This is a genomic window from Nonomuraea sp. CX421, assembly GCF_059358955.1.
In genome coordinates, this window is the sequence record NZ_JCADBK010000002.1 from 456,154 (window position 1) to 512,898 (window position 56,745).

The 56,745-nt window shown below is 70.6% G+C and carries 50 protein-coding genes and 3 tRNA genes (2 of these 53 cut by a window edge); 20 read left to right on the forward strand and 33 right to left on the reverse strand.

The genetic code is table 11. From position 1 onward, the window contains the following. Positions 1-71 carry the end of a DUF3515 family protein gene (locus AC5L3X_RS05185; protein ID WP_494855440.1) on the forward strand. It extends 358 nt beyond the left edge of the window, so only the last 71 of its 429 coding nucleotides appear in the window; the start codon falls outside the window, past its left edge; its stop codon occupies positions 69-71. Here the strand turns inward: AC5L3X_RS05185 and AC5L3X_RS05190 are convergent. The 3 genes from AC5L3X_RS05190 to AC5L3X_RS05200 form a co-directional block, all read right to left on the reverse strand. Continuing rightward, positions 54-1,151, reverse strand: coding sequence for a D-alanine--D-alanine ligase family protein (locus AC5L3X_RS05190; protein WP_189123355.1), 1,098 nt, complete (start codon positions 1,149-1,151; stop codon positions 54-56). The genes AC5L3X_RS05185 and AC5L3X_RS05190 overlap by 18 nt on opposite strands. Positions 1,152-1,214: 63 nt before the next feature. Beyond that, positions 1,215-2,225 (reverse strand): NAD(P)H-dependent glycerol-3-phosphate dehydrogenase, encoded by a 1,011-nt coding sequence (locus tag AC5L3X_RS05195; RefSeq protein WP_494855442.1) that lies wholly within the window; start codon positions 2,223-2,225, stop codon positions 1,215-1,217. Between the two features lie 4 nt (positions 2,226-2,229). After that, a complete protein-coding gene (locus tag AC5L3X_RS05200) occupies positions 2,230-2,940 on the reverse strand; it encodes a lysophospholipid acyltransferase family protein (protein ID WP_494855444.1) in 711 nt (236 codons plus the stop codon). An 80-nt stretch (positions 2,941-3,020) separates the two neighbouring features. Between AC5L3X_RS05200 and cofC the strand changes: the two genes are divergently transcribed. Both cofC and AC5L3X_RS05210 read left to right on the forward strand, forming a co-directional pair. Then, positions 3,021-3,656, forward strand: coding sequence for a 2-phospho-L-lactate guanylyltransferase (gene cofC / locus AC5L3X_RS05205; RefSeq protein ID WP_494855446.1), 636 nt, complete (start codon positions 3,021-3,023; stop codon positions 3,654-3,656). 52 nt (positions 3,657-3,708) lie between these two features. Further along, positions 3,709-3,912: a hypothetical protein gene (locus AC5L3X_RS05210; protein WP_189123351.1), complete on the forward strand. Its 204-nt coding sequence runs from the start codon at positions 3,709-3,711 to the stop codon at positions 3,910-3,912. A 56-nt stretch (positions 3,913-3,968) separates the two neighbouring features. On the opposite strand, the gene AC5L3X_RS05215 is transcribed toward AC5L3X_RS05210, so the two are convergent. From AC5L3X_RS05215 to leuC, 4 genes are all read right to left on the reverse strand, one after another. Beyond that, on the reverse strand, positions 3,969-4,268 hold the full coding sequence (locus AC5L3X_RS05215) for an HU family DNA-binding protein (protein WP_189123350.1): 300 nt from the start codon (positions 4,266-4,268) through the stop codon (positions 3,969-3,971). Between the two features lie 100 nt (positions 4,269-4,368). Beyond that, positions 4,369-4,608 carry an SCO5555 family protein gene (locus tag AC5L3X_RS05220; protein ID WP_189123349.1) on the reverse strand — a complete coding sequence of 80 codons (240 nt, stop codon included), beginning with the start codon at positions 4,606-4,608 and terminating at the stop codon, positions 4,369-4,371. Then, positions 4,587-5,174 carry a 3-isopropylmalate dehydratase small subunit gene (gene leuD / locus AC5L3X_RS05225; RefSeq protein ID WP_189123348.1) on the reverse strand — a complete coding sequence of 196 codons (588 nt, stop codon included), beginning with the start codon at positions 5,172-5,174 and terminating at the stop codon, positions 4,587-4,589. The genes AC5L3X_RS05220 and leuD overlap by 22 nt, the downstream gene beginning before the upstream one ends. A gap of 12 nt (positions 5,175-5,186) precedes the next feature. Continuing rightward, the gene (gene leuC / locus AC5L3X_RS05230) at positions 5,187-6,572 is read right to left on the reverse strand and encodes a 3-isopropylmalate dehydratase large subunit (protein WP_189123347.1); all 1,386 of its coding nucleotides are present in this window, start codon (positions 6,570-6,572) and stop codon (positions 5,187-5,189) included. A gap of 115 nt (positions 6,573-6,687) precedes the next feature. Between leuC and AC5L3X_RS05235 the strand changes: the two genes are divergently transcribed. From AC5L3X_RS05235 to AC5L3X_RS05245, 3 genes are all read left to right on the forward strand, one after another. Then, positions 6,688-7,404: an IclR family transcriptional regulator gene (locus tag AC5L3X_RS05235; protein ID WP_189123346.1), complete on the forward strand. Its 717-nt coding sequence runs from the start codon at positions 6,688-6,690 to the stop codon at positions 7,402-7,404. Positions 7,405-7,462: 58 nt separating this feature from the next. Then, positions 7,463-9,181 carry a hypothetical protein gene (locus tag AC5L3X_RS05240; RefSeq protein ID WP_189123345.1) on the forward strand — a complete coding sequence of 573 codons (1,719 nt, stop codon included), beginning with the start codon at positions 7,463-7,465 and terminating at the stop codon, positions 9,179-9,181. Between the two features lie 169 nt (positions 9,182-9,350). After that, a complete protein-coding gene (locus AC5L3X_RS05245) occupies positions 9,351-9,590 on the forward strand; it encodes a helix-turn-helix domain-containing protein (protein ID WP_189123343.1) in 240 nt (79 codons plus the stop codon). A gap of 89 nt (positions 9,591-9,679) precedes the next feature. On the opposite strand, the gene AC5L3X_RS05250 is transcribed toward AC5L3X_RS05245, so the two are convergent. From AC5L3X_RS05250 to AC5L3X_RS05260, 3 genes are all read right to left on the reverse strand, one after another. Further along, a tRNA-Glu gene (locus AC5L3X_RS05250) sits at positions 9,680-9,752 on the reverse strand. Positions 9,753-9,771: 19 nt separating this feature from the next. After that, positions 9,772-9,847: transfer RNA gene (locus AC5L3X_RS05255), tRNA-Glu, on the reverse strand. Between the two features lie 244 nt (positions 9,848-10,091). Beyond that, positions 10,092-10,163, reverse strand: a tRNA-Gln gene (locus tag AC5L3X_RS05260). 152 nt (positions 10,164-10,315) lie between these two features. Here AC5L3X_RS05260 and AC5L3X_RS05265 point away from each other — a divergent pair. Beyond that, positions 10,316-12,283 carry a M3 family metallopeptidase gene (locus tag AC5L3X_RS05265; RefSeq protein ID WP_494855449.1) on the forward strand — a complete coding sequence of 656 codons (1,968 nt, stop codon included), beginning with the start codon at positions 10,316-10,318 and terminating at the stop codon, positions 12,281-12,283. A 63-nt stretch (positions 12,284-12,346) separates the two neighbouring features. Here the strand turns inward: AC5L3X_RS05265 and gltX are convergent, their stop codons facing one another. Then, on the reverse strand, positions 12,347-13,720 hold the full coding sequence (gltX, locus tag AC5L3X_RS05270) for a glutamate--tRNA ligase (RefSeq protein ID WP_189123341.1): 1,374 nt from the start codon (positions 13,718-13,720) through the stop codon (positions 12,347-12,349). Then, on the reverse strand, positions 13,713-14,489 hold the full coding sequence (locus AC5L3X_RS05275; RefSeq protein ID WP_189123340.1) for a fumarylacetoacetate hydrolase family protein: 777 nt from the start codon (positions 14,487-14,489) through the stop codon (positions 13,713-13,715). The genes gltX and AC5L3X_RS05275 overlap by 8 nt, the downstream gene beginning before the upstream one ends. A gap of 115 nt (positions 14,490-14,604) precedes the next feature. On the opposite strand from AC5L3X_RS05275, the gene AC5L3X_RS05280 reads away from it, so the two are divergent. Further along, the gene (locus AC5L3X_RS05280; RefSeq protein WP_494855450.1) at positions 14,605-14,943 is read left to right on the forward strand and encodes an antibiotic biosynthesis monooxygenase family protein; all 339 of its coding nucleotides are present in this window, start codon (positions 14,605-14,607) and stop codon (positions 14,941-14,943) included. Here AC5L3X_RS05280 and AC5L3X_RS05285 read toward each other — a convergent pair. Then, positions 14,940-15,536: an HD domain-containing protein gene (locus AC5L3X_RS05285; protein ID WP_494855451.1), complete on the reverse strand. Its 597-nt coding sequence runs from the start codon at positions 15,534-15,536 to the stop codon at positions 14,940-14,942. The two genes, AC5L3X_RS05280 and AC5L3X_RS05285, sit on opposite strands and share 4 nt — an antisense overlap. Before the next feature lie 91 nt (positions 15,537-15,627). Continuing rightward, the gene (locus AC5L3X_RS05290; protein WP_494855452.1) at positions 15,628-17,046 is read right to left on the reverse strand and encodes a hypothetical protein; all 1,419 of its coding nucleotides are present in this window, start codon (positions 17,044-17,046) and stop codon (positions 15,628-15,630) included. Positions 17,047-17,201: 155 nt separating this feature from the next. Here AC5L3X_RS05290 and AC5L3X_RS05295 point away from each other — a divergent pair, with 155 nt between their 5' ends. Beyond that, positions 17,202-18,833 carry a heparinase II/III domain-containing protein gene (locus AC5L3X_RS05295; protein WP_494855453.1) on the forward strand — a complete coding sequence of 544 codons (1,632 nt, stop codon included), beginning with the start codon at positions 17,202-17,204 and terminating at the stop codon, positions 18,831-18,833. Here AC5L3X_RS05295 and cimA read toward each other — a convergent pair. Continuing rightward, on the reverse strand, positions 18,830-20,407 hold the full coding sequence (cimA, locus tag AC5L3X_RS05300) for a citramalate synthase (RefSeq protein WP_494855454.1): 1,578 nt from the start codon (positions 20,405-20,407) through the stop codon (positions 18,830-18,832). The two genes, AC5L3X_RS05295 and cimA, sit on opposite strands and share 4 nt — an antisense overlap. A gap of 187 nt (positions 20,408-20,594) precedes the next feature. After that, a complete protein-coding gene (locus AC5L3X_RS05305; protein WP_494855456.1) occupies positions 20,595-21,236 on the reverse strand; it encodes a DsbA family protein in 642 nt (213 codons plus the stop codon). Between the two features lie 123 nt (positions 21,237-21,359). Between AC5L3X_RS05305 and AC5L3X_RS05310 the strand changes: the two genes are divergently transcribed. Beyond that, on the forward strand, positions 21,360-22,007 hold the full coding sequence (locus tag AC5L3X_RS05310) for an O-methyltransferase (protein ID WP_494855457.1): 648 nt from the start codon (positions 21,360-21,362) through the stop codon (positions 22,005-22,007). Positions 22,008-22,013: 6 nt separating this feature from the next. Here the strand turns inward: AC5L3X_RS05310 and AC5L3X_RS05315 are convergent, their stop codons facing one another. From AC5L3X_RS05315 to serA, 3 genes are all read right to left on the reverse strand, one after another. Continuing rightward, positions 22,014-23,111 carry a branched-chain amino acid aminotransferase gene (locus tag AC5L3X_RS05315; protein ID WP_189123332.1) on the reverse strand — a complete coding sequence of 366 codons (1,098 nt, stop codon included), beginning with the start codon at positions 23,109-23,111 and terminating at the stop codon, positions 22,014-22,016. A gap of 192 nt (positions 23,112-23,303) precedes the next feature. Next, positions 23,304-24,350 (reverse strand): 3-isopropylmalate dehydrogenase, encoded by a 1,047-nt coding sequence (locus tag AC5L3X_RS05320; protein ID WP_494855458.1) that lies wholly within the window; start codon positions 24,348-24,350, stop codon positions 23,304-23,306. A 643-nt stretch (positions 24,351-24,993) separates the two neighbouring features. After that, positions 24,994-26,583 (reverse strand): phosphoglycerate dehydrogenase, encoded by a 1,590-nt coding sequence (serA, locus tag AC5L3X_RS05325; RefSeq protein WP_189123330.1) that lies wholly within the window; start codon positions 26,581-26,583, stop codon positions 24,994-24,996. Positions 26,584-26,825: 242 nt separating this feature from the next. Between serA and AC5L3X_RS05330 the strand changes: the two genes are divergently transcribed. The 6 genes from AC5L3X_RS05330 (at position 26,826) to AC5L3X_RS05355 (ending at position 32,919) form a co-directional block, all read left to right on the forward strand. Next, complete coding sequence (locus tag AC5L3X_RS05330; RefSeq protein WP_494855459.1) at positions 26,826-27,680, forward strand: hypothetical protein; 855 nt, start codon at positions 26,826-26,828, stop codon at positions 27,678-27,680. A gap of 45 nt (positions 27,681-27,725) precedes the next feature. Next, complete coding sequence (locus AC5L3X_RS05335) at positions 27,726-29,090, forward strand: MFS transporter (RefSeq protein ID WP_494855460.1); 1,365 nt, start codon at positions 27,726-27,728, stop codon at positions 29,088-29,090. A gap of 113 nt (positions 29,091-29,203) precedes the next feature. After that, positions 29,204-29,755 carry an FHA domain-containing protein gene (locus AC5L3X_RS05340; RefSeq protein WP_494855461.1) on the forward strand — a complete coding sequence of 184 codons (552 nt, stop codon included), beginning with the start codon at positions 29,204-29,206 and terminating at the stop codon, positions 29,753-29,755. A 109-nt stretch (positions 29,756-29,864) separates the two neighbouring features. Then, positions 29,865-31,409, forward strand: coding sequence for a D-alanyl-D-alanine carboxypeptidase/D-alanyl-D-alanine endopeptidase (dacB, locus tag AC5L3X_RS05345; protein WP_494855462.1), 1,545 nt, complete (start codon positions 29,865-29,867; stop codon positions 31,407-31,409). Positions 31,410-31,650: 241 nt separating this feature from the next. Continuing rightward, positions 31,651-32,448, forward strand: coding sequence for a CAP domain-containing protein (locus tag AC5L3X_RS05350; protein WP_494855463.1), 798 nt, complete (start codon positions 31,651-31,653; stop codon positions 32,446-32,448). Between the two features lie 273 nt (positions 32,449-32,721). After that, complete coding sequence (locus tag AC5L3X_RS05355) at positions 32,722-32,919, forward strand: hypothetical protein (protein ID WP_494855464.1); 198 nt, start codon at positions 32,722-32,724, stop codon at positions 32,917-32,919. An 86-nt stretch (positions 32,920-33,005) separates the two neighbouring features. On the opposite strand, the gene ilvC is transcribed toward AC5L3X_RS05355, so the two are convergent. The 5 genes from ilvC to AC5L3X_RS05380 form a co-directional block, all read right to left on the reverse strand. Continuing rightward, entirely contained in the window at positions 33,006-33,989 is a 984-nt protein-coding gene (ilvC, locus tag AC5L3X_RS05360) for a ketol-acid reductoisomerase (RefSeq protein WP_494855570.1), read from the reverse strand. 23 nt (positions 33,990-34,012) lie between these two features. Next, positions 34,013-34,537: an acetolactate synthase small subunit gene (ilvN, locus tag AC5L3X_RS05365; protein ID WP_189123323.1), complete on the reverse strand. Its 525-nt coding sequence runs from the start codon at positions 34,535-34,537 to the stop codon at positions 34,013-34,015. After that, on the reverse strand, positions 34,530-36,269 hold the full coding sequence (locus AC5L3X_RS05370) for an acetolactate synthase large subunit (protein WP_189123322.1): 1,740 nt from the start codon (positions 36,267-36,269) through the stop codon (positions 34,530-34,532). The genes ilvN and AC5L3X_RS05370 overlap by 8 nt, the downstream gene beginning before the upstream one ends. Positions 36,270-36,474: 205 nt before the next feature. Then, positions 36,475-39,111, reverse strand: a complete 2,637-nt coding sequence (locus AC5L3X_RS05375; protein ID WP_494855466.1) for a putative bifunctional diguanylate cyclase/phosphodiesterase — start codon at positions 39,109-39,111, stop codon at positions 36,475-36,477. A 218-nt stretch (positions 39,112-39,329) separates the two neighbouring features. Beyond that, the gene (locus tag AC5L3X_RS05380) at positions 39,330-40,235 is read right to left on the reverse strand and encodes a 2-hydroxyacid dehydrogenase (protein ID WP_494855467.1); all 906 of its coding nucleotides are present in this window, start codon (positions 40,233-40,235) and stop codon (positions 39,330-39,332) included. A gap of 50 nt (positions 40,236-40,285) precedes the next feature. Here AC5L3X_RS05380 and AC5L3X_RS05385 point away from each other — a divergent pair, with 50 nt between their 5' ends. Further along, positions 40,286-41,326, forward strand: a complete 1,041-nt coding sequence (locus AC5L3X_RS05385; protein ID WP_494855468.1) for a PQQ-dependent sugar dehydrogenase — start codon at positions 40,286-40,288, stop codon at positions 41,324-41,326. Between the two features lie 68 nt (positions 41,327-41,394). Here the strand turns inward: AC5L3X_RS05385 and AC5L3X_RS05390 are convergent, their stop codons facing one another. From AC5L3X_RS05390 to AC5L3X_RS05400, 3 genes are all read right to left on the reverse strand, one after another. Beyond that, complete coding sequence (locus AC5L3X_RS05390; protein ID WP_494855470.1) at positions 41,395-43,395, reverse strand: VanW family protein; 2,001 nt, start codon at positions 43,393-43,395, stop codon at positions 41,395-41,397. A 93-nt stretch (positions 43,396-43,488) separates the two neighbouring features. Next, positions 43,489-44,166: a response regulator gene (locus AC5L3X_RS05395; RefSeq protein ID WP_494855472.1), complete on the reverse strand. Its 678-nt coding sequence runs from the start codon at positions 44,164-44,166 to the stop codon at positions 43,489-43,491. Positions 44,167-44,191: 25 nt separating this feature from the next. Further along, the gene (locus AC5L3X_RS05400; RefSeq protein ID WP_494855474.1) at positions 44,192-45,805 is read right to left on the reverse strand and encodes an ATP-binding protein; all 1,614 of its coding nucleotides are present in this window, start codon (positions 45,803-45,805) and stop codon (positions 44,192-44,194) included. A 134-nt stretch (positions 45,806-45,939) separates the two neighbouring features. On the opposite strand from AC5L3X_RS05400, the gene AC5L3X_RS05405 reads away from it, so the two are divergent. Genes AC5L3X_RS05405 through AC5L3X_RS05415 form a run of 3 tightly spaced genes read left to right on the forward strand, consistent with a single transcriptional unit; the run spans position 45,940 to position 48,965 of the window. After that, positions 45,940-46,911, forward strand: a complete 972-nt coding sequence (locus tag AC5L3X_RS05405; protein WP_494855475.1) for a tripartite tricarboxylate transporter substrate binding protein — start codon at positions 45,940-45,942, stop codon at positions 46,909-46,911. Then, positions 46,911-47,438: a tripartite tricarboxylate transporter TctB family protein gene (locus tag AC5L3X_RS05410; protein ID WP_494855476.1), complete on the forward strand. Its 528-nt coding sequence runs from the start codon at positions 46,911-46,913 to the stop codon at positions 47,436-47,438. Before AC5L3X_RS05405 ends, AC5L3X_RS05410 begins: the two co-directional genes overlap by 1 nt. Beyond that, positions 47,439-48,965: a tripartite tricarboxylate transporter permease gene (locus AC5L3X_RS05415; protein WP_189123313.1), complete on the forward strand. Its 1,527-nt coding sequence runs from the start codon at positions 47,439-47,441 to the stop codon at positions 48,963-48,965. Positions 48,966-49,032: 67 nt separating this feature from the next. Here the strand turns inward: AC5L3X_RS05415 and AC5L3X_RS05420 are convergent, their stop codons facing one another. From AC5L3X_RS05420 to AC5L3X_RS05445, 6 genes are all read right to left on the reverse strand, one after another. Further along, positions 49,033-50,364 (reverse strand): MFS transporter, encoded by a 1,332-nt coding sequence (locus AC5L3X_RS05420; RefSeq protein WP_494855477.1) that lies wholly within the window; start codon positions 50,362-50,364, stop codon positions 49,033-49,035. Between the two features lie 209 nt (positions 50,365-50,573). Beyond that, complete coding sequence (gene gatB, locus AC5L3X_RS05425) at positions 50,574-52,079, reverse strand: Asp-tRNA(Asn)/Glu-tRNA(Gln) amidotransferase subunit GatB (protein WP_494855478.1); 1,506 nt, start codon at positions 52,077-52,079, stop codon at positions 50,574-50,576. Between the two features lie 129 nt (positions 52,080-52,208). Beyond that, positions 52,209-53,699, reverse strand: coding sequence for an Asp-tRNA(Asn)/Glu-tRNA(Gln) amidotransferase subunit GatA (gene gatA, locus AC5L3X_RS05430; RefSeq protein WP_189123311.1), 1,491 nt, complete (start codon positions 53,697-53,699; stop codon positions 52,209-52,211). Then, positions 53,696-53,995, reverse strand: coding sequence for an Asp-tRNA(Asn)/Glu-tRNA(Gln) amidotransferase subunit GatC (gene gatC / locus AC5L3X_RS05435; RefSeq protein ID WP_189123310.1), 300 nt, complete (start codon positions 53,993-53,995; stop codon positions 53,696-53,698). Before gatC ends, gatA begins: the two co-directional genes overlap by 4 nt. A gap of 137 nt (positions 53,996-54,132) precedes the next feature. Further along, on the reverse strand, positions 54,133-55,569 hold the full coding sequence (locus AC5L3X_RS05440; protein ID WP_494855480.1) for an AAA family ATPase: 1,437 nt from the start codon (positions 55,567-55,569) through the stop codon (positions 54,133-54,135). Positions 55,570-55,623: 54 nt separating this feature from the next. Continuing rightward, positions 55,624-56,745: the 3' portion of a putative bifunctional diguanylate cyclase/phosphodiesterase gene (locus AC5L3X_RS05445; protein WP_494855482.1), read on the reverse strand. It continues 948 nt past the right edge of the window; only the last 1,122 of its 2,070 coding nucleotides appear in the window; its start codon lies beyond the right edge, outside the window — the gene reads right to left on this strand; the stop codon is at positions 55,624-55,626.

Genomic DNA, 56,745 nt, shown 5'->3' on the forward strand with positions numbered 1-56,745 from the left:
CCCACGTCGCGGCGAGTGTGCTCGCCGACCTGTCGGGCCCGGTCGGCGAGGTGTCAGCGCAGCCCCGCTGAGCGGTGCAGCGCGAGCTGGAGCAACCGGTCGACCAGCTCCGGATAGGACAGGCCGGAGGCGGCCCAGAGCTGCGGCGCCACCGACAGCGAGGTGAAGCCGGGCATCGTGTTGATCTCGTTGAAGATGAGCTCGCCCTCGGGCGTGTAGAAGAAGTCGACCCGTGACAGCCCCTCGCACTCGAGCGCCTCGAACGCGCGCACGGCCATCGCCCGCAGCTCCTCGGCGATCTCCTCGGGCAGGTCGGCGGGCACGGTCAGCGACATCTGGTCGGGGTAGTACTTGGCCTCGAAGTCGAAGAACTCCTGGCCGCCCTCGACCTTGACCTCGCCGGGCCGCGACGCGGCGGGCGGCTCGTCGCCGGGCGACTCGAGCACCGCGCACTCGATCTCACGCCCCGCGACCGCCGCCTCGATGAGCACCTTGGGATCGTGCCGCCGGGCGAACTCGACGGCCGCCTCCAGCGACGCCCGGTCGTGGGCCTTGGAGATGCCCTGCGAGGACCCGGCCCTGGCCGGCTTGACGAACACCGGCCAGCCGAGGTCCTCGGCCTCCTTGAGCACCCGGTCGCGATCGAGCCGCCAGTCGCGCTCGCGCACGACCACGTAGCGCCCGATGGGCAGCCCGGCGGCCGCCATGACCGTCTTCATGTGGGCCTTGTCCATGCCGACCGCGCTGGCCAGCACTCCGGAGCCGACGTAGCGCACCCCGGCCATCTCCAGCAGGCCCTGGATCGTGCCGTCCTCGGCGAAGGGCCCGTGCATCACCGGGAAGACCACGTCGACCGTGCCCAGCTCGACCGGGATGCTGCCCGGGTCGTAGGCCACGAGCGAGCCCTCGCCGGAGGAGGGCAGCGCGAGCGCCGCGCCCGAGGTGTCGACGGCGGGCAGCTCTCCGTCCTCGATGGCGAACCGCTGGTCGGTAGCGGCGAGCACCCACCTGCCGTCCTGCGCGATCCCGATGGGGATCACTTCGTACTTGGTCCTGTCGATCGCGCCCAGCACGCTGCCCGCGCCCATGATGGACACGGCATGCTCGGAATTGCGACCTCCGAAAACGACGGCGACGCGTGGCTTGCTCATGACGTCCGAATCTACCGGCGTGTTCCTACTTGCAGCGAGTCAACCCGCGCGGATGGGTGGTGGTCAGAGCCCGTAACGCTCTGGTTTGGGCGACCGGGACATGAGCAGCATGCCCGCCTCGCTCGGCGACATGCCGTCGTGCACGACTCCGACGACGACCTCGGTGATGGGCATCTCGATGTCGTGCTTTCTGGCCAGCGCCAGCACGGACTCGCAGGACTTGACGCCCTCGGCGGTCTGCTTGGTGGCCGCGATCACCTCGGCCAGCGTCATCCCGCGGCCCAGGCGCTCGCCGAACGTACGGTTGCGTGACAGCGGCGAGGTGCAGGTGGCCACCAGGTCGCCCATCCCGGCCAGCCCGGCGAAGGTGTGGGGGTCGGCTCCCAGGGCGGCCCCCAGCCGGGAGATCTCGGCCAGCCCCCTGGTCATGAGCATGGCGGCGACGTTGTCGCCCATCCCCATGCCGACGGCGACGCCCACGGCCAGCGCGATGACGTTCTTGACGGCGCCGCCGAGCTCGACCCCCACCACGTCGGGGTTGGTGTAGGGGCGAAACCACGGCGGCAGGTGGCAGGCCGCCTGCAGGCGGGCCGCGACCTCCTCGTCGACGCAGGCGACCACGGTGGCGGCGGGCTGGCGCTGGGCGATCTCCTTGGCCAGGTTGGGTCCGGAGACGACGGCGACCCGCTCCTCGGGCACCCCGGCCACCTCGCGGATGACCTCGCTCATCCGTTTGGTCGTGCCGAGCTCGACGCCCTTCATCAGGCTGACCAGCACCGCGTCGCGGGGGATGTGCTCGCGCCAGGCGGCCAGGTTGAGCCGCAGCGACTGCGAGGGCACGGCCAGCACCACGAAGTCGGCGCCGTCGAGCGCCTCGGCCGGATCGGTCGTGGCCCCCAGCGACGTGGGCAACGCCACACCCGGCAGGTAGTCGAGGTTGGTGTGGGCCCGCTGGATGCTCTCGACCAGCTCCGGTCTGCGCCCCCACAGGATGGTCCGGTTGCCCGCCTCGGCCAGGATCATGGCGAACGTGGTGCCCCACGAACCGGTGCCGAACACCGCGGCCTTCGTCATGCGCTCACCGTCCCGCGGGATCGTAAGGAGTCTCGGGCGCCTTCTCGCCGCGCAGCTCGGCGAGCTGCGCGGTGATCGCCGCCATGATGTCGGCGGTCGCCTCGCGCAGCACCTCGGCGTGCGGCGGGCGGCCGATGTGACGCGACAGGTCGACCGGCGGCCCCACCGACACGCGGAACGTCTTGCGCGGGAACAGCCTCGGCCGCTTCTCTCCGTAGGGCAGCAGCTCCTGGGCCCCCCAGTGTGCCACCGGGATCACCGGGGCGCCGCTCTGCAGCGCCAGCCGGGCGACGCCCGTCTTGCCCACCATCGGCCACAGACCAGGATCACGGGTGCAGGTGCCCTCGGGATAGAAGAAGATCGCGCAACCGTCTCGCAGCCGCTCCTCCGCCGTGTGCAGCGACTTGGCCGCTTCGTTGCTGCCCCGCTCGACGGGGATGACGCACAGCGAGCGCACCGCGTGACCCAGCAACGGCACCCTGAACAGCGCGGCCTTGGCGAGAATGACCGGCCAGCGGCCGTTGTTGTAGAGGAAGTGCGACAGCAGGATCGGATCCGACCAGGAGAGGTGGTTGGCCGCGATGATCACGCCGCCGGTGCGCGGCACGCGCTCGCCGTGGCGCCAGTCACGCTTGACCAGGAGCTTCGACAGCGGCTTGACGATGACGACGGCCAGAGTCTCCCAGAAACGCGACGGGCGTGTGGGGCGGCTCATGGTTCCCTCCAACCCGGACGATAGGCGCCCCAAGTCTCCCGGTTGGCCGCCCGGGATGTCGAGGCGCGATGCTTAACCCTATGAGCAACCGCTGGTCACTGGTGATTCCGGTGAAGACGCTGGTCGCGGCGAAGACCCGGTTGGCCGCCGCGACAGGCCCGCACCGGACCCGGCTGGCCGTCGCGGTCGCCTGCGACACCGTCTCGGCGGCACTGGCCTGTCCGCTGGTCGCGCGGGTCATCGTGGTGACCGCCGACCCGGCCGCCGCCGGGCCGCTGTCCGCCTTGGGCGCCGACGTGGTGCCCGATCCCGATCAGGGCCTCAACACCGCGCTCCGCACCGGCGCCGCCCATGCCGTACGTGTCGCGCCCGGCGATCCGGTGGGCGCGTTGCAGGCCGATCTGCCCGCCCTGCGGCCTGCGGAGCTGGCCACCGCCCTGACCGCGGCGGCGGAGTTCGACCAGGCGTTCGTCCCCGACGCGCTCGACGTCGGCACCACCTTCTACGGCGTACGGGCCGGGCTGCCGTTCACGCCCCGGTTCGGCGGCGAGTCGCGGGCCAGGCACCTGGCGGGCGGCGCCAAGGAGCTGTGCGTGGAGGGCATCGAGTCGGTCAGGCGCGACGTGGACACCCCGGACGATCTGCGGGCGGCCATGGCGCTCGGTCTCGGCGGGCACACCGCGGCCGTGGTCGCCGATCTGTGGCCGTCCGGCTGAGCCGGGCGGGCGCCGCATGCGCACCGGCGGCCGAGCGTTTACGCTGGGCTGCGTGCAGGCAACGGTGCGCGGCTTCGATGAGGTGACCCGCTCGGGCACGGTCTTCCTCGACGACGGGACCGTGTTGCCCTTCGGCGCCCAGGCCTTCGACGCGGGGCCGCTGCGGCTGCTGCGCTCGGGGCAGCGGGTCCGGCTGGTGGTGACCGACGGCGAGATCACCTACATCACGCTGTCGACGTTCCCCGTGCCCGGCTGATCCCGGGCAGCGAAACGCCCGGCCCTCGGAGCGAGGACCGGGCGTACGCGAGGTCGTTACTTCTTCTTCGCGGCCTTCTTGCCGGCCACGTTGACCAGTTCCTTGAAGTCTGAGCCCGGTCGGAACTTCGGCCCCCAGCTCTCGTCGACCTTGATCTCCGCTCCGGTCGACGGGTTCCTGGCCGTGCGCGCCGGCTTGTGCACCATCTCGAACGCGCCGAAGCCCGTGATCGAGACCTTGTCGCCGCTCGCGACTGCCTTCTGAACGGCATCGATGATCGCGTTGACGGCCTCCGTGGCCGTCCTCCTGTCCCCCACGCGATCTACGATGGCGTCAACGAGTTCTCGCTTGTTCATGTTCGTTCCGCTCCCCCAGTTACGGCTCGGGGTTCCAGCTCACGAAGCTCGACGTAGAAACCCCTTACGCGCTCGAAAGTAGGCGGGATCGCCGGGGAACTCAAATACCGAGCGGATTTTCGGGTGCGCGTGGCGTGTCGGAGGCGCCGTCAAGGGCGGCCAGGAAGGCGTCGAGCCTGGTCGCGGCCCGTTCGCGGTCGCGTTTGGCGAGGTCGCAGATCGCCAGATATCGGCGTCCCATCCGCTCCTTCTCGGCGGCGGGGAGCAGGCGGACGCGGCGGTGCGCCTCGCGCAACCGCCGCGCCAGTTCGTCGTCCTCTAGACGGTCGTCGGCAGCCATGGCTGCCGACCATTCTCGTACGCCGTCACCTCGTCGGCGTGACGCAGGGTCAGTCCGATGTCGTCGAGGCCCTCCATCAGGCGCCAGCGGGTGTAGTCGTCGATCTCGAACGCGACGACCTCGCCGGCCCAGCGCACCTGGCGTTCGGCCAGGTCGACGGTCACCGCCAGGGTGGGGTCGGCCTCGACCGCGGCCTGCAGGGCCTCGACCTTCTCGGCGGGCAGGACGACCGGCAGCAGCCCCATCTTGGTGGAGTTGTTGCGGAAGATGTCGCCGAACCTGGCCGCGATCACCACGCGGAAGCCGTACTGCTGCAGAGCCCAGACGGCGTGCTCACGCGAGGAGCCGGTGCCGAAGTCGGGGCCGGAGACGAGGATCGAGGCACCCTCGTAGGAGGGGTCGTTCAGGACGAACGCCGGGTCCTCGCGCCACGCGGCGAACAGGCCCTTCTCGAAGCCGGTCCTGCTCACCTGCTTGAGCCAGACGGCCGGGATGATCTGGTCGGTGTCGACGTTGCTGCGGCGCAGCGGCACCGCCTTGCCGGTGTGGGTGGTGAAGGCTTCCATGGTCTTGATCTCCTAGAGGTCGGCGGGGGCGGTCAGGCGGCCGGTCACGGCGGTCGCGGCGGCGACCTGCGGTGAGACCAGATGGGTGCGGCCACCCTTGCCCTGACGGCCCTCGAAGTTGCGGTTGGAGGTGGAGGCGCTGCGCTCGCCCGGCTGGAGCGTGTCGGGGTTCATGCCCAGGCACATCGAGCACCCGGCCTCCCGCCACTCGGCGCCGGCCGCCTTGAACACCTCGTCCAGCCCCTCCTGCTCGGCCTGGAGCTTGACCAGCATCGAGCCGGGGACGATCAGCGTGCGCGTCTTCACCTGGCGGCCGCGCAGGATCTCGGCGGCGGCGCGCAGGTCCTCCAGGCGGCCGTTGGTGCACGAGCCGACGAAGACCGTGTCGACCTCGATCTCGCGCAGCGGCGTGCCCGCGGTCAGGCCCATGTACTCCAGCGCCCGCTCGGCCGACTGCCTGGCGACCGGGTCGGCGAAGCTCTCGGGGGCGGGCACGGTCTCGCCCAGCGGCAGGCCCTGGCCGGGGTTGGTGCCCCACGTGACGTACGGCGTCAGCGTCGTGGCGTCGATCTCGACGACCTGGTCGAACACGGCGTCGTCGTCGGTGCGCAGCGACGTCCAGTAGGCGACGGCCTGGTCCCACGCCTCGCCCCGCGGCGCGTGCGGGCGGTCCTTGAGGTAGGCGAACGTGGTCTCGTCGGGGGCGATCATGCCCGCTCGCGCGCCGGCCTCGATCGACATGTTGCAGACCGTCATCCGGCCCTCCATGGAGAGCTTCCGTACGGCCTCACCGCGGTACTCGATGATGTAGCCCTGCCCGCCGCCGGTGCCGATCTTGGCGATGATGGCCAGGATCAGGTCCTTGGCCGTGACACCGGGGGGCAGCTCGCCCGAGACCTCGATGGCCATGGTCTTCGGCCGGTAGGCCGGCAGCGTCTGCGTGGCCAGCACGTGCTCGACCTCGGAGGTGCCGATGCCGAACGCGATGCCGCCGAACGCGCCGTGGGTGGAGGTGTGGGAATCGCCGCAGACGATCGTCATGCCCGGCTGGGTCAGGCCGAACTGCGGGCCGATGATGTGCACCACGCCCTGGCCGGCGTCGCCCATCGGGTGGAGCCGGATGCCGAACTCCGCGGCGTTCTTGCGCAGCGTCTCGACCTGCGTCTTGGACACGGGGTCGGAGATGGGGCCGAGCACGGTCGGGACGTTGTGGTCCTCGGTGGCGATGGTGAGCTCGGGCCGGCGCACGGGCCGGCCGGCGAGCCGGAGCCCGTCGAACGCCTGCGGGCTGGTCACCTCGTGGATGAGGTGCAGGTCGATATAGAGCAGGTCGGGTTCGCCGTCGGCGCGGCGCACGACGTGCTGCTCCCAGACCTTCTCCGCCAGTGTGCGGCCCATGATCTCCTCCTGCTTGTCGCGATGCCCCGCATCGCCGGTCGTTCAGACCCGATCTCCCTCGCGGGAAAAGCCTTTCAGCTTGCCTTCTCATATGTCGAGACGGCAGTATCGGCTTATGGACAACTCTAGCGGAGTCGGAGTACTCGACAAGGCCGTTCTGGTACTCAACGCGCTGGAAGCCGGCCCGGCTTCGCTCGCGCAGCTTGTTCAGGCCACCGGTCTGGCCCGCCCCACGGCCCATCGGCTCGCCGTCGCGCTTGAGCACCACCGCATCGTGACTCGTGACACACAGGGCAGGTTCGTGCTCGGGCCGCGCCTTTCGGAGTTGTCCACGGCCGCCGGTGAGGACCGGCTGCTCGCGGTGGCCGCGCCCGTGTTGCTGCAGCTCAGGGACCTGACCGGCGAGAGTGCGCAACTGTATCGCCGTCAGGGCGACGAGCGGGTCTGCGTGGCGGCGGCCGAGCGGTCCAGCGGGCTGCGCGACACGGTGCCCGTCGGATCGGCGCTGCCCATGACGGCGGGCTCGGCGGCGCAGATCCTGCTGGCCTGGGAGGAGCCCGACCGGCTGCACCGCGGCCTGCGCGGCGCCAAGTTCAACGCGTCCACGCTGGCGTCGGTACGCCGCCGGGGCTGGGCTCACAGTGTGGGAGAGCGCGAGCAGGGAGTGGCCAGCGTGTCCGCCCCCATCAGGGGAAGCGGCGGCAAGGTGATCGCCGCCGTGTCGGTCTCCGGGCCCATCGAGCGACTGACCAGAGCCCCCGGACGACTACACGCGGTGGCCGTCATGGCGGCCGCCGAACGCGTCACGGAATCCATGCGACGTACGTCATGATCAGCCAAAGCGCCTATTTGGGGAGCCGAGTGCCTCACGGGCGCACTAGCCTGAGTGCGTGACAGATCGCATCGAGGTAGCCGCCACTGAGCTGCGACCCCTGCTCGAAGAGTTCATCTTGTGGGCGAGCACCAACGCGCCCGACAGCGACCCCGAGCTCGTGGGGCCGGCAGTGCTGTGGCACCGTCTCGCCTTCTCCCAGGATTCCGGCACGTGGAAGCGTGCCGACCTGCGAAACCTGCTGCTCGATCGGATGCCCAAGGTGGTGGAGGATCCCGACACCGCCGCCGACGGCATGCTGCCGGCGGTCGACGCCTACCTGACGTTCCTGTCGCAGACCGGCAGGCTGACCAAGGGGTCCGACTCCCTCGACGATCTGCGGGCCGAGCTCGACGACGTCGAGGACCAGTTCGTCGAGCTGATGGAGGAGCTGCTCGACGACTCCGAGGAGTCGGGCGACGACGATGACGAAGGCGGCGACCTCGGCGACTTCGAGCTGTTCGCCGACGAGCTGGCCGAGCTCGACACCATCAGGCTGCGGCCCGACACCGAGCTGGCCGCCGCCGCCCGCGAGGCGCCGCTGATCGCCCAGGCCCGCGACCTGGCCCTGTGGGTGGGCTCCGGCCGCCGGGTGGGCGAGGACACCCTGCTGTCCGACGACGAGGTCGAGCAGGCGCTGGCGGTCGTCGGGCTGCCCAGGCCCGAGACCGAGGGCTCGCTCGCCGAGGCCGTCCCCCAGCTGTGGAACATCTGGAATCTCGCCGTCGACCTCGAGTTCCTGGAGCCCGGCGACGCCAACACGGTGGCCGTCCAGGACGACACCTCCGAGTGGCCGTTCGACGACGACGAGGACGTGCTCGACGCCTGGATGCTCGGCCTTCACTCGGTCGACTACGGCGACCCCGAGCTGGCCGACGACGACCTGACCATGGCGCTGGCGGGGCTCACCCGCGGCGTGCTGGTCAGGCTGCTGCTGGCCGGCGGCTCGCGTGACCTCGACGGTCTGCGGCGCGAGCTGGCCGAGGCGGCCGCCGACCTCGACGAGCTGGGCGCCGACGCCTGGGAGGCGGCCGACGACCCGCTGATCCCGGCGGTCGACTGGCTGGCCGGCTACGGCATGGTCACGGTCGCCGACGGCACGGTCAGCCTGACTCCGCTCGGCACCGAGGGAGTCGTCCACCTGGTGGACGACTCCGACATCGAGGTCGACGCGCGGCCCGCGATCGAGTCGATGAGCGCGCACGAGCTGCTCGCGCTCAGCGCCGAGCTGCCCGAGGAGGAGGCCGACGCCGAGTTCGCCGCCTGGATGCGGCTGCGCGAGCCCGGCCGGGCGGCCGAGGAGCTGCTGGAGGCCGCCGCCGAGGACGAGAGCGACGCGCTCATCCGGGTGCAGGCCGCCAGCGTGGTGGGCACTCTCGGCGAGGCGGCCATCCCGGCCTGGCAGGAGGCGCTCAAGCAGCCGTCCCTGCGTCCCTACGCCGCGACGCACCTGAGCCACCTGCAGGTGCCCGACGCACCCGAGCCCACCCAGGACGACACCCACTGGCTGATCCTCGACATGTGGACCATCTCGGCGGGCCTGGGCCGGTCCGAGTTCGTCAGCAGCGTCCGCGACATCGGCCCCGACCTGCTCGACGGCCTGCTCGAAGTGGTCTGGAAGATCCCGCACGCCCACGTGGAGGAGTTGCTGGACCTGATCTCCCAGGTCCATCCCGACAAGCAGGTCGCCAAGGCGGCTCGCCGGGCGCTCTTCCGGGCCCGTTCGACCAGCTCCTAGCGACCTCCTGGCCACGCGCCCCCGGGCGGGCGACGATGCTCACCGCCCGCCGGGGCCCTTCTTCCGCCTTCAGGGCACCTCGCCGCTTGCCATATCGTTTTTGGCTGGCTCTGGCGAGCATTCTGCGCGACGGCGTACGGATGCGTGAGGACCTGGAAGGAACCGTCTGATGTCGCCCGCGGAGCCGGAGTCCCATGCCATCACCGTCCATCTCGACCGGCTGCTGGCCGAGCGGGACATGACGCTCACCGAGCTGGCCGACCGGGTCGGGGTGACGGTGGTCAACCTGTCCATCTTGAAGAACGGCCGGGCCAAGGCCATCCGGTTCACCACGTTGACCAGGCTCTGCGAAGTCCTCGGCTGCCAGCCGGGCGACCTGCTGGGCTATCACGCCGGAGAGGAACGATGAGCCGACGCGTCGCCCTCGGCGAACGCGAAAAACCGCCGAGCACCGGAAAGCACGAAAGGCCCGATCAACGATCGGGCCTTTCGTAGAGGTAGTCCCGACCGGATTCGAACCGGCGCTACCGCCTTGAGAGGGCGGCGTCCTGGGCCACTAGACGACGGGACCTTCTTCACTTGCCTGACAGTGGTAGTCCCGACCGGATTCGAACCGGCGCTACCGCCTTGAGAGGGCGGCGTCCTGGGCCACTAGACGACGGGACCCTGTCAACAAGCGATTGTGCCGGGCCTCCCCGGCAACGGACGTAACTCTACCGCACCCCAAGGAGCACACCAAACCACTATCAGCCCAGCGGATCGGGGCCTCCGGGCCGCGCCCGGAGACCGGGAGGAGGACTCCGGCTCGCCACTGGCCGGTCGACGGCGCGGAGGGCACCCGGCAGTCGGGAGCGAATCTTGTCCGGAAAAACGAAAAACGGATGTCTCTTAACGAGACATCCGTCCAATGCTGGGGTACCAGGACTCGAACCTAGACTAACTGAACCAGAATCAGTCGTGCTGCCAATTACACCATACCCCACCGTTACGGACCCCTTAGGGCCCGTGTGGCGACCTCCGAAAGAATAGCCCAGCTTGGGGGACAAGACCAAAACGATTGTCCGAGCGGCCGCGACCGGGCCCCTGTCGTGCCAAGCTGATGGGGACAAAACACCACGTGGAGGAGCCCCGACGTTGGCTGAGAATCCGTTGTTCGCCCCCAGCAGCCTGCCCTACCAGCTGCCGCCCTTCGCCGAGATCCGCGAGGAGCACTACCTGCCCGCCTTCGCGCGCGGGATGGCCGAGCAGCTGGCGGAGGTCGACGTGATCGCGCGCGACACCGCCCCGCCGACGTTCGACAACACGATCGCCGCGCTCGAACGGTCCGGGCGGATCCTCGAGCGCACAGCTACGGCCTTCTTCAGCGTCGCCGCCTCCGACTCCACCGACGCCGTCCTGGAGATCGAGAAGCGGATCTCCCCCGAGCTGACCAAGCACAGCGACGCGATCCGGCTCAACCGGGCGCTCTGGGGCCGGATCAAGCAGGTGACGACGGAGGACGCCGAGGAGGCGTGGCTGCTGGAGAAGTACCGCGAGGACTTCATCCGGGCCGGCGCCGACCTGTCGGAGGCCGAGCAGGAGCGGCTCAAGGAGCTCAACGAGGAGCAGTCGAGGCTGTCGACCGAGTTCGCCCAGAACCTGCTGAAGGCCTCGACCGAGTCCGCGCTGGTGGTCGACGACCCCAAGGAGCTCGACGGGTTCGACGAGGCCAGGATCGCGTCACTGGAGAGCGACGGCCGCTACGTGCTGCCGCTGCTCAACTTCACCAACCAGCCCGGGCTGGCCCAGCTCACCGACCGCGACGTCCGCCGCCGGCTCTACACGCTGAGCGTGGAGCGGGCGCCGCGGAACTTCGGGCTGGCCGTACGGCTCGCCACGCTGCGGGCCGAGCGCGCCCGGCTGCTGGGCTACCCCGACCACGCCGCCTACAAGGTCGCCGACCAGACGGCCAAGAGCGTCGAGGCGGTCGAGGACATGCTGGGGCAGCTCGTCGGGCCGGCCGTACGCAACGCCCGCAAGGAGGCGGAGGCGCTCACCGAGCAGGCCGGATTCGCGATCGAGCCGTGGGACTGGTCGTTCTACGCGGAGAAGGTGCGCCAGGCCCGCTACGACTTCGACGCCGGCGCCATGCGGCCCTACTTCGAGCTCGACCGCGTCTACCTCGACGGCGTCTTCTACGCCGCGACCAGGCTCTACGGCGTCACGTTCAGCGAGCGGACCGACCTGGCCGGCTACCACCCGGACGTGCGGATCTTCGAGGTGTTCAACGAGGACGGCGGCGCGCTCGGCCTGTTCGCGCTCGACCCGTTCGCCAGGCCGACCAAGCGCGGCGGCGCGTGGATGAACAACCTGGTCAACCAGTCGTTCCTGTTCGGCGAGAAGCCGGTGGTGATCAACAACCTGAACATCACCAAGCCCGCGACCGGGCCGACGCTGCTGACCTACGACGAGGTCACCACGGCGTTCCACGAGTTCGGGCACGCGCTGCACGGGCTCTTCTCCGAGGTGCGTTATCCCCGCGTCTCGGGCACCAACGTGCCGCGTGACTTCGTCGAGTATCCGTCGCAGGTCAACGAGATGTGGGCGACCTGGCCCGAGGTCCTGGCCCACTACGCCAAGCACCACGAGACGGGCGAGCCGATGCCCGCGGAGCTGGTGGCGAAGATGAAGGCCGCGGAGCAGTTCAACCAGGGCTTCATGACCGTCGAGTATCTCGCCGCGACGCTGCTCGACTGGGCCTGGCACCGGCTGAGCCCTGGCGAGACCGTCGAGGACCCCGAGGCGTTCGAGCAGGCGGCCCTGGAAGCGGCTCAGATCGCCTTCCCGCTGGTCCGGCCGCGCTACCGGACCAACTACTTCGCCCACGTCTTCTCCGGCGGCTACAGCGCCGGCTACTACTCCTACATCTGGAGCGAGGTGCTCGACGCCGAGAGCGTCGAGTGGTTCAAGGAGAACGGCGGGCTGGAGCGTGCCAACGGAGATCACTTCCGCCGCGCGCTGCTGTCGAAGGGCGGCAGCCTCGACCCGCTGACCGCGTTCCGCGACTTCCGCGGCCGCGAGCCGTCCATCCAGCCGCTGCTGGAGCGCCGCGGCCTGGTCTGATCCGCGTGTCCGGGGCGGCGACACCGTGGTCGTCGCCCCGTGACGAGGCGGTCAGGGCTGCGCTCAGCCGCGCAGGCGGGCCAGGGCGGCCCGGATCCGGTCCTGGGCCCGCTCGCGGCCGAGCACCTCGATCGACTCGAACAGCGGCAGGCCCACGGTCCTGCCGGTGACCGCGACGCGTACGGGAGCCTGGGCCTTGCCCAGCTTGAGACCGTTGGCGGTGCCGACCGCCTCCAGCGCCTCCTTGAGCGACTCGGGGTCCCAGCTGACCGTGTCGAGCCGCTCCAGGTAGCCGGTCAGGATCTCGACCGGGGAGTTCTTCATCGCCTTGTCCCAGGAGGCCTGGTCGAACACCGGCTCGTCGAGGAACAGGAAGTCGACGTTCTGCCTGATCTCCGACAACACCGCGATGCGGGTCTGGGCCAGGGCGGCGACCTTGCTGAACATCTCGCGGTCCCAGTCGGCTTCGAGGTAGGGGGCGCAGCGCTCCTCGAAGGTCTCCAACGGCAGCGCGCGGATGTACTCGCCGTTGAACGCGCGCAGCTTCTTCTCGTCGAAGTACGCGCTGGAGCTGTTGACGGCGTCGAGCCGGAACAGCGGCACCATCTCCGACCACGGCATGATCTCGCGGTCGTCGCCGGGACCCCAGCCGAGCAGCATGAGGTAGTTGACCATGGCCTCGGCGAGGTAGCCCTCGGCCCGGTAGTCCTCCAGGGCCACCTTGTCGCGCCGCTTGGACAGCTTCTTGCGCTGCTCGTTGACGATGACCGGCAGGTGGGCCCAGACGGGCGGGGTGGCGCCGAGCGCGGGCCAGAGCAGCTGCTGCTTGGCGGCGTTGCCCAGGTGCTCCTCGCCGCGCACCACGTGGGTGATGCCCTGCGTGATGTCGTCGACGGCGTTGGCCAGCACGTAGAGGGGCGAGCCGTCGGTGCGGGCGATGACGAAGTCCTCCTGGGCGTCGTTGGGGAACTCCACCCGGCCCCTGATGACGTCGTCGACGACGGTGACGCCCTCGTCGGGGGTGCGGAAGCGCACCGCGCCCTCGGTCAGGCCCCGGTCACGGCAGTGGCCGTCGTAGCCCTTGTGCTCGGAGCCGGTGCGGGCGACGAGCAGCTCGCGGGTGCAGTCGCAGTGGTAGGCCTTGCCGTCGGCGAGCAGCTTGGCCACGGCCTCGCGGTGCTGCGGCTCGTAGGCCGACTGGAAGTAGGGGCCCTCGAACGCCGGAGCGCCGCCGTTGATGCCGATCCAGTCGAGCGCCGAGATGATGCCCTCGGTCCACTCAGGCCGGTTGCGGGTGGCGTCGGTATCCTCGATGCGCAGCACGAAACGGCCACCGGACCGCACGGCCAGCGCCCAGTTGAACAGCGCCGTACGGGCGCCGCCGACGTGGAACATGCCGGTTGGGGAAGGGGCGAACCGCACCCTCAGATCAGTCACGAGCGACCACCTTGTTCGTCAGAGTGCCGATGCCTTCGATGCCGACGCTGACCTCGTCGCCGACGTCGATCGGACCGACGCCCTCCGGGGTGCCGGTCAGGATCACGTCGCCGGGGATCAGCGTCATGACCGCGCTGACGTAGGCGACCAGCGCGGGAATGTCGTGGATGAGCTGGCTGGTGCGGCCGCTCTGGCGGACCTCGCCGTTGACCGTCGTGGTGAGCGCCAGGTCGCTCGCGTCGAGGTCGGTGCGGATCCACGGGCCGAGCGGGCAGAAGGTGTCGAAGCTCTTGGCCCGGGTGAACTGGACGTCCTTCTTCTGCAGGTCGCGCGCGGTGACGTCGTTGGCGCAGGTGTAGCCGAAGATGACGTCCCTGACCCGTTCGATCGGCACCTCGCGGCACAGCCGGCCGATCACCACGGCCAGCTCGCCCTCGAAGTCGACCCGGTCGGACAGCGACGTCGGGTAGACGATCGGCTCGCCGTGGCCGATCACCGAGGTCGACGGCTTCAGGAAGATGAGCGGCTCCTCGGGCACCTCGTTGCCCATCTCGCGCGCGTGCGCGGCGTAGTTGCGGCCGATGGCGATCACCTTGCTCGGCAGCATGGGCGCGAGCAGCCGCACCTGCGCCAGCGGGAACCGCTCGCCGGTGAACTGCACGTCACCGAAGGGGTGCCCGGAGATCGCGGACACGAACTCCTCGCCCGGACCGCCCTCGACCACGCCGAACGACACGCCTTCGCCTGTGGAGAACCTCGCTATACGCACCTGACAAGGCTATCGCCGCCGCCCGGGGAGTCGGTTCACGGCGACACGCCCGCCCTCGCGTTAGCCTGGAGCCCGCACCGGACGGTGCGGTGAGGTCGCCGCGAGAGGGGTCGTGTTGTCCGTCGTCAAGATCAATGCGTTGACGGTTCCCGCCGAGATGCGCGAGCAGCTCGAGCACCGGTTCTCCAACCGGGCCGGGATGGTCGAGTCGGCCGACGGGTTCGAGTGGTTCGAGCTGCTCAGGCCGGTCGAGGGCACCGACCAGTACCTCGTGTACACGCGGTGGCGCAGCGAGGACGACTTCCTCAGGTGGCAGGAGAGCCAGGAGTTCCAGCGCGGCCACGCCGAGGCGGCCGGCTCCGGCCAGGGGCACGGCCACGGGCAGGGGCCGGCCGCGTCGGGGGCGACGCTGTGGTCGTTCGAGGTCGTGGACAGCGCCGGGCCGAAGGCTTAGGCGTCCAGCGGGTTGCGGGCGATGCGCTCGGCGATGCCCGACCTGACGAAGCCGGCGGCCAGGCTCGCCGGCTTGCGGGCGCCCTGGTCGGTGACGCAGGCGGCGAACTCCTTGGCGATCTCCAGGCGGGGATGCCGGGCGAGCACCTCGTCGCGGAGCCCGGCCGGGAGCTCGTCGGTGCCGCGGCCGGAGATGTCCATGGCGGTCGAAAGCTCCAGCAGGTGTCCCTCCGGGTCCTCCTCCACCGGCACCTCGTCCCACATGTGACGGATGATCACCTCTGAGGCGCGGCGCCTGCGGTCCTCGGGCCAGCCGGCTCCCGCGCAGAAGGCCCAGGCCACGTGCCCGCCGGCCTCCTCGTATCCCACCGTGTGGCTGTCGAACTCGGCGGCCAGCCCGATGTCGTGCAGCATGGCCGACACGTAGAGCAGCTCGGCGTCGAAGGCGATGTCGTGCGCCTGGGCGTAGGCCGCGGCCCACAGGTAGGCCCTGATCGAGTGGTTGAGGAGCGAGGGCGTGTGGTAGCGGGCCGCCACCTCCAGGGCGCCGCCGCAGGCGGGGGTGTCGGGCAGCACCAGGTCGTTGAGGTTCATGTGCTCATCTTCGAGCCTCGGATCCGGCCGGGGCGAGTGGCCCTGTGGCCACCTGTCGACAGGATCCGGCCAACCCTCCCCCGCCCCGGCCTCACGGGCGGGACACCTGGCCGGGCGGCTCGGCGGCCTCGTTCCGGGGCGCGCCGCTCGGGGCCGGTTCACCGTCCGCGTCGCGGCGCCGGGCGAACGCCAGTCCCGCCGCCAGGCAGGCGAGCGGCACGGCCGGCAGCACGTACCTGTGGTCGAAGGCCGCGATGAAGACCGGCAGCGTGAGCAGCGTCACGGCGCTCGCCCACGGCAGCAGCACCTCCCCGCCCAGCCGGCGCCATCGGAGCGCCACCCCGGCCGCCCCGGCCACCAGGAGCGCGGCCAGGAACGGTCCACGCAGGTAGCCGTAGGTCTGGTAGCCGCGGATCCAGCCCGCGTACGGCTCCACCATGACCGTCTCGCCGGATTCGCCCTGGTAGGCGGTGGTGATCTCCTCGGCGGTGCGGTCCCTGGACGCGATCGAGTCCTTGAACGGCGCGGTCTGCTCGGGGAAGACGTAGGCGCTCTGGTCGCCCTCGACCGGATAGACCCGGCGTTCCCAGGAGAAGATGTGGGCCACGTCGACCAGGCCGGCGCGCAGGAAGTCGAGCGGCTGGGCGAGGATGGCCTGCTTGGCGAAGGCCCCGGCGACCTCGTCGCGCCGGACCGCCCCGCCCTTGACGTCGTTGATCGGGGAGTCGGCCGACCAGATGTACTCGGGCGGCGCCAGGCGTTCGCCCAGCGGCTCGGCCGGGCAGAGCGGCACGTCCGATCTGATCTTCGCGCAGTCGGCGAACGTCATGGTCCGGGCCCACAGGAAGGTGTTGCCACGGCTCAGCGCGAGCGTGCCGTGCTCCGACTCGAACCACAGGGCGTAGCAGGCCAGCGGGATCACGGCGGCCGCGGCGAGCGTGAGGCCCGGCCGCCAGCCCGTACGGCGCAGCAGCACCGCGACCAGCACGACGGCGATCAGCGGCAGGCCGATGGTCCGGGTCACGGTGGCCGCCGCCAGCAGAAGCCCGGCGCCCGCGGCCGTCATGGGCGTGAGGGCCGGCCGCCGCATGAGCAGCGCGACCGCCGCCATGACGAGGAACACGAACAGCAGGTCCGCCATGATCAGGTGCTCCAGCTGGATCTGGAACGCGTCGAGCAGGACGGGCAGCGCGAACAGCGTGGCCGCCCAGCCGGGCAGCCGGCGGCGCAGGAGCAGGTAGACGAGCACGCCGATGCCCAGCCCGAGCAGGTGCTGCACCACGACGACCAGCTCGATGCTGCTCAGGGGCCGCAGCGCCCACAGGAACAGCGAGTAGCCCGAGGTGCGCGACTCCAGCGGTCGCGGGTCGAGCCCGGCGTTGAGGTAGGCGAAGGAGTCGGCCCAGAACCAGATGGCCGGGCGGTAGCCGAGGATCGCCGCGCCGCGCAGCGCCGCTCCGGCGAGCAGGGCGAGGAGAAAGATCCAGTGCTTGCGTAGCGTGGGCACCATCCGCCTCCTCAGTCCCTTTGAGCAAACCACCCTATAAAGTACGAATGAACATCGGCGCGTTAACGATCCGGAACCCGACTTGACCCCGTGATCGAGCCCGGCCAGCATGTTCCACCTCGTCCCCTCCTTGCTTCTTTTGTCCGGAAGGAACTGGCGTGCGCCGCCTCGCGATCCCCCTCGCCCTCATCCTCGCCGTCGCGGGACTCACGAGCACCGCACGGGCCGAGGCGCCGGTGAAGCGCACCGCGCAGTGCCAGGGTGACTGGCTGCCCGGTTCGCCGACGGCCGACGAGGTCATGAAGGGCGAGATCTCCCTGGTGAGCCTGCCCGCGGTCAAGATCGGCAAGAAGATCGACTGGGGCATGAGCCCGTACCGGAACCGCTCGTGGGAGTACGTCTTCCAGTCGCTGCGCTGGATGGGCACGCTGGTGGTGGCGTACGAGAACACCGGCGAGCGCGCCTATCTCGACCGCGCCGAGGAGATCACCAAGGACTGGGTGGCGAGCAACAAGCGGGGCGCGCGCGGCACCAAGCCCTACGTCTGGAACGACCACCCCGTCTCGCTGCGCACCCAGGCGCTGGTGTGCCTGAGCATGCACGTCAAGGACGGCTGGCTCAAGGACAGCCTGGCCGTCCACGCCAAGCTGCTGGCCGACCCGAGGCTCTACAAGAAGGGCCACAACCACGGGATCGACCAGGACATCGCGCTCATGAGCATCGGCTGCCGCTACGGCCGCAAGGACTGGGCCGGCCTGGCCTCCAGGCGGCTCACCGGCACGGTCAAGCTCGACGTCGACGCGCAGGGCGCGCTCATGGAGCAGGCGCCGCGCTACGCCGTCTACGTGTACGGCAGGCTCCAGGTCGCGATGGCCGGCATGAAGGACTGCGGCCGCAAGGTGCCGGGCGAGATCTCCAGGCGGGCCGACGCGCTGAAGGACTTCGTCGCCCACTCCACGATGCCCAACGGCTACATGGTGCCCATCGGCGACGGCAGCGCCGAGACGGAGCCGAAGATGGAGACCGGCACCCCCAAGGAGAAGGTCAAGGTCTACCGGGCCGGCTACGTGTACGGCCGGACAGAGTGGGGCAAGGCCGACTCCGCCTACTACTCGATCAGGTTCGGCCCCGGCACCAAGTTCCACGGCCACGAGGACCACCTGGGCGTGACCTACTACGCGCACGGCCGCGACATCCTGGTCGACGCCGGGTTCCACTCCTACGAGAAGAGCGCCTACCGCTACTGGACGCTCTCCCCCGAGGCGCACAACGTCCCGGCCGTGGTGGGCGAGAGGTTCCGGCCCCGTACGGCCAGCAAGCTCACCAAGTCGAGCCAGGGCGAGGACCGGCAGGCGTTCCGCCTCACGGACAAGGCCTACGGCACGGCCCGCACCCGCTCGGTGCTCGTCGACCACGGCGAGGACCTGATGGCGGTGCTGGACACGGCCTCGGGCGGCAAGAAGGTGCGCAACCAGTGGCGGTTCGCGCCGTCGTACAAGGTCGTCTCCAACAGCGGCGGCCGGGTGGTGCTGAGCGACGGCAAGTTCGACGTGACGCTGCTCCAGCTGTCCGGCTGCACGCCGGTCGGCGGGCAGAAGGTGGAGCGCGGCGGGAAGCTCGGCTGGATGTCGCCGACCTACCTGTCGAAGGAGCGGACCAACGTCGTGGTCTCGCCGGCCGCCACCTCGCTGCTGACCGTCATCGTGCCCGGCACGGACGCGCCGAAGGTGTCGTGCTCCGGCGGGAAGGTCACCGTCCAGGGCGTGACCTTCCCGGCAGGTCTCCTCTAGGCGGCCTCGCGGCCCGCGCGCAGCAGCCCGTAGGTCACGGCCTGCTCCAGCGCCTGCCAGGAGGCGTCGATGATGTTCTCGGCGACGCCCACCGTGGCCCACTCGGAGGTCTCGTCGCTGGAGGTGATGAGCACGCGGGTGACGGCGCCGGTGCCGTGGCTGCCCTCCAGGATGCGCACCTTGTAGTCGACCAGCTCCACCCTGGCCAGCTCGGGGTAGAGCTTCTCCAGGGCCAGGCGCACCGCGCGGTCGAGGGCGTTGACGGGGCCGTTGCCCTCGCCGGTGGCGACGATGCGCTCGCCCTTGGCGTGCAGCTTGACGGTCGCCTCGCTGACCAGCTCGCCGCCCTTGGTGCGCTCGACGATCACCCGCCACGACTCGACCTCGAAGTGACGCCGCCGCTCGCCGTGGACGGTGTCGCGCAGCAGCAGCTCGAACGAGGCGTCGGCGGCCTCGAACGTGTAGCCCTTCGACTCCAGCTCCTTGACCCGGTCGACCAGCTCCTTGGTGTTGCCGGCGCTGAGCTCGTAGCCCAGCTCGCGGCCCTTGAGCTCGACCGAGGCGCGGCCGGCCATGTCGGAGACCAGCATCCGCATGTCGTTGCCCACCTGGGCGGGGTCGATGTGCTGGTAGAGGTTGGGGTCGACCTTGATCGCGCTGGCGTGCAGGCCCGCCTTGTGGGCGAACGCCGACGTGCCGACGTAGGGGGCGTGGGAGTTGGGGGTGACGTTGGTGACCTCGGTGATCGCGTGCGCGATGCGGGTCATGTCGGCCAGGGCCTGCGGCGGCACGAGGTCGAACCCCCGCTTGAGCTGCAGGTTGGCGACCACGGTGAAGAGGTTGGCGTTGCCGGACCGCTCGCCGTAGCCGTTGGCGCAGCCCTGCACGTGGGTCGCGCCCGCCTGGACGGCGGCGAGGGTGTTGGCCACCGCGCAGCCGGTGTCGTCGTGGCAGTGGATGCCCACCCGGGCGCTGGTGCCGGCCGCGGCCTGCACGATCTCGGCCAGTTCGTCGGGGAGCATGCCGCCGTTGGTGTCGCACAGGGCGATCACGTCGGCTCCCGCCTCGGCCGCGGTGCGGATGACCTCCAGCGCGTAGGCTGGGTTGGACCTGTAGCCGTCGAAGAAGTGCTCGGCGTCGAGGAAGACTCGCTGTCCCTCCGCACGAAGGTGGGAGACCGTGTCGCGGATCATCGCGAGGTTCTCCTGGAGAGTCGTACGAAGGGCCAGCTCCACGTGCCGGTCGTGACTCTTGGCGACAAGGGTCACGACCGGCGCGCCGGATTCGCGCAGGGCGGCAACCAAAGGGTCGTCGGCTGCCCGCACCCCGGCCCGGCGGGTCGCACCGAACGCGGCGAGCTGCGCGTGCTTCAGGTCGAGCTCTGTTCGAGCCCTCCTGAAGAACTCTGTGTCCTTGGGGTTGGCACCCGGCCAGCCCCCTTCGATGAAACCGACGCCCAGCCCGTCCAGGTGGCGCGCGACGGAGAGCTTGTCGGCGACGGTGAGGTTGAGCCCTTCCTGTTGCGCGCCGTCACGCAGCGTCGTGTCGTACACGTGGAAGCGGTCGTCGGCCATGGTTTGTCGTCTCCCTGGGAAAACAAAAAGACCCCTCACGGACGTGAGAGGTCTGCGCGCTGGCGGTGTCCCTGTGTCAGCCAGCGCGCCTGTCAATAATGAGCAGACGGTAGAACATGATGCCTGTGAGTCTGCCACACGATTTCACCGGTCGGCACATCGATCTCGCCATGTGGGACCGGAGCGATCACACGGTGACGCCCGGACCGCCCGTGATGATCTCCTCGAGCACGGCCGGGTCGAAGGCCGCGTCGCCCAGCATTCGCCCGTCCAGCAAGACGGTCGGCGTGCCGTCGATCCGAATCTTGGCGCTCTCGGCCAGGTGATCCTCGGCGAAGGACTGTGAGATGACGCACTCTTCCACCGACGCGCCCACCTTCGTCGCCGCCGCGGCCAGCTCCTTCACGGTGAACCCGGAGGCCACCCCGTGCGGGGCCGGCTGCATGGCGTACAACTCGTCGCGGAAGGCCAGCCAGTTGCCCTCGGGCACGCACCGGGCGGCGGCCGCGGCCCGGACGGAGTTGGATCGCATGGGCTCGTCGCGGAAGATCGTGACGGGGTGGAAGACCACCTTGACCAGGCCCTCCCTGGCCAGCCGCTGGATCGTCGCGTCGACCCGGGAGTGCAGGTCCTTGCAGACCGGGCAGTCGTAGTCCTCGTAGATGTCGAGCACGGGGGCGTTGCCGCCCCTGTCGGCCAGCACCATGGTGCCGTCGACCTGCCGGGTCAGCCGCACGCCCTGCTCCGCCTGGCCGCCGTCGTACCCGACGATCGCGACCAGGGCCAGCATCGCGAAAGCGACCAGCACGGCCGCCACCCTCTTCATCATCCGCCCGCCCTCAGCTCATCGATCGCGCAGACCCTACCTGAAGAAGGTGAAATGTGACTGATCGGGGCGGGTCAGGCGTACCGCGCCACCGCCGGCCGCCGACTCGGCGCGACAATGGACCCCATGAAGGCCTTCGCGATGGACACCGCGCTCGCCCGGTACATCCTCGACCACACCACCCAGCCCGACCCGTTGCTGCGGGAGCTGGCGGCGGAGACCGAGGCGCGGACGGGCGACCACGCCGGAATGCAGATCTCCGCCGACCAGGGACGGTTCCTGACCATGATCACCCAGCTGGTGGCGCCGGCCGTGGCGGTCGAGATCGGGACGTTCACCGGCTACTCATCACTGTGCATCGCCCGCGGGCTGTCCGGCGGCAGGCTGCACTGCTTCGACGTGAGCGAGGAGTGGACCTCGATCGCGCGGCAATACTGGGAGAGGGCCGGGGTGTCCGACCGCGTCACGCTCACGCTCGGCCCCGCGCTGGAGACCCTGGCCGCCTTCGACCAGCCCGTCGACCTCGCCTTCCTTGACGCCGACAAGGCGGGCTACCCGGCCTACTACGAGCTGCTCATGGACCGGCTGCGGCCGGGCGGGCTGCTCATGGTGGACAACACCCTGTGGACGGGTCACGTGGCCGACCCGTCGCGCGATGACGAGATGACGGTGCTGATGCGGGAGTTCAACGACCTGGTGGCCGAGGATCCACGGGTGACGGTCGTCATACTGCCCATCGCCGACGGGTTGACCATGGTGCGGAAGAACGGCTGAGCCGGGTCAGCTGATCTTGTGGATCCAGTTGTGCGGGTCCGGCCGCGAGCCGTACTGGATGCCGACGAGCTCCTCGCGCACCCGCATCGTGACCGGGCCGGGCGTGCCGTCGCCGATGCTCCAGGAGCGGTCGGCGCCCTTGACGAAGCCCACCGGCGTGACGACCGCGGCGGTGCCGCAGGCGAAGACCTCCGTCAGCTCTCCTGACTCGCATCCGGCCTGCCACTCGTCGGTGGTGATCAGCCGCTCCTCCGGCTTCAGCCCCAGGCCGGCGGCCAGCGTGAGGATCGAGTCGCGGGTGATGCCCGGCAGCAGGGTGCCGGTCAGTGCCGGGGTGACGAGCCGGTCGCCGAAGACGAAGAACAGGTTCATCCCGCCCATCTCCTCGACGTAGCGGTGCTCGTGGGAGTCGAGCCAGACGACCTGGTCGCAGCCGTTCTCGACGGCCTGACGCTGGGCGACGAAGGCGGCGGCGTAGTTGCCGCCGCACTTGGCGAAGCCGGTGCCGCCGGGGGCGGCGCGGGTGTACTCGGTCGACAGCCACACCGAGACCGGCTTGATGCCGCCGCTGAAGTAGGAGGCGGCCGGCGAGGCGATGACCATGTAGCGGTAGGTGCGGGACGGGTAGTTGACGCCGAGTCCGACCTGGGTCGCGAAGATGAACGGCCGCAGGTAGAGGCTGTGCCCCTCGGTGGTGGGCACCCAGTCGCGGTCGGTCTGGACGAGCAGCTCCAGCGACTCGACGAACGTCTCCTCGGGCAGCTCCGGCATGGCCATCCGCTGGGCCGAGAGGTTGAACCGGGCGGCGTTGGCGTAGGGGCGGAAGGCCACGATGGAGCCGTTGGACTGGCGGTAGGCCTTGAGCCCCTCGAACAGCTCCTGCGCGTAGTGGAGGACCGCCGTGGCCGGGTCGAGCGAGAGCGGCCCGTACGGTTCGAGCCGCGCGTCGTGCCAGCCCTCGCCGTCGGTGTAGTCGATCGAGATCATGTGGTCGGTGAAGACCTGGCCGAAGCCGGGATTCGCCAGTACCTGCTCCCGCTCGGCCGCGGTGCGAGCGTGGTCGGAATGCTGCACGTCGAAGCTGAGCTTCTGAGCGATGGTCATGACGGAGGTTCCTTCTCTCTACGAACTCTCTAACGAATCCACGGATCTGATCGACACGGCCCGTGGGTACTTCCTATTGTCTCGCTATTTGGGATGGCAAGAGGCCGATGGGGTGTTTGGCCTTTTAGACGCGAAAAAGCGCCTAGCGGGTCCTGTTCGGGACCGCCAGGCGCCGGTGGAGCTGGGCGGGCCCTAGCTCGATACTCGCGCGGTGATGTCGTCACCGATCTCGTGCGTGGTGCGGCTCGCCCACCCGGCCAGCCGCTCGACGATGTCGTCGGCGACCGCCTGCTCGACCTGGGCCGCCTCGGTGTGCAGGCCGAGGTGGTCGAGGAGCATGGCGACCGACAGGATCGTGGCGGTCGGGTCGGCCTTGCCCTGCCCGGCGATGTCGGGGGCGCTGCCGTGCACCGGCTCGAACATGCTGGGCGCGGTGCGCTCGGGGTTGATGTTGCCGCTGGCCGCCAGGCCGATGCCGCCGGCGATCGCCGCGCCGAGGTCGGTGATGATGTCGCCGAACAGGTTGTCGGTGACGACCACGTCGAACCGCTCGGGGTGGGTGACGAAGAACATCGAGGCCGCGTCGATGTGGCTGTAGTCGGTGGTGACGTCGGGGTAGTCGGCGGCCACCTGGTCGACCGTGCGCTGCCAGAGGTCGCCGGCGAAGGTCAGCACGTTGGTCTTGTGGACGAGCGTCAGCTTCTTGCGCGGCCGCGACCGCGCCTTCTCGAACGCGTAGCGGACCACGCGCTCCACACCGTGGGCGGTGTTGAGCGACTCCTGCGTGGCGATCTCGTGCGGGGTGCCGCGGCGCATGGTGCCCCCGGTGCCCGCGTAGAGGCCCTCGGTGCCCTCGCGGATGACGATCATGTCGATGTCCTCGGGCCGGGTGTCGGCCAGCGGGGTCTCGATGCCCGGGAAGAGCTTGACCGGTCGCAGGTTGACGTAGTGGTCGAAGGCGAAGCGGATCTTGAGCAGCAGGTCGCGCTCCAGGATGCCCGGCGGGACGCTGGGGTCGCCGACCGCTCCGAGCAGGATGGCGTCGTAGCCGCGCAGCTCGTCGAGCACGCTGTCGGGCAACGTCTCGCCGGTGCGGTGATAGCGGGCGGCACCCAGGTCGTAATGGGTGGCCTCGATCTTCGTGCCGACCGCTTCGAGGACCTTGAGCCCCTCGGCCACGACCTCGGTGCCGATGCCGTCTCCGGGGATGACTGCCAGGCGAATGTTGCGCGACTCCATGGATGGCACCTTACCGGCTCGTCTCGACTGACGAACACACCGTCTCATTTTCTGGACATTCCATTCTACTCCTCGCGGAGTAGCGCAATCAGCATGTCAGAGGAGAAAGCGCACTTCACCGGCAAGCGGGCCCCCGCCGAGCGGACCTGTCCGCACGACAGGGACCGCCGGTCTTCTACTGGCTCGGGTCCTGCGGCTGGCCGCCGTTGTCGCGACGGTCCAGCGCGGTCTGCACGGCCTCGGCGGCCTTGTCCTCGTGCTCCTCGGCACCGTTCCAGGCATACATCTCGTACATGGGACTCATCTCGTTTCGCGGGGCGTCGTATCGGGAGGTCGGGCTCAGGTCGCGAGCCGACCGGGCCTGAAGCTCGCGGGCCCGGGTCACGGACCGGCGAAGGGGACTGACGGCCGACGGGAACGCCGCACTCCGCGGCGGGTCGCCGACCTGCCCTAACAGGCCCCGCCGCGGCAGGTAATAAGTACGAGAACCTGGCGCATGTCTTGTTCAGGCTACCCGGCGCCACTCCAGCTGTCTCGTTGGATGTCCTAGCATCTCGGATCGTGAGACAACCCATGGAACGACGAAGCGGCCGCCGCCGGACGATCCCGGCGACGGCCGCACCCCCCTGAGCCCTGCGCGAGGTCAGTCCTCGAGGTCGACCGAACGACCGCTGTCGGCGCCGATCTCGCCGCCGATCTGCTCGACCACCTCGGCCGGGATGGCCGTGTCGACGGTCAGCGCGATGAGCGCCTTGCCGCCCTTGACGTCACGGGCCACCTGCATGGAGGCGATGTTGATGCCGTGCTCGCCGAGGAGGCGGCCGACCACGCCGACGACGCCCGGACGGTCGGTGTAGGTGAAGAACGACAGGTGCTCGGTCGGCTCGATCTCCATCTCGTAGCCGTTGACCTCGACGATCTTCGTGATCTGGCGCGGCCCGGACAACGTGCCGGAGACCGAGACCTGGCGGCCGTCGGCGAGCACGCCGCGCACGGTCACCACGTTGCGCCAGTCAGGGCTGTCGGTGCTGGTGACCAGGTCGACGATGAGGCCGCGGTCCTTGGCGATCAGCGGGGCGTTGACGTACGTGACGGAGTCCTCGACGACGTCGCTGAAGACGCCCTTGAGAGCGGCGAGCTCCAGCACCCGCACGTCCTGGGAGGCGATCTCGCCGCGCACCTCGATGTCGAGCTTGGTGGCGACCTCGCCGGCCAGCGCGGTGAACACCCGGCCCAGCTTCTCGGCCAGCGGCAGGCCCGGCTTGACGTCCTCGGCTACCGCGCCGCCCTGGACGTTGACCGCGTCGGGCACGAACTCGCCGGCCAGTGCCAGCTTCACGCTGCGCGCGACCTGGGTGCCGGCCTTCTCCTGGGCCTCGTGCGTGGAGGCGCCGAGGTGCGGCGTGACCACGACCTGGTCCAGCTCGAACAGCGGGCTGTCGGTGCAGGGCTCCTTGGAGAACACGTCGATGCCGGCGCCCGCGACCCGGCCTTCCTTGATCGCGGCGTAGAGGGCGCTCTCGTCGACGATGCCGCCGCGGGCCACGTTGATGATGCGCACCGAGGGCTTGACCTCGTGCAGCTCCTTGTCACCGATGAGCCCGACCGTCTCCTTGGACTTGGGCAGGTGCACGGTGATGAAGTCGGCCTGCCTGATGACCTCGTCGAGGCTCAGCAGCTTGACGCCCATCTGCGCGGCGCGGGCCGGCGGCAGGTAGGGGTCGTAGGCGATCAGCTCGACCCCGAACGGCTGCAGGCGCTGGGCCACGAGCTGGCCGATCTTGCCGAGACCGAGGATGCCGACGACCTTCTCGTCCAGCTCGACACCGGTGTACTTGGACCGCTTCCACTCGCCGTTCTTGAGGGCGGCGTGGGCCTGGGCCGTGTTGCGGGCGCTGGCCAGGATGAGCGCGATGGTCTGCTCGGCGGCGCTGGTGATGTTGGAGGTCGGCGCGTTGACGACCATCACGCCGGCCTTGGTGGCCGCCTCGACGTCGACGTTGTCGAGGCCGACACCGGCACGCGCGACCACGCGAAGCTTGGGGGCGGCGGCGATGGCCTCGGCGTCGACCTGGGTGGCCGAGCGGACGATCAGGGCGTCGACCCCGGCGAGCGCGGGCAGCAGCTGGGAACGATCGGCGCCGTCGGTGTGGCGAACCTCGAAATCGGCGCCGAGCACGGCGAGGCCTGCCTCGGACAGCTCCTCTGCGACCAGAACGACGGGCTTGTTCACTGATGGATCCTTAGATGCAGGCGGCGGGCGTGAAGGACACCGTGACGGGTCCCTCGGGATCGCTCCTGAGTCTATCCGCGCTTGTGAACGCATTCACGAGGGACCCGCATACTGAGACGGCGCCTGCCCGGCGTACCCCTCGATGGGCAAAGTCATCCACATGGGAGCCGTCTTTGTCTTGATCGGGAGATTTATTGGCTATTAGCCTGATAAGCCATGGCCGACTACCTATGGTTCGTCATATGAGCATCGGGAACCCTGCGCTCGCCGACGTGCTCGCACAGCATGGCGCCCCCCACCGCCTGCTGGCAGCCCTCTCGGACGGTGGAGTCCTGGTGGCCGTGCGACCAGACCGATCCGTCGTCCTGGGCACCACCCAGGCAGGTGATCGCGTGCTGCTCGGATACACCGGAGCGGCGACCTACGCGAGACACCGCGGCAGCCACTCGCTGTCGGCCTGCGACGCGGACACGATCCTGGACATCCAGCGTGTCACCGGCGTACGGGAGATCGTGATCGACGCGGCCGGACCCGCCGCGGCGGCCGTGCCGATCGACGACCTCCAGCGCTTCCTCACCTCGACCCGTACGGGACCGACACCGGTCCTGTCCGGCGCCGCGCCCGCCGCCTACGCGACGGGCGCGATGGCCACAGTCTCGCGGGGCACGACCCTCGCGCAGGTCGCGGCCCCCTCGACCGAGTCGCCCCCGATGCCGTGGATCCCGGCGCCGCGGCCGCACCTGTCGGGGCCGATGCAACAGGTCGACCCCGGCTACCGGCGCTGCGCGCATCCGATCCTGCCCGCGCTCCGGCGCGCGATCGCCACCCTGCTCGCGGACTTCCCGCTGGTGCACCACGTCTGGATCTCCGAGGCCCGCACCGCCTCCGGGGCTCCCGGCATCATGCTGCACGTCAAAGTGCACATGTCCGCCGCCGAGGACGTGGTCCGCGACCTGCATCGCGGGGTCCGGGCCCGGTTGCCGCAGTTCGCGGCGAGCGAGGCGCCGATCCTGATGGCCCGGGTGGCCGACGCGCGCAGCGAGCGCCGCATGATCGAGATCGGCGCGCACGTCGTCTGCGCCGACGTACGCGACTAGAACTGGGCTCTACCAAACAAGGGCCCGCTCGGTTTAGATGAGGGGATGATCGCACCGGCCGTGGGCGTACCCACCGTTTCCCGGGGTGTACGCCTCGGCTACGGCGTGGGGTCGTTCTGCACGGCGACGTTCGGCGCCGTGCCGGGCCTGTTGCTCCTCTACTACATGACCAACTTCCTGGCCGTGCCCGGGTGGCTGGCCGGGATCGTGGTCGCCGCCCCCAAGGTCTGGGACCTGGTGATCAACCCGCTGGTCGGCCGCTGGTCCGACCGCACCAGGTCACGGCTCGGTCCGCGGCGGCCGTGGCTGCTGGCGGGGGCGTGCACGCTGCCCATCATGTTCTACCTGGTGTTCGCCGGTCCTCCGCTGACCGGCACCCCGGCCGCCATCTACGTGGGCGTGTGCTTCATGGCCGCCGCCACCGCGTACGCGCTGTTCGAGGTGCCGTACAAGGCGATGCCCGCCGAGATGACCGAGGACTACCACGAGCGGACCTCGCTGCTGCAGTGGCGGATCATCTTCGTCGGCCTGGCGACCATGATCAGCGGAGTCCTGGCTCCGACCATCGTCAACAGTCAGGGCGAGAACGGCACCCTCGGCAGCTACCGGCTGATGGCCGTGACGATCGCCCTCATCATGTTCGCCGCGATGCTCGGCTCCTTCTTCGGCACGGCGCGCGCCCCCATGACCGCCGCGCCGCAGGCGGACACGGGCGGGCTGCTGCGGCAGTTCGCGGCGGCCCGGAGCAACCCGGCGTTCGTCTGGCTCCTGGCGCTGAGCTGCACACAGCAGCTCGCGGTCGCCACGATGCTGGCCGCCGCGCCGTACTTCGCCGCCTACACGCTCGGCGATTCGAAGGCGACCACGACGCTCTTCGCCGTGCTGGTCGGGCCGATGCTGCTGACGATGCCGCTGTGGGTGCGGCTGGCCAAGCGGTTCGACAAGCGCGGCGCCATGATCCTGGCCGGGCTCCTGTACGGCGTCGGCACCGCGTCGGCCCTGGCCACGCCGGTCTTCGGCGCCGTCTACGCGCACGCCGTGCTGCTGCTGGTCGGCACCGGGATCGCCGGGGTGACGCTGCTGCAGTTCTCCATGCTGGCCGACGTGATCGCGACGGACGCCGCGACCACGGGCCAGCGGCGGGCCGGCGTGTTCACCGGGCTGTGGACGGCGATCGAGAGCGGGGTCAGCGCGTTCGGAGCGCTGATCTTCGGCGTCATCATCTCCCTGGGCGGCTTCATCCCCTCGGAGCCGAGCACTCCGGTTCAGCAACCGGACAGCGCGGTGACGAGCGTGCTCATCGGCCAGACCGCGGTCCCCGCTCTGATCATCTTCGCGTCGGTGCTGATGACGCTGAAGTACCGCCTGACCGATCCCACGAAGGCCGCCACTCCGGCCACGACTCCCTGAGCCAGGAGGGTGAGGGAGGGCGTCCGGGGGCGACGGGACAAGGGCGGAGGGATCACTCCACGGAGATCCGTACTTTCTGGACAGGGCACGCCGTGTAGGCCGATACTCGGGGCATGAGCTCGACGCATCCACCGTTCCGCGCCTCCGACGGGGAACGCGATCGTGCGATCGATGAGCTGCGCGACCGGGCCGTCGAGGGGCGGATCTCGCACGACACGTTCGTCGGCCGGGTGGATCAGGCGCTCCGGGCCCGCAACCAGGACGAGCTCGACAGACTGGTGGCCGATCTGCCTCGGCGCCGGTCGTTCCGCCGGCGGCTCACCGACCTGGTGTCGTCCGCCTCCGACTTCAGCACCGGCCTGCGGTCGGCCTGGCGGCGGCCCCGCCTGCCCCGGCTGGCGCTGCCCGACGACGACCGGGCCCGCTACGTGGTGGGCCGCGGGTCCGCGTGCGATCTCGTCCTGGCCGACCTGACCGTGTCGCGCGTCCACGCCGAGCTGCGGCGCGATCCCGACGGCGGATGGATGCTGGTCGACCTGGGCTCGCTCAACGGGACCCGGCTGAACGGGTGGCGGCTGGTCGGTCCCGCCCGGGTCCGGTCGGGTGACGAGGTCTCCTTCGGCGACTGCGGCTTCCTGGTGAGCGCCGGCCTGCCCTCCGTCTGACTCGCGGAGCGGGCGCAGGCAGCGCCCAAAAATACGGATATTTGCGGATTACAGGCTCCGTGTGCTGACCCATGATCCCAGGCGAGACCCCCAGCCCTTTGGAGATCCCATGCGGCGCACCTCAGCCTCGCTCATCGCGGGCGCGCTCGTCGCGACCCTCGCGTGGGCGTCCAGCCCCACCTCCACAGCGGTCGCGCTCGAACCGTCACCCGGCGTGGCCGACCTGACCCAGGACCTCAACCAGATCCTCAGCGACTCGCGGCTGACCATCGCCAGAGCCGGCGTGGTCGTCAAGAGCGCCGCCAACGGCGACGAGCTCTACGCCACCGACGCCGGCAAGCTGCTGATCCCGGCGTCCAACACCAAGCTCTTCACCTCCGCGGCCGCCGCCGAGACGCTCGGCCTCGACTACCGCTTCCCCACCAGCGTCCTCACCGGCGGGCGCAAGGCCGGCTCGGTCCTGGGCGGCGACCTGGTGCTGCGTGGCACCGGCGACCCGACGATGCTGGCCGCTGACTACGACGCGCTGGCCGCCAAGGTCGCCGGGGCGGGCATCAAGGTGGTCACGGGCAGGCTCGTCGCCGACGACACCTGGTTCGACTCCGTACGACTCGGCAACGACTGGACCTGGGACGACGAGACGGCCTACTACGCGGCGCCCATCTCCGCGCTGACCGCCTCGCCCGACACCGACTACGACGCCGGCTCGGTGGTCGTCTCGGTGGCTCCCTCGGGTGGCGAGGTCAAGGTCTCGACCACACCGGAGACCGACTACTTCAAGATCGTCAACAAGGCCACCGTCGGCGCCTCGACCGACGTGCTCATCGAACGGCAGCACGGCACGCGTACGGTCGTCATCACCGGCACCGTGGCCGGCACGTACAACGAGTGGGTCGCTGTCGACGACCCCACCGCGTACGTCTCCTCGCTGTTCCGCAAGGCGCTGACCAAGCACGGCGTCCGCGTCCTCGGCCCGACGGTCACCGCGGCGGCCCCGTCCGGCGCGCAGGAGCTCGCCCAGCACGAGTCGATGCCGCTGAGCGAGCTGCTGGTGCCGTTCATGAAGCTCAGCAACAACATCCACGCCGAGATCCTCACCAAGGCCATGGGCCGCAAGGTCGCCGGTCAGGGCACCTGGGCCGCCGGGCTGAAGGTGACCACCGACTTCGCCAAGGCGAACGGCGTCGAGGTGCTCAACCTGCGCGACGGCTCCGGGCTGTCGCGCCGCGACGGGTTCACGCCCACCTCGATCGTCCAGCTCCTGACCGCCGTGCGCGGCAAGCCCTGGTATCAGACCTGGTACGACTCGCTGCCCATCGCGGGCAACGCCGACCGGTTCGTCGGCGGCACGCTGCGCAGCCGGATGCGGGGCACCCCCGCCGCGAACAACGTGCGCGCCAAGACCGGCTCGCTGACCGGCGTCACCGCCCTGTCGGGCTACGTCACCAGCGCCGACGGTGAGCCGCTGGTCTTCTCCATCATGCTCAACCAGTATCTGTCGGGCTCGCCGAAGGACATCGAGGACAAGATCGCCGTCCGGCTCGCGCAGTTCTCCCGCACCGCCCCGGCCGACGCTCCGGCGCGGCTCCGCACCGACACCGCTCCGGCCTCCGCCGACCTCGAGTGCTCCTGGCTCAAGCCGGCCCACTGCTGATCCTCCCCCGGCTCTCCGCGGGACCGCCCCACGGTCCCGCGGGGAGCGCCTTCCTCCTCGGCGACCGAGAAGAGAAGAAGACGCGCGAGGGAATGGGGAGGTTTACCCAGGTCGACGGAGATGTGATTACGATTCGGACACTTGGGGCTCCAGGTATAGGCCCACTTTTCCTGACATGGCCGATGTGCACCCACCAGAATGCGGGTTCGACGCAGTGTCTAACCCCCCAACGGAGGACATCGTGCGCAGACAGCTCCAGGCACTGGCCTGCCTCGGAAGTCTGACGGCATTGAGCTTCCCCGTCCCGGCCGCCCAGGCGGCGACCACCGAACAGGCCCCGCTCCAGCAGGCGTGCCAGGTCGTGGCCGTACAGCCGCGGATCGACGCCAAGGGCATGATCAGGGGCGCGGCGGTCAGGAGCGGCTGCGATGAGCGGACCCGGCTCCGGGTGCGGATCAAGCGGGTCGTGCCCGGCCCCGACCGTACGGTGAAGAGCGGCTCCAAAGTGCTCACCAACGGCAGGATCGTGGCCGGCGTACGCTGCGTCAGGACCCCCGCCCGCTTCTACGTCGTCGCCCTCGACTACAAGGGCGGGCTCGCCAGATCCCGGACCGTGACCCTGTCCTGCAAGAGGCAGACCCCGCCGACCGGCGGCGGCGCGTCGGCCGTCGAGACCGCGGTCGTCAAACTGACCAACGCGGCCCGTGCCGCCGGCGGCTGCCGCGCCCTCGTCCACGACTCCAAGCTGCGCACCGCCGCCGAACGCCACTCGGCGGACATGGCCGCCAGGGGCTTCTTCGACCACACCTCCCCCGACGGACGCTCACCCGGCGACCGCGTCAGGACGGCGGGATTCGCCCCGATCAGCACCTGGGGCGAGAACATCGCCAAGGGCCAGCGCACCGCCGCGCAGGTCGTCGAGGGCTGGCTGAACAGCCCGGGACACCGCGCCAACATCATGAACTGCGCCTTCACCCACATCGGCGTCGGCCACGCGACCAACGGGCCGCACTGGACCCAGGTCTTCGCCGCCCACTGACCACCCCCGGCTAGGGAGCGTCTGGCCCCCACCGAGCGCGCCACCGCGCCGGTTCCCACCGCCCGCCACGGCGCTCCCATCCGGCGGGCCCGGCCGCGCCTCCCCCCGCACATGGACCGCGGCCGGGCCCGCTCACCTCCGCACCGGCATCGGCACGGGTCAGCGGAAGGTCAGCGGCGGGTCATCACTCGCACCGGAGAGCCGGAGGTGGGCGCGCATGATCCGCCGTTCTCAGGGCAGGAGCTACGCGCGCCAAATCGGACGGATGTGGACATGAAGCCGATGCCCTTCGAACTGCTGGTGACGGTCACCGGCTCCTCGCCTGCCGAACTCAGGGAAGCCGCGTACCGCGAAGCGGAGCGCTTCTTCGGCGGGAGCGCCGAGACCGACGTCATCAGCGCCCGGGCCGAGCCGGACCAGGACGGAAGCTTCCGGGCGACCATCGTCTTCCGGCAGATCGCGACCGGGTAACCCTCCCGGGCGCGCGAGCCCGGGACGTGGGGAGCGCTGGACCGAGCGACGACGGCCGTGCTCGGCCCCGGCCCCCCACGGGTGAGTCAGGCCTTGAGCCAGCTCATCATCGGGCGGAGCTTGGCGCCGGTCTTCTCGATCGGGTTGTCCGCCAGCTCCTGGCGGTGACGCGTGAACTCCTTCTGGCCGCCGTCGAACTCCTCGACCAGCTGGCGGGCGAAGGTGCCGTCCTGGATCTCGCCGAGGATGCGGCGCATCTCCTGACGGGTCTCGTCGGTGATGATGCGCGGGCCGCGGGTGTAGCCGCCGTACTCGGCGGTGTCGGACACCGACCAGTACATCTTCGACACGCCGCCCTCGTACATGAGGTCGACGATGAGCTTCATCTCGTGCAGGCACTCGAAGTAGGCGACCTCGGGCTGGTAGCCGGCCTCGATCAGGGTCTCGAAGCCCGCCTTGATGAGCTCGGACACGCCACCGCAGAGGACGGCCTGCTCACCGAACAGGTCGGTCTCGGTCTCCTCGGTGAAGGTCGTCTTCAGCGCGCCGGCGCGGGTGCCGCCGATGCCCTTGGCGTAGGACAGGGCCAGGTCGAGGGCCTTGCCCGAGGCGTCCTTCTCGACGGCGACGAGACACGGCACACCGCGGCCCGCCTCGAACTGACGGCGGACGAGGTGGCCGGGGCCCTTCGGGGCCACCATGCACACGTCGACGCCCTCGGGCGCCTCGATGAGGCCGTAGCGGATGTTGAGGCCGTGGCCGAAGAACAGCGCGTCGCCCTCGACGAGGTTGGGGGCGACGTGCTCGGCGTAGAGATGGCGCTGGATGTGGTCGGGCGCCAGGATCATCGTGAGGTTGGACTCCTCCACCGCCTCCGACGGGGTGAGCACGCGCAGGCCGTCGTTCTCGGCCCGCTCGCGGCTCTTGGAGCCCTCCGGCAGGCCGACGCGCACGTCGACACCGGAGTCACGCAGGGAGAGCGCATGGGCGTGGCCCTGGCTGCCGTACCCCAGCACGGCCACGTGACGTCCCTGGATGATCGACAGATCGGCCTGGTCGTCGTAGAAAATCTCGGTCACTTCTGTAGAACCTTTCAGGCGGTACGGTCCAGTGCCCTGAGGGACCGGTCGGTAATGGAACGGGCGCCGCGGCCGATGGCCACCATGCCCGATTGGACTAGCTCCTTGATCCCGAAGGGCTCGAGGACCTTGACGAACGCCTCGAGCTTGTCGGGAGTGCCGGTGACCTCGATGGTCACGGCGTCGGAGGCCACGTCGACGCACCGGGCGCGGAAGAGCTGGACGAGCTCCAGCACGTGGGACCGGCTGTCGGCGTCGGCCTTGACCTTGATCAGCATCAGCTCGCGCTGCACCGACTGCGCCGAATCGAGCTCCACGATCTTGAGGACGTTCACCAGCTTGTTGAGCTGCTTGGTGACCTGCTCCAACGGCAGCTTCTCGACGCTGACCACGATGGTCATGCGGGAGATGTCGTCGTGCTCCGTGGGCCCGACGGCCAGCGAGTCGATGTTGAAGCCCCGCCTGCTGAACAGCGAGGAGACCCGGGCCAGGACACCCGGCCGGTTCTCGACCAGCACAGAAAGCGTGTGCCTACTCATCTTCGCTCTCCCACGTCGGCGCCATGTCCCGCGCGATCTTGATGTCGTCGTTGCTGGTGCCCGCCGCGACCATCGGCCAGACCATGGCGTCCTGGTGGACGACGAAGTCGACCACGACGGGCACGTCGGTGATCTCCATGGCCTTCATGATGGTGGCATCCACGTCCTCGGGACGCTCGCAGCGCAGGCCCACACAACCATAGGCCTCCGCCAGCTTGACGAAATCCGGGATGCGGCGGGCGGTCTGCAGGTCGGTGTTGGAATAGCGCTGCTCGTAGAAGAGCGTCTGCCATTGGCGGACCATACCGAGGTTACCGTTGTTGATGACCGCGATCTTGATCGGCACACCCTCCAGGGCGCAGGTGGCCAGCTCCTGGTTGGTCATCTGGAAGCAGCCGTCGCCGTCGATGGCCCACACGGTGGCGTCGGGCCGGCCCATCTTGGCGCCCATCGCCGCCGGCACGGCGAAGCCCATCGTGCCGAGGCCGCCGGAGTTGATGAACGTCCCGGGGTTCTCGTAGCCGATGAACTGCGCGGCCCACATCTGGTGCTGGCCGACGCCTGCGACGTAGTAGGCGTCGGGCCCGGCGATCGCGCTCAGGCGCTGCATGACGTACTGCGGGGCCAGCGAGCCGTCCTCGAACTCGTCGTAGCCGAGCGGGTAGGTCTGCTTGTAGCCGTTGAGCAGGGTCCACCAGTCGGTGTAGTCGCCCTGCCGGTCGGACGCCTCGACGGTGGCGATGAGGTCGGCGATGACCTCCTTGCAGTCGCCCACGATCGGCACGTCCGCGTGGCGGTTCTTGGAGATCTCGGCCGGGTCGATGTCGGCGTGCACGATCTTGGCGTAGGGGGCGAAGGTCGACAGTTGCCCGGTCACCCGGTCGTCGAAGCGCACTCCGAGGCCGATGAGCAGGTCGGCCTGCTGCAGGGCGCCGACGGCGGAGACACTGCCGTGCATGCCCGGCATGCCCATGTGCTGCGGGTGGCTGTCGGGGAACGTGCCGCGCGCCATCAGCGTGGTGACCACCGGGATGTTGGTCAGCTCGGCCAGCCGGATCAGCTCGGCCGAGGCGCCCGCCTTGTGCACGCCGCCGCCCACGTACAGGACGGGTCGACGGGACTCGGCGATCAGCTTGGCGGCCTCGCGGATCTGCTTGGAGTGCGGCCTGGTCACCGGCCGGTAGCCGGGCAGGTGCATGACCGGCGGCCAGGAGAAGGTGGTGTCGGCCTGCAGCGCGTCCTTGGAGATGTCGACCAGCACCGGCCCCGGCCGGCCGGTGGAGGCGATGTGGAAGGCCTCGACGATCGTGCGCGGGATGTCGAGCGGGTCGGTGACCAGGAAGTTGTGCTTGGTGATCGGCATGGTGATGCCGGAGATGTCGGCCTCCTGGAAGGCGTCGGTGCCGATCGCCCCGCTGGCCACCTGGCCGGTGATCGCCACGATCGGCACGGAGTCCATGTAGGCGTCGGCGATCGGCGTGACCAGGTTGGTCGCGCCGGGTCCGCTGGTCGCCATGCACACCCCGACCTTGCCGGTCGCCTGGGCGTAGCCCTCGGCCGCGTGCCCGGCGCCCTGCTCATGCCGTACGAGCACGTGCCGGACCTTGGTCGAGTCGTAGAGGGGATCGTACGCGGGGAGGATGGCGCCTCCCGGGATCCCGAACACGGTGTCGACTCCCACGTGCTCCAGCGCCCTGACCAGGGCTTGTGCACCTGTCATCCGTTCGGTCATCGGCTCGTTCCTTGTGTGGCTACTCGCTCAGGACATAAAAAATGCCCCTTCCCGGCCGAGAGGGCGGGGCTGGGGCGGCGCGCAGGTCGTAGTGCTTCGCTATCGGCCCGCGCGCCGGCGAAGTACTACGAGAATCCCACTACGAAGCATGGGCACACCTTAGCCCCTCCGTGGCCCCCAATGTCAAATTGGTGGGATACACGTCTCAAACCGTGAGACTCGTCCTCATCAGGGAGTCGACGCCGCGCGCCGCCATCGGCCTGGCGACCAGGAAGCCCTGACCTCGGGTGCAGCCCATCTCGCGCAGCAACTCGAGCTGCTCGGGACGCTCGATGCCCTCGGCCACCACGACCAGGCCGAGGTCGTTGCCGAGGCGCACGATCGTGCGCGTGAGCAGGGTCAGCGTGTCGTCGCGGCCCAGGCCCGACACGAACGACGGGTCGATCTTGATCATGTCGACCGGCAGCTGCCGGAGGAACGCCAGCGAGGCGTAGCCGGTGCCGAAGTCGTCGATCGCCAGCCGCACACCGAGCGCGCGCAGCTCGGACAGCCGCCTGATCGTCTCCTCGGCGTCCTCGACCAGCATCTCCTCGATCACCTCAAGGGTGAGCGCGGAGGCGGGCAGGCCGCTCTCGGCGAGCGCCTCCTCGACGGTCTCGACGAACCGGGGCGCGGTGATCTGGCGGGCCGACAGGTTGAGCGACAGCCCGATGTCCCACGACGACGCCCGCCAGGCGGCCACCTCACGGCAGGACTCGCGCAGGATCCACTCGCTCAGCGGCACGATCAGACCGGTGTCCTCGGCCGGGCCGAGGAACTGGTCGGGCGGCACGAACACCGACCCGCGCCACCACCGTACGAGCGCCTCGACCGCGGTCACCCGCGAGGTCGCGAGGTCGACCACCGGTTGGTACTCGATCGCGAACTGCTGCTCGATCAGCGCCCGCTGCAGGTCGGCGGCCAGCTCCAGCCGCCGGACCACGTCGGCGTGCATCTGCGCGGCGAACACCTCGACCCGGCGCCCGCCGAGCTCCTTGGCCCTGGCCATGGCGACGTCGGCGTTGCGGATCAGGTCGCCCGCGGGCATGTCGTCCTCGGCGAAGGCCACGCCCACGCTGGCGGTCAGCGCCACGTCGCGGTCGGCCACCCGGAACGGCTCCTGTGAAACCGCCCCCAGCAGCCGCTCGGCCAGGTCGACGGCCAGCTGTGCCTCGCCGCCCGTCTCCACGAGCACCGCGAACTCGTCACCACCCCACCGGGCGAGCGTGTCGTCGGGGCGCACGGCTCCGCGCAGCCGGCGCGCGGCCTGCCCGAGCAGGTGGTCACCGCTGGCGTGCCCGACCGAGTCGTTGACCGAGGTGAACCCGTCGAGATCGAGGAAGATGACCGCGACGTGGCCGGTGCGGCCGGACAGCACCTCGCGGGTGCGCTCCTCGAAGTAGGCGCGGTTGGGCAGCCCGGTGATGCCGTCGTGGAAGGTCAGGTGGGCGACCTGGTTGCGCAGCGCCTCCTCGTCACTCACGTCTCTGGTGGTGACGAGGACGAGGTCGTCGCCGCTGACGTGGCGGGTGGCGACCGACTCGGTGGGGCGCCAGGTGCCGTCGGAGGCGCGTACGCGGCAGGCGATCAGGCAGGTGCCGGGATCGGCGCCCTCGTCGTCGACCATCGCGCGCAGCGACCGCTGGATGCCGGGCACGTCCTCGGGATGGATGTAGTCGAAGATCGTGCCGTTCAGCAGCTGATCGGGACGGTAGCCGTAGGTGACCTCGACACCGGCGCCGATCTCGCGCACCACTCCCTCGTAGTCGCAGAGCAGCACCACGTCGCCGGTGCTCTCGGCCAGCTCGCGCAGCTGCCGGTCGCCGAGCGAGACCAGCCGGCGCAGCCGGATGTTGATCGCGGCCAGCACGGACAGGCGCACCAGCAGGAGCAGCACCGCGGAGCCGGCGAGCGCCACGACGCCGGTGACCGGCTCCTCGCGCCCACCGCCGGCCAGGTGGACGAGCAGCGTGCAGGTGGCCACGGCGACCAGTGCCAGCGGCACCATCGCGACCAGGTTGCCGGGCGTCGCCCCGGCCGGGGCCGAGTCGCTCTCCACCGGGCGCAGCGCCCACGGGGCGGCGGCCAGCAGCAGGAACGCCACCGGGGCGAGCATCACGCTCCAGGTCGGCGGGGCGGTGTCGGACAGCCGCGCGACGGCGGCCGCCAGCCCGTCGATCGTGGTGGTGGCGAGCACGCCGGTGCCGGTCAGGGCGAGCGACCAGGACGTGGACCGGCCCTTGACCACCGGCGGGACGGCGGCGTAGGTCACCAGCAGCGAGATCATCGGCGGCAGCATGGCGAAGGTGAACGTCGCCGGGTCGACCTGGCCGTAGACGTGACGCAGCCCGATCACCCAGGCGATCAGGAAGAGCGAGGCGGCGCACAGGTAGGAGTCGGTGACCAGCCGCAGGATGACGCCGCCGGGGAGCGTGCGGCCGGCGGCGGTCAGCGCGCCGCCCGCCATCAGCACGGTGCCCAGCATCAGGAGCAGGTCGCCGAAGCTGACCACGATGCTCGAACTCGTGGCGAGCGCCTGCACGCCCGAGCCGGCGGCCCAGGCCAGGGCGCCACCGCCCATCCAGCGCGCGCCCACGGCCGCCGGGCGGTGCTCCGCCAGCTGGACGGAGGCGAGCAGCAGGGACGCCCCGGCGAACATCGCCGCGAGGAGCCCGGCGACGGCACCGGTGACCAGGGCCGGGCCGCCCGCGAGGAGCGCAGCCGCGAACCCCGCCGCACCCGTCGCCGCAGCGGCGATCAGCGGTGCCCGTGGATCACGCCAGCGGATCACAGTCGTTGCCATCCCGTCTCGTTGCCCGATGATCGCCGATGCCCGGCCGACCACACCGCAAGTGTGTGCGGTCGCGGGTGCTCGGGTGGTGACAACGCCGATGTCGTCACCGATCTGATAACCACACAGACCGATAGATCCGAGAACATACTTGACAGTGAGTCAGGAATGTTTGGTAGATGCAACGGTACGCACTGGAGGTCACGGACCAGCCACGTTCCGGATTACTCTCAGTATGCGTCCGTGATGATGTTGTTGAGCTGCTCGCCGGCGAGGTGGCGCAGCAGCTGCGAGCGCACCAGCCGGAGCACCCGCCGGTCGGAGGCGGGGGTGCTGCCCGCGACGTGCGGGGTGATCAGCACACCGGGAGCGGTCCACAGCGGGTGGCCCTCGGGCAGCGGCTCGGGCGCGGTGACGTCGAGCGCGGCGCGCAGCCTGCCGGTCTTGAGCTCGGCGAGCAGCGCGTCGGTGTCGACCACCCCGCCTCTCGCGGCGTTGACCAGCACGGCGCCGTCCTTCATCCGGGCCAGGAAGGCGGCGTCGACCATGCCGGCCGTGGCCGGAGTGGCGGGCACCAGCAGCACCACCACGTCGGCGGCGGGCAGCAGCGCGGGCAGCGCCTGCATGGGATGGACCCCGTCACGGGCGCCGCGGGCCACCCGGACGACCTCGACCTCGAAGCCGTCGAGGCGGCGTTCGAGCGCGGCGCCGATGGAGCCGTAGCCGACGATCAGCACGGTCGAGTCGGCCAGCACACCGGTGTGGTGGTAGGTCCACTCGCCCCTGCGCTGCGCGTCGACGAACCCGGGGAACTCCCGCAGCACCGCGATCATCGCGCCGACCGCCCACTCCGCGGTGCCCGCGTCGTGCACCCCGCGCGCGTTGCACAGCACCGCGCCCTCCGGCATATGCGGCCGGTACGGCTCCACGCCCGCCGTGACGGTCTGCAGGAGGCGTAGCGAGGTCATCCTGGCCAGGGTCCTCGGCACGTCGGGCACCGTGACGAGCGGCGGGATCCAGACCTCGACCCGCTCAATGCCGTCCGGAGCCCGGCCGCCGGAGTAGACGTCACACTGCACGCCGGGCAGATCGGACAGGACGTCGGCGACCGCGTCGGAAGGGACCCAGATCTTCATGCCCAGAACCTTACGGCGACCGGGTAAGTATGGAACACATGAGAGTCCTTATGGCTTTGCTCCTCGCGCTGGCCCTGACGGCCTGTTCGAACGCGAGCGGGGTGACACCGACGGCCGCCGTGTCGCCCCCCACGCCGCCGGGCGCCCCGAAGACCGTGGCGAGCGATCTGGCGGTGCCGTGGGCCATCGAGTTTCTGCCGGGCGGGGACGCGTTGGTGACCGAGCGCGACTCGGCCCGGCTGCTCCGGGTGAGCCCGGCGGGTCAGGTGACCGAGCTGGGCACGATCGAGGGGGTCACCCCCGACGGCGAGGGCGGCCTGATGGGCGTGGCGGCCCGGGACGACCAGGTGTTCGTCTACTACACGGCCGCCGAGGACAACCGGATCGTCCGCTACCGCCTCGGCGGCACCGGGGTGAGCGACCCCCGGGTGATCGTCAAGGGCATCCCCAAGGGCGGCATCCACAACGGCGGCCGGCTGGAGTTCGGCCCCGACGGCCACCTGTACGCGAGCACCGGCGAGACCGGTGACCGTGAGCTGGCCCAGCGGCGCGACTCGCTCGGCGGCAAGATCCTGAGGATGACCACCGACGGCGCGCCCGCCCCCGGCAACCCCTTCGGCACGCTCGTCTACAGCCTCGGCCACCGCAACGTGCAGGGCATGGCCTGGGACACCGCCGGCCGGATGTACGCCTCGGAGTTCGGCGCCAGCGCCTACGACGAGATCAACCAGATCAAGCCGGGCGCCAACTACGGCTGGCCGCGGGTCGAGGGCCGGGGCGACGACCCCGAGTTCACCGACCCGATCGTCACCTGGCCCACCTCCGACGCCTCGCCGTCGGGCCTGGCGTACGCCGAGGGATCGCTCTGGATGGGCGCGCTGCGCGGCGAGCGCCTGTGGCAGATCCCGCTCGGCCAGGACGGCGCGCCGGGCACGCCGGTCGCCCACTTCACCGACGGGTACGGCAGGCTGCGCGCGGTGGCGGCCTCGCCCGACGGCACGCTCTGGGTGTCGACCAGCAACAAGGACGGCAGGGGCACGGTCCGCGACGGGGACGACCGGATCCTGTCGGTCACGCCGCGCCGCCCGTGACCAGGGGCAGTTCGCGCCGCGGCCTGTGAGCACGGGCCGGTTCGCGCCGCGCCGCCCCTGACCGGAGGTCAGTTCGTGCCGGTGGAGACCGTGCAGGTGACCTGGGCCTGCGGCCGGTACTTCGTGGTCAGCTTGCGGTCCCGCCTGACCTCCTCGCCGCCCTTGAAGAAGACGCGGGTGACGTCGATCGTGAAGCCCTGCTGACCGGTCACGGGCAGGCAGCCGGGGGCGCTGCTGGTCTCGCGGCGGAACGGGGTGAAGGCCCGCTTCGGCGACTCCAGCGCCTGGATCCTGTCGTAGCGCTTCGTGCCCCAGAGCGCGACCGTGACCGAGGTCCCGGTGGTGGTCGCCTTGATCAGCACCCCGTGGTCGGAGTCGTTGCGCCACTTCAGGTCGAGATCGGGGTAGAGCAGGGCGACGTCGCGCCCGGCGGGGTAGCGGGCCGCGTAGTAGTCCATCGGGACGTGCTCGACGTCGTCGAAGCCGGCGAAGAAGACCGCGTTGTACATCGTGGTCGCGAACTGCGAGACACCGCCGCCGACGATGTTGACCATCCGGCCGCCGACGATCTGCCCGGCCTCGACGTACCCCTTCTCACGGGTGCGCTCGCCCACCGCCGCGTTCAGCGAGAAGGTCTCGCCTGGCTTCACCAGGCGACCGTCGAGCTGGGCGGCCATCCGCTGGATGTTGATGGCGCGCGGCTGGCAGCAGTCGAACGTGGTGGTGAACTCACCCACGTTGGCCGTGATGCCGAGATCCTTGACCTCGGAGGTGGCGACCTCGGGGCGGACGGTGTCGAGCTTGACCGGGATGACCCGGGGACCGTCGCCGGTGATCACCCTGGCCACGTCCCGGGCGAGCTGCCGGTCGTCCACTCCCCTGCCCGCACGCGCGGGGACCAGCTCCGGCTTGCCGTTCACGATCTCGTACGTGGCGTCGCGCGGCGCCTGGCTCTCGTCGATCAGGCTGCTCTCGACGCCGGCGAGCGCCGCCTTGGCGTCGAACTGCGGGGCCAGGCCGCCCTTGCCGTCGGAGGCGTAGGTCAGGTGGGCGGCGATGGCCGACGGCGAAAGCTCGGCCCGCTTGCCGTCGATGGCCAGCGTGAGCGGGGCGGCGATGGCCTGGAGGGCCTCCGCCTTGGCCGCGGTGACGTCGGCGACCGTGGTCTGGGGCTTGGCCGGCCTGATCGTGAGCGCGGCGGAGCCACGCGCGTGGAGGAACGCGTCGGTGATGACGCGCACGGCGTCCTCGCGGTCGAGCAGCGCGCCGTCCTGCGGCTCGGCGGCCACCGGCCGCAGCTCCCTGAACGCGACGCGGCCCTCGCGCGGAGCCTTGTCGTACGCCTCGGCCAGCCCTTCCACCGTCCTGGTGAGCTGGGAGGCGTCGACCGTGACCTTCGGTTCGAGCTCGGTCGTGCCGGTCAGCCCCCGCCATACCTCTACGGGGCTGGGAAAGCCGCTGGGCGCCTGGTTGATCGTGCCGACCACGTCGAGTTCGAGCCCGGCCTCGTCCGGCTGGATGGTCTCCCGCTTGCCGGCGATGTCGACGGCGACCGGCTTGCTCAGCCTGGCGGCCAGCTCGGCGCGGAGTTTGTCGGCCGCCTGGGTCATGGTGAGGCCGCCGATGTCGACGCCGCCGACGCGGGTGCCGCGCAGCACCGAGCCCGACATCATCACCGCGGGCACCAGGTACGCCAGCACGGCCGCCATGACGACGAGCACGAGGATGGCGGGCAGCAGCCGGCCCCGTCGGGGCGGGTCGGGGTCGAGCAGGGCGGGCGGCCGGTCCTGCTGCCCCGGCAGACCGAAGACGGGGGCGGGCGGGATGGGCGGATCGACCTTGCCCTCGTTCACCGGCCAGGGTTGGGCGGGGGTGGCGACGGGTGGCAGGGATCCGCCGTCCTGGCCTTTCGCGGTGGCCTGCGGGGCGTCCTTGACGCCGCCGAAGATGTCGCGGGAGACGCCGGGCGGCAGACCTTCGATGCGTGGCTTTCTGCTGGTGGCCGACGTGGGTAACGGCACCGAGGCGAACGGGTCCGTCGGTGATTCGATCGGTCCGGCGTTACGCACGCCTCAATCTCCTCCCGCTCCGCAGCCACATCCTCAGGCAACAGTAAGGCACGCGCATCCTGATATGTCACGGGAAATGACTACGGAAGTGTGTCAACCTATCCACCGGTAGCGATGTTCCGGACGACCGGCCGTGCCGTACCTTGGACGCAGCTCGGCCCGGCCCGCCGCGCACAGGTGCTCCAGGTAACGGCGGGCGCTGACCCTCGACAGACCGGCGAGCACGGCCGTCTCGGCGGCCGACAGGTCGCCGCCCGCGTCGCGTAACGTGCCGGCCACCAGCGCGCACGTCGCGGGCGACAGCCCTTTGGGCAGCGCGGCGGCCGAGCCGGGGGTGCCGAAGAGCCGGTCCACGTCGTCCTGGCGGGCCTCGGGACCGAGGGCGGTGAGCCGCCTGCGCGTGCCGGCGTAGTGCCGGAGCCGCTCGGCCAGCGCCGCCGACGTGAACGGCTTGATCAGGTAGTTGACCGCGCCGCCGCGCATCGCCTCTCTGACCGTGGGGACGTCGCGGGCCGCGCTGACCACGAGGACGTCCACGTCGTGCAGCGACTTGAGCACCTCCAGCCCGGACATGTCGGGCAGGTAGATGTCGAGCAGCAGGAGGTCGGGCCGGTGCTCGGCCACGGCGGCGAGCGCGCCGGCCCCGCTGTGCGCGGTCGCGACCACCTCGAAGCCGGGCACCCGGGCGACGTAGCCGCCGTGGATGCGCGCCACCATGAAGTCGTCGTCCACGACCACCACGCGCACGTCGCTCATCTCGTCGAAACCCATCTCCCTGAACTCATCTCGCCGAAGCTCATCTGTCGCCGGCGGCGCCCACCGGAAGCGCCTTCGGGACAACCGGCGGCGCCGGAGGCAGCAGCGCCGTGAAGACCGCGCCGTCCGCGTTGCGCGCCTTCACCCAGCCGCCCCTGCGCAGGCACGCCTGCCGGGTCAGCGCCAGGCCGAGGCCGCGCGGCCCCGAACGGGCCGCCTTGGTGGTGAAGCCCTCCCTGAACACCTCTCCGACCAGCTCGGGCGCGATGCCGGGCCCCGAGTCGCACACGCGTACGCGCAGGCCGCCGGCGTCGGCCAGCAGGGACACCTCGATCGTGCCCGGCGCGCCGTCGAGCGCGTCGATCGCGTTGGCGACCAGGTTGCCGACCACCAGCACCGCGTCCTGCGGATCGCCGATCGCGCCTTCCGGCACGGACGTGTCCTCGGCCAGCACCAGCCGGGCGCCGCGCTCGGCCGCCTCGGCCGACTTGGCCACCAGCAACGCCGCCAGCGTCGGATCCTGGACCCGCTCGCGCAGGTCGGTGGCATACGCGCCACGGGTGAGCCGGGTGATGAAGCCGATGGCCTCCTCGTGCTCGCCCAGCTCCAGCAGGCCGACGACCGTGTGCATCCGGTTGGCGAACTCATGAGCCTGGGCGCGCAGCGCCTCGGTCGCGCTGCTGCTGTCGTTGAGCTCGCGGGACAGCCGGACCAGCTCGGTACGGTCGCGAAGGGTGACCACCCAGCCCCGGTGCTGGCCGCGTACGGAGACGGGAGTGCGGTTGAGCACCAGCACCCGGTCGCCGTGCAGCACCACCCGGTCCTCCCCCGGGTCGTCGCCGGCCAGCACGTCGCGCAGCCGGTCGGAGACCGGCATCCGCGTCAGGTCCTCGCCCACGTCGCCGAGCAGCTCGCGGGCCGCGTCGTTGACCAGCGTCACCCGGCCCGCGAGGTCGAGCGCGAGCACGCCCTCCTTGACGCCGTGCAGCACGCCCTCGCGCTGCTCCAGCAGCGCGGCGATCTCGCTAGGCTCCAGCCCGAAGGTCTGCCGCCGGACCCGGGCGGTGATCAGCGCGGCGGCGGCGAGACCGCAGACCAGCACGGCCAGCGCGGTCCAGAGCAGCGGGGGCAGCGCAGCGGCCAGCCTGCCGCTGACGGTGGTCCGCAGGATGCCGACCGAGACCAGGCCGATGACGTCGCCGTACTCGTCGAAGATGGGCGCCTTGCCGCGGACCGTGGTGCCGATCGTGCCCGTCTCGGTGCCGACCCAGCTCCTGCCGGTCGTGAGCACGCTGGTGCCGTCGGTGGACAGGCGCTCGCCGATCAGCGCGGCGTTGGGGTGGGCGTAGCGGGTCTGCTCGCGGTTGGCGATCACCACGTAGTCGGCCCCGGTGGACTCCTGCACGCTCAGCGCGAGCGGCTGCAGCACCTTCTCCGGGTCGCGCAGGTCGAAGGCGTCACGCACCTGCGGGAGCGCCGCCACCGACTGGGCGATCGCCAGCGCGCGCTGCTCGTACAGCGAGTCCAGCTGGTCGCGGGTGTGGTCGGCCCACACGCTCGCGGTGCCCCCGACGGCCAGCAGCACGATCACCATCTGGAGCACGAACAGCTGGGTCCCGAGAGAGGCGCCTCGTACCCGTCTCACGAGGCTCATGCAAACAGCCGGAGGTCACGGCCCGGTCGCGACCAGAACGACCTAAACGACTCCTATCGCGGAAACCTCGACGCCACCCCGAGCACACTTCACGATCCGAATTCCATAACGTGAAATCCCCCCTTGGAGTGATCATGCGTCTGCGCATACTCGCCGCCCTCGCGGCGATCTCCGTCGCCGCGCTGAGCGGCTGCGGCGAGACAGGCGGCAGCGGCGCCAACGCCGGCGCGCTGCGCATCATGGCCCCCGCCGCGCCGGGCGGCGGCTGGGACCAGACCTCCCGTACGGCCGAGCAGGCGCTCAAGTCCGCCGACCCGGGCCGCAAGGTCGAGGTCTACAACGTGCCCGGCGCGGGCGGCACGATCGGCCTGGCCCAGCTGGCGGGCGAGAAGGGCAACGGCAGCCTGCTGATGACCATGGGCCTGGTCATGGTGGGCGCGATCGAGCAGAACAAGTCCACGGTCACCCTGGCCGAGACGACGCCGATCGCCAAGCTGACCGAGGAGTACGAGATCATCGTGGTCCCGGCCGAATCCCCGCTCAAGCAGCTGTCCGACCTGGTCGCGGCCTGGAAGGCGGACCCGGCGAAGGTCTCCGTGGCGGGCGGCTCGGCCGGCGGCACCGACCACATCGTGGCTGGGCTGATGGCCAAGGCCGCGGGCGTGGACCCCAAGCAGGTCAACTACATCGCCCACTCGGGCGGCGGCGAGGCGCTCAACGCGCTGCTCGGCAACAAGGTCACCCTCGGCATCTCGGGCGTCGGCGAGTTCGCCGAGCACGTCAAGTCCGGCAAGCTGCGCGCTCTCGGCGTGACCTCGGGCGAGCGGCTGCCCGACCTCGACGCGCCCACCCTCAAGGAGGGCGGCCTGGACGTGGAGCTGGCCAACTGGCGCGGCTTCGTCGCCCCCGGCGGGCTCAGCGACGCCGACAGGCAGGCGCTCACCGACCTGGTGACCAAGATGCACGACTCGCAGGCCTGGAAGGACGCCGTGGCCAAGAACGGCTGGATCGACTCGTTCCAGACCGGGCAGCAGTTCGCCGACTACCTGGCCGCCGAGCAGACTCGGGTCAAGGGCATCATCGCCGAGATGGGGCTCGTCTCCTGATGTCCGAGTCCGGCAACCCCACGACCGGACCCGCTGAGAAGCGGGCCCGGTGGTGGCGGCCCGAACTGGGGCTGGCCCTCGTGGTGCTCGCCCTCGGCGGGTTCGTCATAGCGGGGACCCTGGAGGTGTCGGCGGCGGCCTCGCGGCTCGGCGTCGGGCCGCGCTTCTTCCCCATGCTGGTCGGCGGCGCGATGATCCTCGTCGGCCTGTGTTACGTGGCCGACGTGCTGCGCGGCGGGCGCGGCGATCCCGAGGAGAGCGAGGACGTCGATCTCGACGTCCCGGCCGACTGGCGGAGCGTCGGCCTGGTCAGCGGGGTCTTCCTGGGCTTCACCGCGGTGCTCGACGCGCTCGGCTGGATCATCGCCGCGAGCCTGCTGTTCTTCGGGCTGTCGGTGGCGCTCGGGGCCGAGCACCGGCTGCGCGCGGCGGGGATCGGGGTGCTGCTGGGGATCAGCACGTACCTGCTGTTCGTCAAGGGGCTGGGCGTCACGCTGCCCGGCGGCGTGCTGCGAGGGGTGATCTAGGTGGAGTCGTTCGAGCTCCTGCTCGGCGGGTTCGCCGAGGCGCTGACGCCGGTCAACCTGCTGTACGCGCTGATCGGCGTCACGCTCGGCACCCTCGTCGGCGTGCTGCCCGGCATCGGCCCCGCCATGACCGTGGCCCTGCTGCTGCCCATCACCTTCACCGTGCCGCCGGCCAGCGCGTTCATCATGTTCGCCGGCATCTACTACGGCGGCATGTACGGCGGCTCCACCACGTCGATCCTGCTCAACACGCCCGGCGAGTCCTCCTCCATGATCACCGCGTTGGAGGGCAACAAGATGGCCAGGCGCGGCCGGGCGGCGCAGGCGCTGGCCACGGCCGCCATCGGCTCGTTCGTCGCGGGCACCATCGCGACCGCGCTGCTGGTCGTGGCGGCGCCCGCGGTGGTGAGCTTCGCCATCGCGTTCGGCCCCGAGGACTACTTCGCGCTGGCGGTCCTGGCGTTCACCGCCGTGTCGTCGGTGCTGTCCCGCTCGGTCGTGCGCGGCCTGGCCTCGCTGGTGCTGGGCCTGGCCATCGGGCTGATCGGCATCGACCAGCAGACGGGACAGGCCCGGCTCACGCTCGGCATCCCCCAACTGCTCGACGGCATCGACGTGGTGATCGTCGCGGTCGGGCTGTTCGCGATGGGCGAGGCGATGTACGTGGCCTCGCGGCTGCGCCACGCGGTCCCCGAGGTGGTGCCCGTCGGACGGGCCTGGATGGGCCGCTCCGACTGGCGGCGGTCGTGGCGGCCGTGGCTGCGCGGCACCGCCCTCGGCTTCCCGTTCGGCGCGCTGCCCGGCGGCGGCGCCGAGATCCCCACCTTCCTGTCGTACGCGGCCGAGAAGCGGCTGGCGCGCGGCGTCGCCCGCGAGGAGTACGGCAAGGGCGCGATCGAGGGCGTCGCCGGGCCGGAGGCCGCCAACAACGCCTCGGCCGCCGGGACCCTGGTGCCGCTGCTCACGCTGGGGCTCCCCACCTCGGCGACGGCCGCGATCCTGCTCGCCGCCTTCCAGCAGTACGGCCTGCAGCCCGGCCCGCAGTTGTTCGACCACAACCCGGCCCTGGTGTGGGGCATGATCGCGTCGCTGTTCGTCGGCAACACGATGCTGCTGGTGCTCAACCTGCCCCTGGCCCCGCTGTGGGCCCGGGTGCTGCGGATCCCACGCCCCTACCTGTACGCCGGGATCGTGCTGTTCGCCGCGCTCGGGGTCTATGCCCTGAACGCGACCGTGGTGGACCTGGTGGTGCTGTACCTGCTCGGGCTGCTGGGGTTCGCGATGCGCCGGTTCGGGCTGCCCATCGCCCCGGCGGTGATCGGCATGATCCTGGGGCCGATGGCCGAGATCCAGCTGCGCCGGGCCCTGGCCATCGGGGCGGGGGACGTGGGCGTACTGGTGCGGAGCCCGGTGGCCGTGGTGCTGCTGGCGCTGTCGCTCCTCGCGCTGCTGACGCCGGTCTTCAGGAGGCTGCTGGCCCGGCGCGCCCCGGCGGCCGTCGCCCACGTGCCCCGGGAGGAGGACTAGCTTCCTGCCGGGGCCGTACGGACCGGCCGGGACTAGCGTCCCGCCGGGGCCGTACGGACCGGTCGCCTCAGACCGCCGCCACCTTCTCGCCGGCGGGAACGCCCCGTGCGGAGCTCCCGACCGCGCGGGGCGCGATCGCCACCCCCACCAGCGTGATGACGAGCGCGGTCGCGAAGACCGCCCAGTAGCCGGAGCCGGCCGCGGTGAACAGCGCGGCCGTGACCGCGACGGCCACCACCGAGAACACCGCCTCCCCCACCTGCAGCGCGGAGCTGTTCACGCCCTCCTCCCCGGGAGCGGACAGTTCGAGGGTGAGGACCGACAGCGTCGGATACACCAGCCCCATCCCGAAGCCCGTCACGATCCACGCCGGGTAGGCCAGGGCGACGGGCACGACGGCGAACGCCAGGCCGCCCATGAGCAGGATGCCCAGCGCGATGGTGGCCGAGCCGAGCCAGAGGTTCGTCCTCCGGCTCCACACCTCGCGCCCCTGCAGCCAGGACGCGAACGACCAGCTGACGCCGCCTCCGGTGAGCGCCAGGCCGGCCACCAGCGGCGACAGCCCCCGGTGCTCGATGAGCATGAGCGGGACCATCACCTCGGCGGCGAAGAACGCACCGGCGGTCAGCCCGCGCAGCCCGACGACCGCGGGCAGGCCCCTGACCGCCCGCAGCGTGCCCTTCGGAAGCAGCCTGGGCAGGGCCACCGCCAGCATGGCGAACCCGGCGATCAGGAGGACGAACCTCCCGCCGCTGCCGTACTGCATGAGGGCCGCGCCGGCGGCGGTGACCGCTCCCCACGCGACCTTGGCCATCAGCCCCGGAGCGGGCGCGCTCCGGCCGCCCTTGACGGGCCGTCCGGCCAGGCCGCGCAGCAGCATCAGCACCGCGATCAGGGTCAGGATCGGCACCAGCAGGAACACCCAGCGCCACCCGAGGGTGTGCAGCACCACGCCCACGATCGCCGGCCCCACCATCGACGGCACCACCCAGGCCGTCGCGAACAGGGAGAACACCCTCGGATGCAGCTCCTCGGGATAGACCCGGGCCACCACCACGTACAACGCCACATTGACCAGCGCCCCGCCGAACCCCTGCACCAGCCGTCCGGCGATCAGCATCTCCATGCTGGTCGCCAGCCCGGCCAGGAGCAGGCCACCGGAGAAGCCCGCCACTCCCGTCCACAGGGGGGCGCTCGGGCCGCGCAGGTCCGCCCACCGGCCGCCCAGCACGGTCCCCACCACCCCGGCGGCCATCGCGCCGCTGAACGCCAGCCCGTAGAGCTCCATCCCGCCGAGCTCCGCCGCCACGACCGGCATCGCGACCGCCACCGCCATGTACTCCAAGGCCACCAGTGACACCAAGGCCACCAGTCCCGCCGTCAACGCCTTCCGATTCATGCAGCCGACGCTAGGGACCGGCCGTACCCCGGCGCCTCCCGCCCTGGTCCTAAGCCCAGCTCAGAAGATCGTCCTAGGACCTCACGACGGCGATGCCCCCGACCCGGCGGGCACCGCCGCCGGTCCGGGCCACCTCGCGGCGAGCGCCGGCGGGCACGCGCAGGGGCCCTGCCACGGAAGTGACAGGGCCCCCAGCGCGACCTCCGTGGCTACTCGGAGACGCCCAGCTTCTCCAGGATCAGCTCGCGGGCCCGGGCGGCGTCGGCCTTGCCGCGGCTGGCCTTCATCACGCCGCCGACCAGCGCGCCCGCCGCGGCGACCTTGCCGGAGCGAACCTTGTCGGCAGCGTCGGCGTTGCCCGCGATGACCTGGTCGACGATCGCGGACAGCTCGCCCTCGTCGTTGACGATCTTGAGCCCGCGCTTCTCGACCACCTCGTCCGGGGCGCCCTCTCCGGCGAGCACGCCTTCGAGCACCTCGCGGGCCAGCTTGTCGTTGAGCGCCCCCGAGGCCACCAGCTCGGTGACCCGGGCGATCTGCGCCGGCGTGATCGGCAGCTCGGCGAGCGCCGAGCCGGACTCGTTGGCGCGGCGGGCCAGCTCACCCATCCACCACTTGCGCGCGTCGGCGGCCGGCGCGCCCGCCGCGACCGTGGCCTCGACCAGGTCGATCGCGTCGGCGTTGTGCATCGCCTCCATGTCGAGCTCGGACAGGCCCCACTCGGCCCGCAGCCGCTTGCGCTTGACCGACGGCAGCTCGGGCAGAGCCGCCTTCAGCTCGGCCACCCAGGCGCGATCGGGCGCGATCGGCACCAGGTCGGGCTCGGGGAAGTAGCGGTAGTCCTGCGCCTCCTCCTTGGACCTGCCGGACGTGGTGCTGCCGGTGTCCTCGTGGAAGTGCCTGGTCTCCTGCACGATCCGGCCGCCGCCGGCCAGAACCGCGGCCTGCCGCTCGATCTCGCTGCGGACCGCCCGCTCGACGCTGCGCAGCGAGTTGACGTTCTTCGTCTCGGTGCGGGTGCCCCACTCGGACGAGCCGCGCGGCATCAGCGAGACGTTGACGTCGCAGCGCAGTGACCCCTCCTCCATGCGCACGTCGGAGACGCCCAGCGAGCGCATGATCTCGCGTAGCTCCGTGACGTACGCCTTGGCCACCTCGGGCGCCAGCCGGTCGGTGCCGGGGATCGGCTTGGTGACGATCTCCACCAGCGGGATGCCGGCGCGGTTGTAGTCGACGATCGAGTAGTCGGCGCCGTGGATGCGGCCGGTCGCGCCGCCCACGTGCGTGGACTTGCCGGTGTCCTCCTCCAGGTGGACCCGCTCGATCTCGATCCGGACGGGCTTGCCGTCGACCTCGATGTCGAGGTAGCCGTCGAAGCACAGCGGCTCGTCGTACTGCGAGATCTGGTAGTTCTTCGGCATGTCCGGATAGAAGTAGTTCTTCCGGGCGAAGCGGCACCACTCGGCGATGGAGCAGTTGAGCGCCAGGCCGATGCGGATCGTCGACTCGATCGCGACGGCGTTGGCCGTCGGCAGCGAGCCGGGCAGCGCCAGGCACGTCGGGCAGACCTGGGTGTTGGGCGGCGCGCCGAACGTCGTCTTGCAGCCGCAGAACATCTTGGACTCGGTGCCCAGCTCGACGTGCGTCTCCAGGCCGAGCACCGGCTCGTACCGATCAAGCGCTTCGTCGTACGGCATGGCCGTCTCGACATTCATGATGAGGTCCTTAGTTCAGATCGTCGCATTCGAAAATATCGCCGCCCGCGCGAAGGCCGGCGCGTCCGGAAGGCTCGGCCTCCCGCTCGCGTCGGCCCCGCCGTTCCTTCCTCGCCCAGAGCGCCTCGCCTAGAGCGCCGGGGCCTTGGACAGCAGGCCACCGCCCCAGCGGCTCTCCAGGGCCTTCTCGACGGCGGCGCCGACCCGGTAGCAGCGGTCGTCGCCCAGGACCGGGGCCATGATCTGCAGGCCGACCGGCAGGCCGTCCTCGTCGGCCAGGCCGCAGGGCACCGAGATGGCGGCGTTGCCGGCCAGGTTGGACGGGATCGTGCACAGGTCGGCGAGGTACATCGCGATCGGGTCGTCGGCCCGCTCGCCGATCGGGAACGCCGTGGTCGGCGTCGTCGGCGACACCAGCGCGTCGACCTGGTGGAAGGCGGCCTCGAACTCACGGGAGATGACCGTGCGCACCTTCTGGGCCTGGCCGTAGTAGGCGTCGTAGTAGCCGCTGGACAGGGCGTAGGTGCCGAGCATGATGCGCCGCTTGACCTCGGGACCGAACCCGGCCGCCCTGGTCAGCGCCATGACCTCCTCGGCGCTGCGGGTGCCGTCGTCGCCGACGCGCAGGCCGTAGCGCATGGCGTCGAAGCGCGCCAGGTTGGAGGAGCACTCCGACGGCGCGATCAGGTAGTAGGCGGGCAGCGCGGTCGCGAACGACGGGCAGGACACCTCGACGACCTTGGCGCCCAGCGACTCGAGCAGCTGCACGACCTCGTGGAAGCGGGCCAGCACGCCCGGCTGGTAGCCCTCGCCGGCGAACTCCTTGACCACGCCGATCCGCATGCCCGCGACGTCGGCCGTGCGGGCCGCCTCGACCACCGAGGGCACCGGCGCGTCGATCGAGGTGGAGTCGAGCGGGTCGTGCCCGGAGAAGGCCTCCTGCAGCAGCGCCGCGTCGAGCACGTTGCGGGCGAACGGCCCGGGCGTGTCGAGCGAGCTGGCGAACGCGATCAGGCCGTAGCGGGACGAGCCTCCGTAGGTCGGCTTCATGCCCACGATGCCGGTGACCGAGGCGGGCTGCCGGATCGAGCCGCCCGTGTCGGTGCCGGTGGACAGCGGCGCCTCGTACGCGGCGACGGCGGCGCTCGAACCGCCCGAGGAGCCGCCGGGCACCCGGGTCAGGTCCCACGGGTTGCGGGTCACGCCGTAGGCGGAGTTTTCGGTGGACGAGCCCATCGCGAACTCGTCGAGGTTGGTCTTGCCGAGGATGACCAGCCCGGCCTCGCGCAGGCGGCCCGTGACGGTGGCGTCGTAGGGCGGCCGCCAGCCTTCGAGGATCTTGGACGCGGCCGTGGTCGGCATGTCGCGGGTGGCGAAGATGTCCTTGTGCGCGACCGGCACGCCGGCCAGCGGGCCGAGCCGCTCGCCCGACCTCAGCCGGTCGTCGACGACCCTGGCCTGGGCGAGCGTGGTCTCGCGGTCGACGTGCAGGAACGCGTTGATCTTGGGCTCGGCCTCGGCCATGCGGTCGAGGTGGGCCTCGGCGACCTCGACGGACGACACCTCGCCGGCGGCGATCAGCGCGCCCAACTCGGCGGCGGTCTTGTGAATCAAGCTCATGCCTCCTCCCCCAGGATGCGCGGCACCCGGAAGCGATCGTCCTCGACGGCCGGAGCGCCGGACAGCGCCTGCTCGGGCGTCAGGGACGGTCGCACCTCGTCGGCGCGGAAGACATTGGTCAGCGGAAGCGCGTGCGACGAAGGCGGCACGTCCTCGGCGGCGACCTCGGCGACCTTCGCGACCGACTCGATGATGGCACCGAGTTGCGTGGCGTAGTGGTCAAGCTCGTCGTCGGTGAGCGCCAGCCTGGACAACCGGGCCAGGTGTGCGACCTCGTCGCGGGTTATGGCGGACATGAGTCGTTGAACCCGTTTTCGTGAATGGAGTTGGGACACTGTCATCCTAGGGGGCTCCCCGGAGCGCCTCCGAACCCTTTAACCACCTGGAAACACCTGCCGTGCCCACCGGTGATGGTCGTCCGGCCCGCCCGCGGTCACCCGTAGAGCTCGTCTAGCCCGATGCCCCGCACGTCCTTCTCCGACCGCAACGCGTCGTCGAAGCCCGCCCCGCTGTAACACGCGAGCACCGTGTCGCGGACGTCGTACCCCTTGGCGGCGAGCAGGTCCCTGGCCCGCCTGAGCCGCGCGCTGTGGCCTTGGCCCATGACCCTGCCCCACTTCGCCTCGCCCAGCGAGATGACGCGCCGGGGCTCACCGGGCATGGCGGGCGCGAACACCACGACGTCCACCTCGATCTGCTCGCGGCGCTCGGGATCGGTGATCACGCCCGCGCCCACCTCGCCGGGAAGTTCGCCGAAGACGTCCTCGGCCTGGGCGAACCGACGGCACAGCTCCTCGAAATGCGGGCCCAGCACCTGGTCTCTGAACCGGCCGCGGGCGTCCTTCCACACCGCGGCGGCCCTGCCGCTCTCCAGCAGCCCCCAACGTGGACGCATCACCACCTGGTGAAAAGTGATCAATGGTTCGCACACGTGATAAACCGAGCGTGAGGGCCGGAAAACGTCCGGCTCCCGGCGCAGCAGGCGGCTGTCCTCCAGCACGTTGAGGTGATGGCCGATGTCGGCGGCCTTACGTCCGATGTAGCCGGCTATCCCGCTCCGCGTGCCGTTGCCGGTCGCGACGGCGGCCAGCACGGAATGGTAGAGGGAAGAGTCGCGCACCTCCGTCTCTTCCTCCAGCAGATAGCGGGCCTCACGGAACAGGGGCGTGCCGGGGTCGAGCACGGTCCGCCGCACCCAGTCATCGAAGTCGTCCAGCCCCTGCGGTGTGTCGTCGCCGACGAACCGGCGGTAGGCCGGAGTGCCACCGACCACGGCATGTGTCTGCACGGCAAGGAGCGGATCGGCTATCCGCCAGTAGTCGGCCGCCAGGCGATAGTCGAACGGGCACACCACGAGCTCCATCGACGCCCGCCCGCGCAGGGGCGCGCTGCCTGCCAGCAGGCCACCCATGACGGACATCGCCGAGCCGCACAACAGCAGGGAGACGGGTGAATCCGTGGCGACCGCCCGGTCGATCTCTCGCTGGATGATCGAAGGCAGGGCCGGCGACGCCTTGGTCAGGTAGGGAAACTCGTCGATCACCACGAGGTCGCGCCGTTCGGCACTGGTCGCGAAGAGCTGCCGCACCGCCTCGTCCCAGCTGCCGAACCGGTAAGGCGCCGCAGGGCCGGCGTGCTCGGTGAGAGCGTCGGAGAACAGCCTCAGCGACTCGGTTTCGGTGGCCTCCGTCGCTCCGAAGTAGAGACCTCCGGTCTGCCTCGCGAGAGCCTCGATCAGAAAGGTCTTGCCCTGCCTGCGTCGCCCGCTCACGACCCCCAGCTGCGGGCGCCGGGCCACGCCGGCGGCGAACCTGGCCAGATGGCGCCATTCGAAGTCTCGGGCGAAGATGCGCTCGGGCTTGGCGATCACGTAGGCCTGCCGGGAGATAGAAGTATACTTCGACGAAGTGTACTCCTATCTTCGCTAGGCGGTCGTGACCTCCGGCCGGTAGCTCAGCTCGATCTCCGGCGTGGTCTCGAAGCGCTCGCGCAGCCACGAGGTGGCCTCGGCGGACGGCATCGGCCGGCCGAACAGCCAGCCCTGGCCCACGTCGCAGCCCATCTCGGCGAGCCGGATGGCGGCCTCGTCGGACTCGACGCCCTCGGCGACCGAGCGCAGGCCGAGCGAACGGACCAGGTCGACGATGGAACGGACGATCCGGTCGTCGTCCTCGGACTCGGTGATGCGGCGGACGAACGACGAGTCGATCTTCACCTCGGAGACGGCCAGCCGCTGGAGCCTGATCAGCGAGGAGTAGCCGGTGCCGAAGTCGTCGAGGGCGAGAGGCACGCCGAGCGCGGCCAGCGCCTTGATCGTCTCGTGGGTGTAGGCCTGGTCGCCCATCAGGATGCGCTCGGTGACCTCCAGCTGGATGGCCGTCGGCGGCAGCCTGAACTTGGCCAGGCCCACCTCCAGCTGCTCGGGCAGCTTCGAGTCGAGCAGGTCGCGGGCCGAGATGTTGACCGAGATCTGCACCCGCAGCCCCGTGTGCCACCAGCGGGCGGCCTGCTCCAGCGCCATCTCGATCACGTAGGCGGTGATCTGGCGCATCAGGTAGGACTGCTCGGCCAGCGGGATGAACTCCGACGGCGCGATCGGGCCCCGGACCGGGTGGCACCAGCGCAGCAGCCCCTCAACCCCGTGGACCACACCGCTGGTCAGGCCCACCTTGGGCTGGTAGTGCAGCTGGAGGTCGCCGCCGTCGACGGCGCGGCGCAGGTCACCGAGAAGGTTGAGCCGCTCGGGTGAGTTGCGGTCCTTGTCCTGCTGGTAGAGCTCCACCCCGGTGCGGCTCTCCTTGGCGAGGTACATGGCCACGTCGGCGCGTTGCAGCAGCAACTCGAAGTCGGGGGCGTGGTCGGGGTAGAGCGCGATGCCGACCGAGCCGTCGAGGTCGAAGGTCATGCCCTCCAGGCGCACCGGCTCGGTCAGCGCAGCGCGCAGCCTCGCCGCCACCTCGCGGGCCGCGTGGGCGTCTCTGATCGAGGGCAGGAGCACCGCGAACTCGTCGCCGCCCAGCCGGGCCACGACGTCGCCCGGCCGTAC

Bases quoted from the DNA above. Each gene is read 5' to 3' on its own strand.
- AC5L3X_RS05200 (WP_494855444.1), bottom strand. From the start codon at position 2,940: ATGAGCCGCCCCACACGCCCGTCGCGTTTCTGGGAGACTCTGGCCGTC.
- AC5L3X_RS05335 (WP_494855460.1), top strand. From the start codon at position 27,726: ATGATCGCACCGGCCGTGGGCGTACCCACCGTTTCCCGGGGTGTACGC.
- leuC (WP_189123347.1), bottom strand. From the start codon at position 6,572: ATGGGCCGCACACTGGCGGAGAAGGTCTGGGAGCAGCACGTCGTGCGC.
- ilvN (WP_189123323.1), bottom strand. From the start codon at position 34,537: ATGAGTAGGCACACGCTTTCTGTGCTGGTCGAGAACCGGCCGGGTGTC.
- AC5L3X_RS05405 (WP_494855475.1), top strand. From the start codon at position 45,940: ATGCGTCTGCGCATACTCGCCGCCCTCGCGGCGATCTCCGTCGCCGCG.
- AC5L3X_RS05285 (WP_494855451.1), bottom strand. From the start codon at position 15,536: ATGAACCTCAACGACCTGGTGCTGCCCGACACCCCCGCCTGCGGCGGC.
- AC5L3X_RS05370 (WP_189123322.1), bottom strand. From the start codon at position 36,269: ATGACCGAACGGATGACAGGTGCACAAGCCCTGGTCAGGGCGCTGGAG.
- AC5L3X_RS05385 (WP_494855468.1), top strand. From the start codon at position 40,286: ATGGCTTTGCTCCTCGCGCTGGCCCTGACGGCCTGTTCGAACGCGAGC.
- cofC (WP_494855446.1), top strand. From the start codon at position 3,021: ATGAGCAACCGCTGGTCACTGGTGATTCCGGTGAAGACGCTGGTCGCG.
- AC5L3X_RS05195 (WP_494855442.1), bottom strand. From the start codon at position 2,225: ATGACGAAGGCCGCGGTGTTCGGCACCGGTTCGTGGGGCACCACGTTC.
- AC5L3X_RS05305 (WP_494855456.1), bottom strand. From the start codon at position 21,236: ATGATGAAGAGGGTGGCGGCCGTGCTGGTCGCTTTCGCGATGCTGGCC.
- AC5L3X_RS05380 (WP_494855467.1), bottom strand. From the start codon at position 40,235: ATGAAGATCTGGGTCCCTTCCGACGCGGTCGCCGACGTCCTGTCCGAT.
- AC5L3X_RS05290 (WP_494855452.1), bottom strand. From the start codon at position 17,046: ATGGTGCCCACGCTACGCAAGCACTGGATCTTTCTCCTCGCCCTGCTC.
- AC5L3X_RS05220 (WP_189123349.1), bottom strand. From the start codon at position 4,608: ATGGCTGCCGACGACCGTCTAGAGGACGACGAACTGGCGCGGCGGTTG.
- leuD (WP_189123348.1), bottom strand. From the start codon at position 5,174: ATGGAAGCCTTCACCACCCACACCGGCAAGGCGGTGCCGCTGCGCCGC.
- gatB (WP_494855478.1), bottom strand. From the start codon at position 52,079: ATGAATGTCGAGACGGCCATGCCGTACGACGAAGCGCTTGATCGGTAC.
- AC5L3X_RS05410 (WP_494855476.1), top strand. From the start codon at position 46,911: ATGTCCGAGTCCGGCAACCCCACGACCGGACCCGCTGAGAAGCGGGCC.
- AC5L3X_RS05245 (WP_189123343.1), top strand. From the start codon at position 9,351: ATGTCGCCCGCGGAGCCGGAGTCCCATGCCATCACCGTCCATCTCGAC.
- AC5L3X_RS05420 (WP_494855477.1), bottom strand. From the start codon at position 50,364: ATGAATCGGAAGGCGTTGACGGCGGGACTGGTGGCCTTGGTGTCACTG.
- AC5L3X_RS05330 (WP_494855459.1), top strand. From the start codon at position 26,826: ATGAGCATCGGGAACCCTGCGCTCGCCGACGTGCTCGCACAGCATGGC.
- AC5L3X_RS05310 (WP_494855457.1), top strand. From the start codon at position 21,360: ATGAAGGCCTTCGCGATGGACACCGCGCTCGCCCGGTACATCCTCGAC.
- AC5L3X_RS05400 (WP_494855474.1), bottom strand. From the start codon at position 45,805: ATGAGCCTCGTGAGACGGGTACGAGGCGCCTCTCTCGGGACCCAGCTG.
- AC5L3X_RS05340 (WP_494855461.1), top strand. From the start codon at position 29,204: ATGAGCTCGACGCATCCACCGTTCCGCGCCTCCGACGGGGAACGCGAT.
- AC5L3X_RS05190 (WP_189123355.1), bottom strand. From the start codon at position 1,151: ATGAGCAAGCCACGCGTCGCCGTCGTTTTCGGAGGTCGCAATTCCGAG.
- AC5L3X_RS05315 (WP_189123332.1), bottom strand. From the start codon at position 23,111: ATGACCATCGCTCAGAAGCTCAGCTTCGACGTGCAGCATTCCGACCAC.
- AC5L3X_RS05320 (WP_494855458.1), bottom strand. From the start codon at position 24,350: ATGGAGTCGCGCAACATTCGCCTGGCAGTCATCCCCGGAGACGGCATC.
- dacB (WP_494855462.1), top strand. From the start codon at position 29,865: ATGCGGCGCACCTCAGCCTCGCTCATCGCGGGCGCGCTCGTCGCGACC.
- gatA (WP_189123311.1), bottom strand. From the start codon at position 53,699: ATGAGCTTGATTCACAAGACCGCCGCCGAGTTGGGCGCGCTGATCGCC.
- gatC (WP_189123310.1), bottom strand. From the start codon at position 53,995: ATGTCCGCCATAACCCGCGACGAGGTCGCACACCTGGCCCGGTTGTCC.
- AC5L3X_RS05355 (WP_494855464.1), top strand. From the start codon at position 32,722: ATGAAGCCGATGCCCTTCGAACTGCTGGTGACGGTCACCGGCTCCTCG.
- AC5L3X_RS05235 (WP_189123346.1), top strand. From the start codon at position 6,688: ATGGACAACTCTAGCGGAGTCGGAGTACTCGACAAGGCCGTTCTGGTA.
- AC5L3X_RS05375 (WP_494855466.1), bottom strand. From the start codon at position 39,111: ATGGCAACGACTGTGATCCGCTGGCGTGATCCACGGGCACCGCTGATC.
- cimA (WP_494855454.1), bottom strand. From the start codon at position 20,407: ATGGCCGACGACCGCTTCCACGTGTACGACACGACGCTGCGTGACGGC.
- AC5L3X_RS05215 (WP_189123350.1), bottom strand. From the start codon at position 4,268: ATGAACAAGCGAGAACTCGTTGACGCCATCGTAGATCGCGTGGGGGAC.
- AC5L3X_RS05395 (WP_494855472.1), bottom strand. From the start codon at position 44,166: ATGGGTTTCGACGAGATGAGCGACGTGCGCGTGGTGGTCGTGGACGAC.